Here is a 43,146-nt window from a genome sequence, read left to right as displayed (position 1 = left end):
CTGCCCCACCTGTCCACCCCGATGCCCCCGGACCTGACCCCCGAGTCGGCCGCCGCGGGCACCGGAGTCGGCGTCAACCTGCCCATGGAGCTGGTCCGGCAGAGCGTCCTGGAGCGCGAGTACTGGGACATCCCGGCGGAGGTCCTCGCCGCCTACCGCCAGTTCCGGCCGACCCCGCTGTGGCGGGCCACCGGCTTCGAGCGGGCCATCGGCTCCCGCGTGCCCATCTACATGAAGTACGAGGGCGGCAACATCTCCGGCAGCCACAAACTGAACACCGCCCTGGCCCAGGCCCACTACTACAAGCAGGCCGGTGTGAAGGAACTGGTCACCGGCACCGGGGCCGGCCAGTGGGGCACCGCGATGGCCGCCGCCTGCGCACTGTTCGGGCTGCGCTGCCGGGTCTTCATGGTCGACTCCAGCCTGCGCCGCAAACCGTACCGCGGCGTGCTGATGCGCATGCTCGGCGCCGAGATCCACTCAAGCCCGAGCGGGCTGACCGGCGTCGCCGACCGGCGCGGCGAAGGCATCGGCAACAGCCTCGCGCTGGCCATCGGCGAGGCCGTCGAGTACGCCTCCCACCACGACGGGGTCGCCTTCTGCATCGGCAGCGGCGAGACCTACAGCATCCTGCACCAGTCGGTCATCGGCATCGAGGCGCAGGACCAGCTGGCCGCCCTGGACGGCACGGTGGACATGGTCGTCGGCGCGGTCGGCGCCGGCTCCAACTTCGGCGGCATCGCCCTGCCCTTCCACGCCGAGGCCCGGGCCACCGGCACCGAGGCCCCGACGCTGGTCGGGGCCGAGTCCGCGACCGCGCCCAAGCTCACCCGCGGCGTGTACGCGTACGACAAGACGGATGCCACCGGGTCCGGCCCCCTGGAAGCGATGTACACCATCGGCAGCGACTACCCGATCCCCGACGCCCACTCCGCCGGCCTGCGCTTCCACGGCGCCGCCAAGATCATCTCGGCGATGCGGCACACCGGCGACATCGCCGCCACCGCCGTCACCCAGCAGGAGGCCCTCGACGCGGGCCGGCTGCTCACCCGCAACGAATGCGTGCTGCCCGCCCCCGAGTCAGGCCATGCGCTCGCCGCGGCCGCCAAGCTCGCCACCTCCGGCGCGGACGGCATGCGCGCCCGGAAGGGCATCCTCGTCTGCGTCAGCGGCCACGGCTACCTCGACCTCGCCGCGTACGAGCAGCTGCTCAACGACGAGCTCGGCGACGAGGCACCCAGCGAGCAGGCCCTGATGAGCGCCGTCTCCGGACTCACCCCGGTCGGACAGGACGGCTCCTCTCCGCCCCACGCCGGCCTCCTGTCCGCAGGCGGCCTGCTCGGAGGCACGCTCGGGGGCAGGCGATGACCACCACCGTCGAAACGGCCCCCCTGCCAGACGCGACGGCGTCCGTCCGGGCCGAGCTACTCGACTGCGTCCAGTCCAACCTGGCCGTGCTCGCCGACCGCTTCCACGGACCGGACACCCACCTGGCCCTGGGCGCCACCCTTCGGTTCGCGCCGCGGCCCGGACCCCACGGGCTGCCGACCATCGAGCCGGAAGCCGAGCACCAGCTGGCCGCAGTCGCCGGCATCGGCCTGACCGAGCGGCTGCGCCGCCACGACGTACCGCCCGCGGAACTGGCCGCACTGGCCGTGGCACACGGCCCCCTGTACGTCATGGCCGACACCTACGACATGCCATGGCTGCCCTACCACCGGCAGCGGCACATGCAGCACAGCTACCTGGTGACGGCCGAGGGCGACCGCGCCCGCGTCGTCGACGCCTACCACAGCCACACCCCCTGGGGCCTCGCCTCCCCGGGCGCGTGGCTCCTGGACTGGGCCGAACTGCCCCGGTCCTGCCTGGTGATGGTCCTCGAACCGGCCGCGGCCGGGGCACCGAAGGCCAACCCGGCCTGCGAGTACGGCGACGTGGACGCCTACGCCGCCGCGTACGCCGGCCACCCGGACCGGTTCGCCGCCCTCGACCAGCTGACCACCGAGACCTGGCTGCTGGCTCGCTCCCGGCGACTGCACGCCGAGTTCCTGGCCTCCACCGGCCGGAGCCGGGCCCCCGGGACCGATGACCACCTGAAGCGGCTGGACCGGCTCGCCGAACAGGCGTTCCTCGCCATGCGCCGGGTGCAGCGGGGCCGCCCCGAGCCGGCCCGCCTGGCGGCCGACCTCACCAACGCGCTGCACGCCGACCGCGCCCTGTTCGACGTGCCCCGGACGCCGCTGCGCGAGACGGTGACCGAGACCGTCGCCGCCGTCCTCGGCATCGACACCGCGGCGGTCCTCGCCGCGCCCTGCCTCACGGCCGTCCCCGGCTTCAACTCCTTCCAGGTCGTCGAGATCGTCGAAGCCCTGGAGGAACGGCTCGGCATCGAGTTCGCCGCCGAGGAACTGCTGCCGGAGAACCTCCACCGCATCGACGACCTGTGCCGGCTCGTGCAGACCGCCCAGGCCCGCTGACGGCCGTCCCCCCGACCTTTCGGACGTCCGCCCCTTCCCATGTCCGACCACCGACCCGTCACAGGAGTACCACCGTGGACACACGCTTCACCGACCTGCTCGCCCCCTTCCTCAAGTACCTCGGCGACCAGGAACTCACCGAAAGCTCCGACCTGCGCAAGCTCGGCCTGGACTCGATGCAGTCCATCGAGCTGCTCTTCGCCATCGAGGACACCTTCGGCATCTCCCTGCCCGATGAGGACCTCAACGACGCGACCTTCGCCACCGCCGGCACCCTCTGGAAGGCCATCGCAGCCGCCGGCGGCGACGAGGCCCTGGCGGACGCGGCGTGAGCACTGCACCCGCCCTCGCGCCCGGGACCCCGGCCGTCGCACCCGACGGACGCACCCCCGTCGAGCGCGCCCGCCACGTGGCCCGGATCGCCGCCGAGCACGCCCGCCGCCACGACCGCGACGCCGACTTCCCTGCCGAGGCGCTCGCCGCGCTGCGCGAGTCCGGCCTCCTCGGCCTGACCGTCCCCGCCGACCACGGCGGTCTCGGCGGCACCCTGACCGACCTGCTCGACGTCTGCGTCGAACTCGGCCGCGCCGACATGTCCGTCGCGATGATCCTCGGCATGCACTGCCAGCAGGTCGCTGCCGTCACCGGCCACGCGGCCCCCCGGCTGCGCGACGAGTTGCTGCCCAGGATCGCCGCCGGCGAGCTCTACCTGGCCTCGGTCACCACCGAGGCCGGCAAGGGCGGCCATCTGCTCACCGCCGAATCCGAGGCCCGCAGCGACAACGGCAGCCTGGTCATCGACCGGTTCGCCCCGATCGTGACCGGCGGCGCCCACGCCGACGGATTCCTGATCACCGTACGGGCCCCCGACGCGGCCTCACCCAGCGAGGTCTCCCTCGTCTACGCCGACCGCGCCCAGCTGACCGTCGAACCAAGCGGCGACTGGAACCCGATGGGCATGCGGGCCAGCCACAGCGTCGCGCTCCGGCTGACCGGAACGGTCCCCGCCCACCAGGTGGTGGGCGAGCACGGCTCCTTCTCCGTCATCGCGAGCGAGGTGTTCGGACCGCTGGCCCACCTCGCGTGGTCCGCCGCCTGGCTCGGCACCGCCGCCGGCGCCCTTTCCCGGGTCGTCCGCATGCTCCGCAGCCCGGCCGGCCGACGCCGCTTCGACCTCGGCTCCGAACTGCTGCTGGGCCGGCTCTCCGCGGCCCGCCAGAAGCTCGACACCGTCAACGCCCTGCTCCGCCACACCGAGCAGGCCGTACGCGCCGCGGCCGACCTGTCCCAGCCCCGGATCCAGCTGCTGCTCAACGCCCTGAAGCTCACCGCTTCGGAGCAGTGCCACGCGGCGGTCGACGACCTGGTCGCCACCGTGGGGCTGCGCGACGGCTACCTCAAGGACTCGGACACCGGGCTGGAAGCAGCGCTGCGCGACCTGCGCTCCGCGCCGCTCAACTACAGCAACGACCGCCTGCACCAGGCCGACGGCCGGCTCACCCTGCTCGACCCGGAGGTGCGCCTTGTCTGACCAGGCCGTGCTCCGGCTCGCACCGACAGATGCGGCCGGATCGGCGCCACCACCACCGGCCCCGGCCGTCCCCGCCGACGGGTTCGAGGGGCTGCCGCCGGAGGCGGACGGCCGCCGGGTCTGGGCCGCCCTCGGCCGGGCGCACCGGCTGGCCGCCGCCTACCGCGGCGGCGACCCGGCCTCCGGCGTCGACCCCGACACCCTCGGCCGGCTCATGACCGACGTCGACGCCCGCTTCGGCATCGGCTCCACCCTCTCGGTGTGCATCCAGATCGCCACCGCGGTCCCGCTGCTCACCCTCGGCGGCGAACCGGCCGCGCGCGTCCTGCACGACGCCCTCGCCGGCCGCGCCGTCGTCGCGCTGGCCGCGTCCGACGAGGGCTCCGGGGCCGACCTCGCCGGCCTCGGCACCACCGTGGCCGTCGACGACGACGGCGTCACGGTGACCGGCACCAAACGCTGGATCACGAGCGCCCTGTACGCCGACCACCTGCTCGTCCTCGCCCGGCACCGGGAGAGCCGCCACTTCACCAGCTTCACCTGGGTCCTGGTCCCCGCGGACGCACCCGGCGTCACTGTCGAGCCGGCCGAGACCCCGCTGTTCGACGGCTCGGGCACCGGGCACATCCGGCTCGACCGGGTACAGCTGCCCCGCGAGCACATCGTCGGGCGGGTCGGCCGCGGCATGACGTCCTTCGCCGCACACATCGCCGTGGAACGGCTCACCGGCACCCTGTGGGGCGTCGCCCTGTGCGCACGCATGCTGCGCCGGACGAAGGAACGCCTCCAGGGACGCGCGTACGGCGACGGCACGCTGTGGCAGTTGGAGGGCATCCAGCAGCGGTTCGCCGCCGCCCTGCTCCGCACCCACGAGCTCGCCGCCCTCGTCGACCGGCTCGGCAGGCGCGCCGCGCGCCACGACACCGCCGCGGCCGCCCTGCTCAAGGCCGGCGCGGCCCGGACGGTGAACTCCGTCCTGGCCGAATGCGCCCAACTCCACGGCGCCGAGGGCTTCGCCGCCGGTGGCGCCCAGTGGACCCGGGCCCAGGCGGCCCTGTGGAGCATCGGCGGCGGCACCACGGAGATCGTGCTGACCGCCGTGGCCGGCTCCGCCGACGCCCTCCTCGCGGAGCTGCCGTCATGAACGTCATCGAGATCGTCCCGCAGGTCTGGGCGGTGTCGGGACGCGTCACCGCACCATCGGAGGGTCACCCGGACGACCTCGCGGCCGCGGCCGGCATGGCCGGCTGGCGGGCCGAGGAGTTCCTCGCGGGCCGCGCCCTGCTACGCCGGCTCCTGGCCGAAGTGGCGCCCGGATCCGAGAACCTGCGGGTGACCCCCGGACCCCACGGCAAGCCCGGCCTGCCCGACCGGCCCGACCTCGCCATCAGCATCGCCCACGACGAAGGCCACTTCGCCGCCTGCGCCGGAGTGGGCCGCGCCGTCGGCATCGACGTGCAGCAGCCCGGCGAACACCTCGCCCCCGGCGTCGTGCGCCGCTGCGTGCCCACGGAACACGAGGCCGTCAACGCCCTCCCGGCGGACGAGCGTTCCCGGGAGTTCGCCTGGATCTGGACCGCGCAGGAGGCCTGCGTGAAGGCCGAGGGCAGCGGCCTCGCCGGTGGCCCCTGGACCGTTCCCGTGGGACCCGGCCAGACCAGCGGCACCTGGAAGGGCTTCACCTGGCGCAGCCTGCGCGACACATCGGACACACCCCTCAGCTGCGCATGGGAGGCGTTATGACGAACGACGTGACGAACTTCGTCGCGAACGACGGCAGGAACCGGACGGAGACCGCCCCGGCTTCCCCGCCGGCAGCCCGCGGCGTGACCGGACCGCCCGCCGTCCCGGCGCAAACGCCGGAACTCAGCTGCTACACCGCCGCCCTGGTGGCCTACCTGGAACCGGAACTCCCCGACGTGGCCGACAGGCTCGCCCGGGCCATCCGGCTCGCGGTCCGCACCGACCACCCCAGCGGGCACCTCGCGTTCTCCCACCACCACCGCATCGACGGCGGGAGCACCACCGGACGACTGGTCTACCGGGGCACCGCCCACTGGTCCGTGGCGCTCGCCGCCCTCCGCGCGGAGGCCGGCCGCAACGGCCGCGTCCTCGCTGTCGCCAACACGCGTACCGTGCCCTGGTCCCCGGCGTACGGAGTGTCCACCGCAGCGCACTGGGTCCTGCTGGAACCCGCGCCCGGCCGCGCCGACGCCTGGCAGGTGACCGACCGCTTCGCGGCCCTCCTGCCCGAAGGCGAGCAGCACCCCCACACCGGCATCGTCGACGACACCGCCCTGCGCGCGCTGCTCACCCCGATGGGCACCCTCGCCCCGCAGTACACCCTGCGGGACGTCCACGCCCTCGGCAACGCCTCCGAACTGCCCGACACGGACCATTACCGCTGGCTGGTACGGCACTCCTCGCCGCCCACCGCCCCGCCGTTGGGCCGCTGGCTCTACGGGCCGTCGGAGACGCTCGAATTCCTCGCCGCCCGGTTCTGCGCAGAGCCGGCCCTGCTCGCCGCCCACGCCGACGACCTGTGGGCCGCCTCGCGGCACCAGCGCCACCGCCTCGCGTTCCTGGCGCGCACCAGGACGGTGTCCCGGGCGGCTGCGGACGCCGCAGCGGCGAGTTGGGGGGAGCTGCCCCGCTCCCTCCGCTTCGCCGTCACCTCGGCCGGGCGCGGCCGCCCGCGCCCCGGCGTCGTCGCGAAGGCCTTCGACGACCTCATCAACACCACGACCCGCGTGCAAAAGGAGGAACAGCACTGATGCCCACCCACCTTGACGTGCCACGACCGCGGCTGCACGACTGGTTCGCGCGGTCCGCGCACCGCTACGGGGACGGCCTGAACGCCCTGGAGGTCGACGGCCATCACCTCACCTACGCCGCCCTCGACGCCTGCGCCGCATCCGTCGCCGAAGCAGTCCTCACCGGGCACGGCAGCCCGCCGGCCCGGGTAGGACTGCTCGCCTCGCGCTCGGTCCTCGCGTACGCCGGCTATCTGGGTATCACCCGGCTCGGCGCGACGGTGGTGCCGCTGAACCCGGCCTTCCCGATCACCCGCAGCAGCGACGTGGTGCAGGAGGCCGGACTCGACCTGGTGGTCGCCGACGCGGGCCTGCCCGGCCTGGACGTCCTGCCCGTCCCGGTGCTCCGGCTCACCGACCAGGACCTCCTCGGCCGGTCCTCCGCAGCCGCCCCGGAGCTCCCCGGGCGCGCCGTCTCGGGCAGCGACCTCGCCTACATCCTGTTCACCTCCGGCTCCACCGGCCGGCCCAAGGGCGTCCCTGTCACCCACGACAACATCGCCGCCTACCTCGGCCACGTCATTCCCCGGTATGGGCTCGGCCCCGGCGCCCGGGTGTCGCAGACCTTCGACCTCACCTTCGACCCGTCGGTGTACGACATGTTCGCCTCCTGGGGGTCGGGCGCCACCCTCGTCGTGCCCACCCGCAACGACGTGCTCTCCCCGGTGCGCTACGTCAACGAGCGGCAGATCACCCACTGGAACTCCGTCCCCTCGGTCGCTGCCATCGCGATGCGGCTGCGCGCCCTGAAACCCGGCTCCATGCCCACTCTCCAATGGAGCCTGTTCTGCGGCGAAGCCCTCAAGACGGCACACGCCGAGGCCTGGGCGGCCGCCGCCCCGAACAGCACGCTGGAGAACATCTACGGCCCCACCGAGATGACCGTCACCTGGACCGAGTACCGGCTGCCGTCGGACCCAGCCGACTGGCCGGACACCGGCAACGCCACCGTGCCGATCGGCACCCCGTACCCCGGCCAGGAGCACCTGGTCCTCGACGAGGACGGACACCCGGCCGACGAGGGCGAGCTGTGTGTACGCGGCAGCCAGCGGTTCCCCGGCTACCTCGCACCGCAGGACAACACCGGCCGCTTCTGTTCCTTCGACGGCCGGCGGGCCACGGTGTACGACGGCTCGGGGCCGGTCACCTCGGACCACTGGTACCGCACCGGCGACCGGGTCAGGCAGCTCGACGGGACGCTGGTGCACCTGGGCCGGCTCGACCACCAGCTGAAGATCCACGGCTACCGGGTCGAACTCGGCGAGATCGAGAACCTGCTGATGCGGCAGCCCGGCGTCACCGACGCCGTCGTCCTGGCCGTGCCCGGCCGCAAGGGCGAGCCGGTGCTGCACGCCCTGTGCACCGGCGGCCCGGCGGACCCGGCCGCACTCCTCGACGCCCTGCGCGCGAAGCTGCCCGCCTACATGGTGCCGACCGCTGTCGAGTTCACCCCGGCGCTTCCGCTGAACGCCAACGGAAAGGTCGACCGGGCCGCCCTGGTCGGCTCCCTGTCCCGGCCGGAAGCGGCCTGAGAGGCACACCATGACCATCGAGACCGCCCTTCCCACTGCGCCCCTGCTGGACCAGGGCACCTTCCGGCGCGTCATGGGACGCTTCCCGACCTTCGTGTCGGTGATCACCACGGCCACCGACAACGGACCTGCCGGCTGCACGGCCAACGCCGTCCTGTCGCTCTCGCTCTCCCCGGCGAGCATCCTCGTGTCGCTGCGCAGCGGGAGCCGGACGCTCCACGAGATCCGCGACCGCGGCGCCTTCGCAGTCAACACCCTGTCCTGGGGGCAGCGGTCCCTCGCCCAGCGCTTCGCCACGGGCGACCCGGCCCGGCGCTTCGACGGGGTCGCCCACTCCTGGTCGGACGGCGTCCCGGTGGTCGACGGCTGCGTGGCCACCGTCGTCTGCCGGCTCCGCGACACCGTCGAGGCGTTCGACCACACCCTGCTGATCGGCACCGCCGAGCGCGCCGACTGTGCTCCGGACATCCCGATGGTCCTGCTGGACGGCCAGGCGCACCGGCTCCCGCCAGCGGAGTTCCCGTCCCTCTGACCGACCGAAAGACCCAGGAGACCCACCCCAGTGACCACGTCACCGTCCAACCGGACCGCCGCAGGCCCCCTCGCCGGCCGCCCCGAACTGCTGCACTCCCTCCTGCTGTCCCCGGCGGCCACGACCCCCGGCAGCCCCGCCGTCGCCGAGTTCGTCGCCAATGACACCGTACGGACCACGACGTACGGCGAACTGCGCGACCTCGCCCGGACGTACGCCGCCGACCTCGACGCCCTCGGACTCGACATCGGGGACCGCGTCATCCTCGAATCCCACACCTCGGCCCACGCCATCGCTGTGTTCCTCGCCTGCTCCATGGCGGGCCTGCCGTTCATACCGGTCAGCCCGGAGACCCCCGACGAGCGGCTGCGGACCATCGTGGAGGCCACCGGGGCCGCCCTGCACATCCAGACCGGGGACGGGACGCGGGAGAACGTTCCCCAGCAGGCGGGGACGGCCCGGTTCGGGTCCGGCAGACTGCGCGTGGAGCGGCAGCCGCAGACGCGGACCCGCCGCCGGACCGAGCTGTGCCCGACCGACCCCGCGTACATGATCTTCACATCCGGCAGCACCGGACGCCCCAAGGGCGTGGTGATGAGCCACCGGGCCGTCACCTCGTTCTACCGGGGCATGCTGTCGCAGGGCATCGTGGGACCCCAGGACCGGGTCGCGACCACCTCGCCCCTCCAGTTCGACTTCTCGCTCCTCGACATCGGCCTCGCCCTGAGCACCGGCGCCGCCGTGGTGCCCGTGCCGCGCGACCTGCTGCGCTGGCCCAGCCGGTTCCTTCGGGTCCTCGCCGACACCGGCGCCACCCAGGTCAACGGCGTGCCGTCGATCTGGCGGCAGACCCTGCGGCATCTGCCCGAACGGTTGGCCGGCCTCACCGGGATCCGCGGCGTGCTGTTCTGCGGAGAGGAGTTCCCGCTGCCCGAACTGCGCGAGCTCCAGAGGCTGCTGCCGCAGGCCCGGCTCATCAACTGCTACGGCGCGACCGAGTCGATGGCCTGCTCCTTCACCGACGTACCACGGCCGCTGCCCGCGGACCTGGAGAGGCTGTCCATCGGCTACGCCCACCCGGGTGCCGAGATGCTGCTGGTCGACGAGTCCGGCCGACTGGTCGACGAGCCCGGCACGCTGGGCGAGATCCACCTGCGGACCCCCGCCCTGTTCACCGGCTACTGGGACGACCCTGCCGCGTCGGCCGCCGCACGCGTGCTCGACCCGGCCGAGCCGCGCTCGGGCCAGCTGGTCCTGCGCACCGGCGACCTGGCGTACCGGGGACCGCACGGTGAGCTCTACTTCTGCGGACGCGTGGACTCCCAGGTGCAGATCCGCGGGAACCGCGTCGAGCTCGGCGAGATCGAACGCCGGCTGCGGGAGCATCCCGAGGTCGCCGAGGCCGTGGTGCTCCTGGTCGAGCGCGCGGCGGACGAACCCCGACTCGCGGCGTGCGTCGTGGCGCAGGACCGGGCCGGCTCCCTCGACGACGGCCGCCTGCCCGCGTTCTGCTCGCAGACGCTCCAGCCCTACATGGTGCCCGACGAGGTCCACGTCCTCGACGCTATGCCGATCTCTCCGAACGGCAAGGCGGACCGCCGGGCCCTGGCGGCGCAGCTCGCCGGTACCCGCTGAGCCCGTCGAGGAGGGAGGCATGATGAACCCGCCGGAGCCGTGGCCGAAAAGGGTGTCCGTCGAGCACGTGTACCTCGGCCACACCCATCTCAACGCCCGGGACCACGACGCGTTCGCCTCGCTCCTCGACGAGGAGGTCACCCTCCGGGGGCCGGAGGGGACGGCGGCTTTCGGACGGGCGGCGGTGACGGCCGCGGAACAGAGCCGGCGCTTCACCCATATGCTCGAGGACCTTGGGGTACGGCTGACAGAATGGTGGCAACGGGCATTCTCCGGCACCGTGAGGACCGCTGCCCGGAGATGGATTTCGCGGCCGTCTTCAGCCTTTCGAAACATGGCCTGATTTCCTCCTGCCGCACGTACGCTGCACCGGTATCCGCCGCTGAGCAGACCGCAAGAGGTGCGAGGGAAAAGGCCTAATCCGTACGGCTACAGGCAGTCAACCGGCGAGTGAGCGCATGTTAATTTGGCAATCCCGTCCCGTCATTCGGGAGAACAAGGAGCCACGCCGATATGCCGACAACGGTCGACAAACCCATTTACCGCGTCCTCGGACCGCTGGAGGTAACGGGGGCGTCGGGCGAGGAGTGTCGCATTCCCCGCGGACGGCAGCAAGTAGTGCTCGGCGCCCTTCTCCTCGAGGCCAACCGGGTGGTCAGTACGGAGAGTCTCATTGACGCGATCTGGGGCGAAGATCCCCCGGTGACCGCCCGTACGCAGGTGCAGACGTGTATATCCGCCCTGCGCACCAGTCTCGCCGTGATCGGGGAAGGAGCGCGGCTGGTCACCAGGGAACCCGGATACGTCCTGGAAGCGACCGGCGACCGGCTCGACCTGGCGCTCTTCTCCCGGTACCGGAAAGAGGCCCACGACGCCGCGCAGGAGGGCCGCCTGCAGGAAGCGGCCGCGCTCACCCGGCGCGCGGCCGACCTGTGGCGCGGGCCTGCGCTCAGCGGGAGCCGCAGCGGCAAACTCCAGTCCATGGCCGCCCAGCTCGACGAATACCGTCTGATCAACCTGGAGACGTACGCCGATCTGGAGCTGCAACTCGGCCGGCACGTCCAGATCGTCCCCGAACTCTCCACCTTGGTGGCCACCTACCCGCTGCGGGAAACACTGCGCGCCCGGCTGATGCTTGCCCTGTACCGGTCGGGCCGGCAGGCCGAGGCCCTGGAGGCCTTCCGGGAGGGGCGGACCATCCTCGTCGAGCAGCTGGGCATCGAGCCGGGTGACCAGCTGCAGGAGCTGGAGTCCGCGATCCTGGTGGGCGACCCGGCCCTGCGCCGGCCCGGCACCGAGCCGGAGGCCGCCCCGGTGGCCGAGGCACCCGCCCGTGCCCCGGCCGCAGACTCCGGGACCGTCCTGCCGTCGGCCCGGCCCAGCCGGATCGCGCCCTTCCAGCTTCCGCCCGACAACGCGGACTTCACCGGCCGCACCCAGATCGTCGAGGCGGCCCAGGAGCTGCTCCTGGCCGGCGGGGACGGGCGGCCCACGCCCGTGGCGGTGCTGTCCGGACCCTCCGGCGCGGGCAAGAGCACGATCGCCGTGCACCTGGGGCACCGGCTGGTCCGGGACTTCCCCGACGGGCAGCTCTACTGCGACCTGGCCGGCACCGAGCCCACGTCGGCGACCGCGCTCGACGCGCTGGGCCGGTTCCTGCGCGCCCTGGGCATCCCGGGCGCACAGATCCCCGGACCGATCGACGAGCGGGCCGAGATGTACCGCAGCCTGCTCGCCGGCAAACGCATGCTGATCGTGCTCGACAACGCCTCCGCCACCCAGCAGGTCCGCCTCCTCCTGCCGGGCAACGGCACGTCCTCCGTCATCGTCACCGGGCAGTCCGGGATCACCGGACTGCCCGGTGCCCGGTTCCTCTACGTGGACGTGTGCAGCCAGGAGGAGGCGATCGACATGCTGGCCGCGGTCATCGGCCCGGCCCGCGTGGCCGCGGAGCCGGAGGTGGCTGCGGACCTGGTCCGGATGGCCGGGCGGCTGCCCCTGGCCCTGCGGATCATCGCCGCCCGGCTGGCCGCACGCCCCAACTGGTCGCTGGCGTGGATGCGCGACCGGCTCTCCGACGAGAGGCACCGGCTGGACGAGCTGTCCCACGGCGAGCTGGCCATCCGCTCCAGTCTCGCCCTCACCTACGACGGGCTTACCGGGACCGGCCGCCGGCTGCTGCGGCTGCTCAGCCTCCAGGACGGCGGCTCCGTCCCCACCTGGGTGGCGGCGGCGCTGCTGGACGCGGACCTGTTCGACGCCGGGGACCTGCTGGAATCGCTGGTGGACGCGCAGATGCTGGAGGTCGACAGCACCGCCTCCCCGAGCGAGCCGCACTACAGGCTGCACTCCCTGGTCCGCCTCTTCGCCCGCGAGGAACAGCAGCGGCACGCGGCCGACGACCGGGCGGACCACGCCCTGACCCGGCTCGTCGGCGGCTGGCTGGCCCTGGCGGACGAAGCCCACCGGCGGTTGTACGGAGGAGACTTCACCATCCTTCACGGGGACGCACCGCGCTGGCGCCTGCCCGAGGCACAGGTGGACCGGCTGCTGCGGGACCCGCTGGCCTGGCTGGAGACGGAACGGGCCAACCTCTGCCACGTCGTGGACCTGGCGGCGGAGACCGGACGGGCGGAGGCGTGCTGGGACCTTGCCGTCACCCTGGTGACGATGTTCGAGTCCCGCTGCTACTTCGACGACTGGCAGCGCACACACGAAAAGGCCCTCGAAGCAGCCTCCGAGGCGGGGCTGATCCGGGGCCGGGCGGCCGTCATGTTCTCGATGAGCTCGCTGTACCTCACCCGCTCTCAGCTGATCCCCGCGCGCGGCGCCCTGGAGCCGGCCCAGGACGCGTTCGAGGCACTGGGCGACACCCTCGGCCTCGCGCTGGTCCGCCGCAACCTGGCCATGCTGGCCCAGCGCCAGAACGACGAACCGTCCGCCCTGGCGCTGCACTGGCAGGCGGTGGCGGACTTCCAGGCGGTCGGCGACCATGTGGGACAGACCAACACCCTCGCCCACCTGGCCCGGCTCGCACTCGACCAGGGCCGCCTCGACGACGCCGAGGAACTACTCGACCAGGCGATGGACATCTGCCGCCGCACCGGCAACGCGCGCACGGAGGGGCAGGTGCGGTTCGTGATGAGCGACCTCATGCAGTGCCGCGAACGCTATCCGGAGGCCGAACAGCTGCTGCGCAGCATCCTGAACCAGGTGCGCTCACGCGGTGACATCGCCGGCGAGTCGCGGATCCTGCACCGGCTGGGAGCGGTCAACGCCCGGCTGGGGCGCTCCTGCGAGGCGCAGCGGCTGCTGCGCGAGGTGGTCGCGATCCGCGAACGGACGATGGACCGGGTGGGCGCAGCAGCGGTCCGCCTCGAGCTGGCGCAGCTGGAGGCGGACCACTCGGGCCTGCCGGCCCACGTCGGATTCGAGCCGCAGGGCCCGGACCCGTTGCGTCACTGACCCCCGCCGGCAGGCCACGGGGTGTTCCCGAACGAGCCCACCGCAACGGGGCCGGGGGAAGGGTAGGCCCACGGGGTGTCGCCGGTCGCGGACGCCCGCACCTCGGTGCCGGTGGTGGCGGCGCCGTCGGCGACAGATCCCCCCACAGCAGCGACCGCGGCCGTGGCCGTGAGCAGGAAGGTGGCGATGAAGGCCGTGAGGCGGGCGGTGCGCATGGCGGGTCTCCCTGTTGTGCGGTGCGGAACGAGCCGGGTTGCCGGCTGTTCAGGAAGGTATGGACCTTCGCCACTCAACGGCTATCGATCCCGCACCACCCCAGCCCTCCCGACGACCTCCCGTCCGGTACCGGACCAGTAGGGCACCGATAGGCCACCGCCACAGCATGGAATCCGCACAGCAGTCCAGTTCTGTACGGAGGAGATTCGGACTGTGGACACTCCCCAACTCCACGCCTTCGTGGCGGTGGTTGACATCGGAAGCTTCACCAGGGCGGCCGCCCGGCTGAACCTGTCGCAGCCGACGGTCACCAGCCGCGTCAAGTCGCTGGAGCAGGGGCTCGGGGTCACCCTCCTCGAGCGCCTGCCGAGCGGGGTGAGACCCACCGCCGCCGGCTTTCAGCTCCTGCCCTACGCCCGCGAGATCATCTCGCTCACCGGACGGGCCCGGCAGGCCATCGTCGCCGACGGCCGGCCCCACGGCCGGGTCGACGTCGGCACGGTGGAGAGCCTCACCAGCTACCGGCTGCTGCCGATGGTCGAGTACCTCTACCGCCGCTACCCCGACGTCCAGGTCGCACTGCACGCGGGCGCCGGACCGGACGCCGTGGCGGCCGTCCGCGAAGGCCGCCTGGACTGTGCCTTCGTCGTCGGCTCCCCCGAGGAGCACGAGGGACTGGAGACCCAGGTCCTGTGCCCCGAACCCATGGTGCTGGTGAGCAGCCCGGGATGCCCGGCGGCCCGCAGCCGGGTCGGAGAGGACGTGCTGCGCACCACGCCGATCATCCGCGCCGACACCCGGGCCGGCTACCAGCTCCAGTTCGAGCAGGCCCTCGGGCTGCTCGACGGTCCGGACCGCCCCCGCGTGTTCGACCTCGACTCGATCGACGCGGCCAAACGCAGCGTCGCCCTGGGAATCGGCATGGCGTTCATCCCCTTCGTCTCCGTGGAACGGGAGCTCGCCGAGGGGACCCTGGCCGCCATCGACTGGGCGCCGCCGTTCGAGACGTGGACCCAGGTGGTCCGCCGGCGGACCAGGACCCCCAACAGCGCACTGGACGCCCTGGTGGCCACCGCCATGGATGTCGCCGCCCAGCACCTCGACGACGCACCCGTGCTCACCGCGAGCTGACCCGCGCCCCCGCGCACCTGCTCGCCCGCCGGCCGACGGCCCGGCCGCCCTGAACGGCCGACATCCCGAGCGGTCCCCACGCCGCCATCCGGGAGCGGCACCACCGCTCCCTCCACCACCCGCACCAAGGAAGGCCCTTGCCCATGACCGGCTCCTCCACGCCGCAGCCACTCCTCGACCCCGCAGGCGCCGCGACCCTGTCGGCCGTCACCGACCGAGTCCACGACGCGATCACCCGGCGCCTCGGCCAGCAGCCGCTGACCCCCGACACCGAGCTCGCTGCGCTCGGCATCGACTCCCTCCTGCTGCTGCGCATCCTCGGCGACCTCGCCGTCGACCCCACCCAGGAGATCGACCCGTACCGGCTCGCCGACGTCGTCACGGTCGCGGACCTCGTGGCCTTCGTCGCGTCCTGGAACTGAGGGGAGCGGCACATGAGCGAGATCCCGGTCACCGCCTCCCAACGCAGCCTGCTCTTCATCCAGGAGGCCATGGAGCGCAAGGACCTCTACAACATCAGCTTCCGCATCACCTTCGACGGCGAGGCGGACCCGGACGCGATGGCCGCCGCCCTGCGCCGGCTGCTGGACCTCCAGCCGACCCTGCGCACCGAGTTCGTCCTCGACGGCGGCGAGGCCCGCGCCCGGATCACCCCGACCGGCACCGTCCCGCTGGAGGTGAGCGCCGGCGCGGCCGCCGGCGCCGACTGGCAGCGCCTGCTGGACGAGGAGAGCACCGCCTTCGCCCGCCTCGCGGTCGACCTGCGGACGGCACCGCTGTGCCGCTTCAAGCTGCTCACCGCACCGGGCCGCAGCGCCCTGCTGTGCAACGTCCACCACTCCGTCAGCGACGGCGTCTCCATGGCCGCCCTGCTCGACGAACTGTCCGAAAGCTACCGCCTCGCCACCGGCGCCACCGGCGCCACCGGCGCGCCCGGCTCGGCCGGCGCAGCAGGCCCGGACCCCGCCGAGCGCGAACGCCTGCTCACCGCCGAACTCGCCGCCCAAGTACGGGCGACCGACGCGGCCGTCGAGACCGGCGAGGTCAAGCGGCTCGCCGCCGAGCTGGACAGAGTACCGCCGACCACCCTCTACCCGGTGCCCACCCGCCCGGCGAACACCGACTTCGCCGGTGCGGACCTCAACCTGCTGCTCGGCACCGAGGAGCGGGCGCTCGTCGAGCGCACCGCGCGCGAGCTTGCCACCACCCCCTTCGCCGTGCTGCTCGCCTGCTACGCGGCCCTGCTGGGCGAGTACGCGGGCCAGGAACAGGTCGTCGTGGGCAGCCCGTTCTCCACCCGCCGCACGATCGCCTCGCACGACCTCGCCGGCTACTTCGTCAACACCCTGCCGCTCGTCCTGCCGGCCCGCGACGTGCCGTTCGACCAGCACGTGGCGGCCGTCACCAAGGTGGTGCGCGAGGCGAAGCGCTACCAGGCCGTGCCCTTCGACGCCCTGGTGGCACAGGCCGCGCCGGAGCGCAGTACCAACCGCAACCCGCTGTTCCAGTGCATGTTCGCCATGCAGGACGAGCTGCGCACCCGGCTGGAGTTCGCCGACGGGTTGCACGGAACGGTGCAGTTCGTCTCGCAGCAGGCCGCACGCTTCGACTTCTGGCTCGGCGCCACCCCGGTCGAGGACGGCCTGCTGATCGAGGTCGAGTACGACAAGGACGTCTTCCCCGCCCGGTACGCCGAGCGGTTCCTCGACGAGTACCGGCAGGTGCTGCTCCGGGCAGCCGCGGACCCGCGCACCTCTCTGCCGCGGTTGACCGCCGGCCTGGCCACCCGCACGGTGCCCGGGCTCCTGCGCGCGGCCGAGGCACGTACCGACAGCCCGGGCGGTCTGGTCGGGCTGGTCCGGGAGGCCGCCCACCGGCACCCCGAACGGCTCGCGGTCACCGATCCGCGCGGCACCGGGCTCACGTACGCGCAGCTGCTGGACAGCACCGCACGCACGGCCGCCGGTCTGCACGGGCGCGGGGTGCGGCGCGGGGACGTCGTCGCTGTCGTCCCGGAGAGCCTCGCGGACACCGTCGTGGCGATGCTGGCGGTCCTCTGGTGCGGAGCCGCCTACCTCCCCCTCGATACCACCCTGCCCGCGGACCGCCTGGCCTACATGATCAGCCACTCGCGGTGCTCGCTGGTCATCGGCTCCCGGGAAGCGGTGCCCGACGAGCCGGAGCGGACGACGGTCGCCGAGCTCCAGCAGGCAGGCGCGGGGGCCGAGGCACCCGAGGCCGCGGACGGGACCGACCCCGTCTACGTCATGTTCACCTCCGGCTCCACCGGCCGCCCCAAGGGCGTGCTGATGGGCCAGCCGGCCCTGGTCAACCTGCTGCACTGGCAGATCGACGCCCTGCAGATGGGCCCCCTGACCCGCTTCCTCCAGTTCGCGCCACTCGGGTTCGACGTCTCCTACCAGGAGATCTTCCCGACCCTTGCGGCCGGCGGCACGGTCCACGGGCTCGGCCCCGTCGACCGGCGCGACCTCGCCCAGGTCGCCGCGCTGACCGAGCATGAGCAACTGACCCACGTCTACCTGCCGGTCGCCGTCCTCGGCGCGTTCGCCGACGCCGTCCACGACGGAGGGCACTCGCTCGCGAGCGTGCGGCACGTCTGTGTCTCCGGCGAGCAGCTCCACCTGGACAGCCGCTCCCACCGGCTCCTCGACCGTCACGAGCACCTCACCCTCGTCAACCTCTACGGTCCCACCGAGACGCACGCCGTCACCGGCCACGCACTGACCGGCGGTCCCGACCCCCGGCGGCCCTCCCACGTGCCGATCGGACACACCCTCCCCGGCGTCGACACCCACCTCCTCGACCGGCACGGCCGCCCGGTGCCGCCGGGCGCCGTGGGCGAGCTGTCCTTCGGCGGCGTCTGCCCGGCAGAGGGCTACCTCCACGACCCCGAGCGCACCACGGCGGCCTTCCTGCCCGCCCCGGACGGCACCGGCCGTGTCTACCGCACCGGCGACCTGGCCGTCCTCGCGGAGGACGACACCCTTGTGTTCCTCGGCCGCCGCGACTCCCAGGTCAAACTGCGCGGCCACCGCATCGAGCTCGGCGAGCTGGAGGTCGCGGCCGAAAAGCTGCCGTTCGTCCGGGCCGCCGCCGGCGCGGTGCACGGCACCGGCGAACAGGCGGCCCTGTGCCTGTTCGTCCTGCCGGCGCCCGGCGAAGGCGTCGACGCACGGGCGCTGCGCGACGCCCTCCGGGCCGAACTTCCGCCGTACATGGTCCCGCGGCACATCCTGGCCCTGGACACCATGCCGCTGACCGACAACGGCAAGATCGACCGCAAGACCCTGCTGCACCGCTTCGCCCTCGGCGAGTTCGCCGAGGCCACCGCCACGCGGTCGGCCGGGAGCTGGACCCCGACGCCGGCGGAGGCCCTGGTCCGGGACATCTGGACCCAACTGCTCGGCAACCAGCCCACCGACGCCGACGAGTCGTTCTTCCTGCTCGGCGGCAACTCCTTCGACGTCCTGCGGCTCCTGAGCACCGTCGCGGAGCGCACCGGAACACGCGTCCCGGTGGTCGAGTTCTTCCGGACCCCCACCGTCCGGGCCCTGGCCGACCGCCTCACCCACGACCGCGGAGCAACCGCATGACCGCCACCCTCCCGTCCACCGCCGAAGCCGCCCCCACGACCCCCGCCGGCGGCACCGTCCTCGACCTGATCGAGTCCCACGTCCACCGCCACCCCGACAAGACGGCCGTGCTCTGCGGCCGGGACCAGGTCTCCTACCGCCTGCTGTGGGACACGGCCCACGAGGTCGCCGAACGGCTCCTCGCGCACGGCTGCTCGCGCGGGGACGCCGTCGCCCTGGTGGGACCCGGCAACCCCGCGTTCATGGCCGCCGCCCTGGGCGCCTGGCTCGTCGGTGCCGCCTGGGTACCGATCGACCCGCGGCTGCCCGAGGAGCGTCTCCGGTACGTCCTCGACGACACCGGCGCGCGCGTCGTCCTCGCCACCGTCGACGGCACCACCGCGACGGGCCTGCCCACCGAACCGGTCATGGTCCCCGCCGCCCCTGACAAGGACAGCGGCCGGGTCGAGCGGATCCGCCCGCACCGCGCCACGTCCGACGACCGCGCCTACCTCATCTACACCTCCGGCTCCACCGGCCGCCCCAAGGGCGTCGCCGTCGGCCACCACGGGCTCGCCGTACACCTCCTCGGCGCCCTGGAGGGCTACGGCATGACCGCCGAGGACATCCTGCTGTCCTTCGCGTCACCCAGCTTCGACGCGGCCGTCGAGGAAATGTGGGCCCCCCTGGCCAACGGCTCGACGGTGCTCCTGCGCGGCGCGGCCCTGTGGACCGGCCGCCAGCTCTTCGAACGCGTCCGCGCCCACGGCGTCACGTACATCTCATGCACGACCGCCTACTTCGAGGCGTTCTTCGGCGAGGATCTGTCGCAGGACGACATCGACTGCCTCGGTTCGCTGCGCGGGATCATCTTCGGTGGGGAGGCGGTCAATCCCGCGGTGGTCCGCCGCTGGGCCAACGGCCCCCTCGGGTCGATCCCCGTCTGCAACACGTACGGCCCCACCGAGACCGTGGTCACCGCCACCCTGTACTGGATCGGCCAGGGCTGGCAGGGCGACCGGGTCCCGATCGGGCACTGCCTGCCCGGCCACGTCTCCGTCGTCCTGGACGCAGCCGGCCGGGAAGTCGGCGACGGCGGCACGGGGGAGCTCTACCTGGGCGGCCCCTGCGTTGCCGAGGGCTACCTCGGCCGGTCCGACCTGACCGCCGAACGCTTCGTCTCCCTCCCCGGCCGGGAAGGCACCTACTACCGCACCGGTGACCTGGTCGCCGTCCAGGGCCCGGAACTGCTGTTCCTCGGCCGCGCCGACCGACAGGTCAAGATCCGCGGATTCCGCATCGAACTGGAGGAGGTCGAGGCGGCCTTGCAGGCCGTCGAAGGCGTCCGCAACGCCATCGTCGCCGTCGAACAGCGCGCCGACGGCGGCGACCGGCTCGTCGCGGACGTGGTCCCGCTGAAGCCGGCCGACCGCGACGACCCGGTCATCTTCCGCTCCGCGCTGCGCGGTGCCCTCCTGCGGACCCTGCCCGACTACATGATCCCGTCCGAGATCCGGCTGCACACCGACCTCCCGCTGGGCGTCACCGGCAAGGTCGACCGGGCCAGGGTCCTGGCCGAGACGGGCACCACCCGGTGACACCGCCACCCGCCGGGACCTCGCCTCGCATCGAGGTGGGTCCCGGTGTCTGGGTGGCCCTGGCCCCCACCTCCCAGGACACGCCGCTGACCCTTTTCACGACCGCCGCCGACCGCAGCACCGCCCGGCAACTGCCTGCGCAGCGGCGCACGGACCGGCTGCGCGCCCGCGGCCTGCTCCGGGCCCTGCTCCGGGACCGCTTCCCCGCCGCGGCATGCGCCGACATCGGCTACATGCCCTCCGGACGGCCGGTCCTCCTCGGCCACCCACGGCTGGGCATCAGCGTCAGCCACGTCGCCGACGCCTGCGCCGTCGGCGTGGCTCTCGACCGTGCCGTCGGCGTCGACGTCCAGTCCCCGCCGCAGGACGTCTCCGACCAGCTGCTCCGCTGGTCCGTGCCCACCCGCCGGAACCAGCTCGCCGCACTGCCACCGGCCGACCGGGCCCGCGAGTTCACCTGGATGTGGACCGTGAAGGAAGCCTGCGGCAAAGCCACCGGAACCGGCCTCGCGGGACCCGCGTTCAGCCTCGACGTGCCTCCGGGCGGTCGGGCCGGCAGCTGGGGCGACTACCGCTGGGTGAGCCTGCGACACCAGTCACCGATACCCCTGACCTGCGCCTTCAGCAGCACCGAGAGAGGAACACCCCAGTGACCGACCAGCGTTGGCTGCACCCGCTCGCGGCCGCCGAACCGCACGAGCACGACCCACTCGCCCGCCTGGTCTGCCTGCCGCACGCCGGCGGTTCCCCGTCCGCCTTCCGTGACTGGCCCCGGCACCTGGACTCCCGCATCGAAGCCCTCGCCATCTGCTACCCCGGCCGCCACGACCGCTTCGCCGACCCCGTCGTCACCGCCATGGCCGACATGGCCCGGGAAGTCGCCGCCGCCCTCGCGCCCCTCGCGGACCGCCCCCTTTGGCTCTTCGGCCACAGCATGGGCGCCGCCATCGCCTACGAGACCGTGCGCGTACTGGCCGACGTCCACGGAGTGCGGCCGGCCGGCCTGGTCGTGAGCGGTTTCCCGCCCCCGCACCGCCTCCCCACGGGCAACGCGATCCACCTCCAGGGCGACGACGCGATCATCGCCGACGTACTGGGCATGGGCGCGGCCGACCGCGCCGTGCTCGCCGAACCGGAACTGCGGGAACTCGTCCTGCCCGCCCTCCGGGCCGACTACACCCTCATCGAGACCTACCGCCCGGCTCCCGCAGAGCCCCTCGGCATCCCTCTGATCGTGGCCTACGGCACCGACGACGAGGACGCCGCCGGCCCGGCTGACGAATGGGCCCGGCACTCGTCGGGCAACACCGAGAAACTGCCGCTCCCCGGCGGCCACTTCTACCTCCAGGACCGCGCTGAGGAACTGCTCTCCCGCCTCTCGCAGCGCATCCTGGCCACGGCCGGAAGGAGCTGAGCGCCTTGGCCACGAAGAGCCGGCTCCGCCCCTGGCTGCTCTCCGGCCCGCCCCGCCCCGGCGCCGCGCAGCTGTACTGCTTCCCGCATGCCGGCGGAAACCCGGTCGAATACCTGCGCTGGGCCGAACTGCTCCCGTCCGTCGAACTCCACGTACTCCAACTGCCCGGCCGCGGCCCCCGCCACCACGAGCCGGACAGCGACGACATCGACAGCCTGGTCGCCGCCTTGCTCGCCGATGCAGAATTCGGCGGACCGCAGCGCCCCTACGCGTTCTTCGGCCACAGCTTCGGCGCCCTGCTCGCCTACGAAACGACCCGCGCGCTGCGCGACGCCGGCCGCCGCCTCCCGGAAGAACTCGTGGTGTCCGCCTACCCGGCCCCGCACATACCGCACACCACCACGGACCCCGGCCGGCTCTCCGACGCCGAACTCCTCCGCGCGGTGGCCGACCGCCACGGCGGAATCCCCCCGGAAATCATCGACTCCCGCCTGCTCCGCGCCCTGGTCGCCCGCCCCCTCCGCACCGACCTCCGCCTGATCACCGGCTACCGCCACCGCCCGGCCGTACCCCTGCCGGTCCCGACAACAGTCCTCGCCGGCACCGCCGACCGCCTGACGGTGCAGGCACTGGCCGCCTGGCAGGACCACACCCTGGAACCCCTCACCCTCCGGATGTTCCCCGGCGGCCACTTCTACCTCCGCGAGCACGAAGCCCGCTTCCTGACCTGTCTCCAGGACCTCCTCACCCGCCAGACGCCCCCCACCGCCGAGGCCGCGAAGCCGAGGCCGCCTGGCCCCTCCCGAACCCGACAGTTCTCGAGTAGCGCGTAGCTCTCACGAATCGTCCCGAGCTCCCGTCCGGCGGTGCGCGCCACAAGGCGGCCCTGAACACCCCGCGCGGTCGGATGTGCTCACCGCGATCAGCTTGCCGGAGAGACTTCCGGCGATCCCCCTGGAGTGGGCTGCCGGTGCTGGTTCGCGTATGCGCATGTGGGCTATTTGGCAGTAAGGATCGGGTTGATCCAGACATCAGCGTGAGTTCGCGTGACGCGGGCCTGTATTGAACGATGCTTCCCGACCCTCGCAAAAGACGTTCTGAAGCCTCGTTGCAAAGTTGTCGTCAGCAGACCTGGCGCAGCCGGTTCCACACCCCGGCGCCTCGCGCCAGTCCCGCAACCGGCGCCAGCACGTCATCCCGGGCCCGAAGCCGAGCTCCTGCGGCAGCCACTCTCCCCGGGTCCCGGTGTGCAGCACGAACAGGATGCCCTGCAGGCAACCACGGTCCTGCCTTCTCTTGGGTGCTCTGAGCTCGCACAGCCGGCGGCCCGGAAAATAGGGTGCGGTCGACTGAGCTGGGTTGATAGGTAAGCGATGTGACAGAGAGTCTTGAGTATTCCGCCCTGCTGCAACTGATCGACGAGCGGTCGGCCGCGTTCCGGAGTGCGGTTGCCGCCGCGCCCAGCCTTGACGCGCCGGTGCCGTCCTGTCCCGAGTGGACGTTGTTCGATCTGGTGCAGCACCTGGGTACGGGCCAGCGCTGGTGGGCCGCGATCGTCGCCGCGGGCCCGGCCGCGGCTCCGCCGGCCAAGGATGCCGGGGAGGTGCCGCGCGAGCTCGAGGCGCTGCTGGCGTGGTACGCCGAGTCGAACGAGCTGCTGCTGAGCGCGCTGCGCGAGGCTGGCCCGGAGCGCGGGTGCTGGGTGTGGTGGGGCGCCGGCGTGTCGCCGGCGAATGCGTGGGGCGTTGCCCGGCGCCGGGTGCACGAGGTGCTGGTGCACACCTACGACGCCCAGCTCGCGGCAGGCGCCGTGCAGCCGATGCCGGCGGACGTCGCGATCGACGGCGTGGCCGAGTTTCTCGACACCTGCAACTCCACTCCGGCGGCCTGGCCGCACGAGGCCGCCACCATCCACTACCACGCCACCGAGGGCCGCTCCTGGCTCCTCGCGCTGGACGGCACCGGCGCCTGGCCCGCACCCCTCCCGGACGACGCCGCGCCCGCCTCCGCTTCGGCCACGGGCACGGCCGAGCAGCTACTGCTCTTCGTCTGGGGCCGCCTCACGCTGAGCGACCTGAAGATCGAGGGCGACCGACAGGTGTTCGAGCGGCTGATCGCCTGGGAGCCCGAGGAGTAGCCGGTCAACCCCGCCAGCGGACGGCCTCGATGAACATCGCGAACAGCTCCGCCTCCGCGCGGCATCGGCCGGGTACGGCCCTGCGCACCGGCGTGCTTCCTGCCACAGCGCAGCTGCCACGGGTGGGGGAGCCGGTTCCGCCTGCTCGTCGGTGCGACCCGATCCTCCCCGGAAGCGGCCGCTTCTCACCGATGAATTGGTCGCAGGCACCGCCGCGCCGCGTCCGTGAAGGAACCTCACACGCGTCGGCGCACCGGCTGTGACGGGTCCGGCTCACTGGATCACCGCTGTCCCCGACCGGGGGGCGGGCGCGGACGGGTTGCTCGCAGCCTCCGGTCCTGCTGCCCTCTGCGGCCCGGTGGCCGAGGGCGCGTCGGTCTCGTCCACGTGGAACAGGCGGGCGATCGGGACGTCGGTGCTGCTGTGGGCGATGATCGAGAAGGCGATGCACACGGCGATCAGCGTGTACGCCTGCTGGCCCTGGGGGATGCCGGCCTGGAGGACGAGCAGTCCGTAGACCACGGAGGCGAAGCCTTTGGGGCCGAACCAGGCCGCCACCAGCTTCTGCCGGCGCTCGAAGCCGGTGCCGATCAGCGACACCAGCAGGGAGGCGGGGCGGATCAGCACGATCGCCAGGATGACCGCCGCGTACCCGCCCAGCGACAGGTCCCCGAACAGCTGCGGGGTCAGGAGCGCGCCGAAGACCAGCAGGGCGGCGAATTTGGCCAGCTCTGCCAGCGACTCGCCCAGCGGCTCGAAGGCAGTCTTGTCCTGCGGCGAGACGGAAGCGAGGACCGCGCCGGCGGAGAACGCCGCCAGGTAGGGATTGGCGTGGGTGAGGTGGCACAGCCCGTACAGGATGATGCCGGTGGCCAGCGCGAGCAGCGGCTGGAGCTTCGGCTCGGCACCCAGCAGCCGCAACCGCACCAGGGCGGCGACCGCCAGCGGCAGCGCCACGCCGGAAAGCAGACCCAGCGCCAGTTCCAGGCTGATCATGCTCAGGGATGCTTCGGCGTGCTTCGAGGTCGGTCCGGCGGCGGCGATGAGGAGCAGAACCACCGGCAGGGCGAGGCCGTCGTTGATGCCGCTCTCGACGTTCAGTAGCTGCCGCAGCCTGGCCGGCACTTCCTTGCGGCCCACGATCGCGGAGGCGAACACCGGGTCTGTGGGCGCGAGGACCGCGCCCACGAGGAAGGACGTCGTCCAGTCCAGGCCCGCCAGGTAGTGGGTGATCAGCGCCATGCCGGCCATGGCGAGCGGCATGCCCAGGCCCAGAGCGCGGGCCGGGTTCTTCCAGTTCTCGCGCAGCTTGGGGAACGAGACGTGCATGCCGTCGGTGAACAGGACGGCGAACAGAGCCAGATCCGCGGTGACCGCGACGATCTCGCTGTCGGCGGTGATGTGGACCAGCCCGAGGAACCCGTCGCTGACCAGCGCTCCGCCGAGCAGGAACAACAGCGAGGTGGACAGCACGGTCCGGGCGGCGAGACCGGACAGGAGCACCGCGATGAGCAGTGCGACACCGAAGACGGCGACGAGTACCACGACAGGAAGCCCCGATCTGCGAAGAGAGTTGTCCCCTTGTTCGCCGACCAGACTTCCCGGCACGCCGGGACGGACTTTACACCTTCCTTACGCGACGTTGACGGGCTGTGTACGGCAATCTCGTGGCAACCCTCGTTGCCGGGCCTTGACCTGGCGGAATCAGCCGTCACCGGGTAGCTTCCTGGAGCGCGTCGGGATCGACGCTGGTGTGCCGGGAAGTCTGGTCGGCGAGCAGGGCCCTGTGCCCGTGTCCACCCCAGCTACCCGGAAGGACCAGTAATGCGCCGACGTCCCACGCCGCTCACCGAAGGACGCGCGGGGGTCCTCCTCAGTGTGATCGGCGCACCGGTGACCCTCGCAGGTGTCGTTTTCCACCTCCTGCCCGGGCCGGGCTTCCCTCTCCTGGTTGTCGGGACGGCACTCCTGATCACCGGACTTGTCATGATTGCCGCAGAGCGCGGCCGTCACCGCTGACTCCGCGACCTGCAGAGGGAACCTACGCAATGAACTGGCAGTGGATCTTTCTGATCCTGTTCTCGCTCACCCTGCTGCCTGCAGGCATCGCCCTGCTGGCTGGATGGGCGCCGCGCAGCCTGCGCACCGACGGCATGCCCGTGCGGTCACAAGGGGCGGCCTTGCTGCTGATCTACGCCACCGTTCCCGTCAACGCAATCCCCCGCCTGGCCGACGCATCCGCCGCCATGGTCCTGGCGTGTACCGCGGGCGGCGGAGCGCTGGCCCTCACCGGTGCCCTGGTGCTGGCCTTCGCCGGCCGCCGACAGCAGGGCCGGACGGGGCATCCGGCTTCAAGAACTGCCGACTGACGGCCGGCGCCAAGGCAAGTCGATTCCGAGCCGGTCGTTGATCGCGGGCGACCAGAGCTTTCAGTGTGTTTCACGAGGGGGAATGTGCATGCGTGCGAACAACCGGTGGAGTGCGAGGACCGCAGCCCTGGTGGCCGGTGGGGCCCTGCTGGCGTCAGGTGCAGGCCTGTACGGTCTGCACGCGACCGGCACGTGGCCGTTCCCCTCCACCTACTGCTGGGGGGCTTGGCAGGAGGACAGCGGTGCTTCCTTCCTCGGGAAGGAAGCACTCGGCAAATCCGGCTCGAAGCGCCGGGCCACCGAGTCGGCCCCGCCCTCGAACACCGGCAACAAAGCCACCTGCACAGTCGCCATCACCTCGTCCCTCGCCGACAGCCACTCCGACGAACCGCTCACCTTCGACGAACGCGTCATCGTCGAGTACGGCCCCGCACCGCAGGCGGTCGAGGAACGCCGCGCCTGGATCGCGCACTACCTCGACGGTTCGGCCTCACCGCTTCCCGACGGCCTGAACGGGCTGGTGGCCGGCGACAGAGCCATGCTCGTCCTCCCGGAAACCTGCGACGTGGGCGGCACGCCGTCCACGGTCACGATCCGCAGCGAGAGCTGGGGCGACGGACACCTGGGCAAGAAGGCCATGCCCTTCGCCATCGGCAACCGGATGCACGTCGCCCGCATGCTGCTCGACGTGGCCGACACCACCATGGCGAAAGCCGGCTGCGCGCCGACCGAACCTCTGCGCCTGTCGTCACCCATGGCGGTCGTCGCGGAGAAGGACGACGGCGCCGCCAGCCCGCTGTGCCGGATACCCGGGCTGACGTTCGAGTTCGGGAAGGGCACGAACTACCAGCAGCACGTGGGGGCCGTGGAGAGGCGGCTCCAAACCTGCTCAACGGTCTCGCGAACGCGGGGGAGGCCCGACGAGCCGGCGGCACAGTTCGTCATGGCCGCCGACCCCCGCCTGGCCGCTCTGTTCGACGGTCTGCCGGAGGGTGTCGACCAGGGCCTGGTAAGAGCCACGTGCGACGGCCAGCGGACCGTCTTCTACGGGAACATCGCCTCCGCTCTCAAAGGCCGGGCCCGTCCCGATGACCGGGGCGTGTTCACGAGCTTCGTCCAGTCGGTGGGCAAGCGCATCGGATGCCGGACCGGAGGCGTGGCGTGATCGGGGACGGAACAGAGGAGCAGGCAGTGGCGGACAAAGAAGACAGCCTGACCCCGCAGCCGGCGGGCAGCAACCCCGTGAACCCGCGGACGGATGCGGAGGACCTCCAGGGCAGCGTGAATGACCAGCCCGAAGACACCGGTGAACCGGGCCCGGGGCAGGAGCCGGAGCAGGTTCGGCCCGCCACGCCTGCTCCGCCCTCGCTTGTCCGCCGACTCCTGAGGAACCGGACCGCACGCGCCACCGCGGCGGGAGTGCTCGCAGGCGCCCTGCTCGGTGCCGGGACGGTCGCCTGGCAGACCGACACCCTGCCTCTGCTCACGCCGGCGCCATGCTGGGACTCCTTGAGTGACAAGACCGTCTCCGCTCTCTTCGGGGACCGCAGGACGCAAGTCGAGGAACAGCGGTTGCAGGCTGATCCGCGGGGCAACGGCCTGTCTTATGGCCAGTGCCGCATCACCAGCTACAAGGACGACAGGGCCAGGCGCCAGCTGACCGTCAAGGTCCACAAGCTCGATGGCCTACGAGGAAGCGACGCACGCCAGTGGCCCGAGGAGTTCCTCGCAGCAGGCATGACGTCCCTCGGACAGGGACTGCCCGGCATGGTGTCGCCCTCCCGCGCCTGGCTGGCGGTACCGCAGTCCTGCACCGGCAGGCCCGGCTCGTTCGAAGGGCCGGTGGTCGTCGACGCCGCCATGGGGCCTGCCGGCTTCGACACCGCGGCGGAGTACGCACAGGAGGACCGCACAGCCCTGGCCCGCGCCGTGGTGGAGGCCACCAACGGCGTCATACGCGAGCTTGGCTGCTCCGGCACGTACCGCGGGCCCGACCTGCCCGCGGACGTCGCCACCTGGCAGGACACGCAAGCGGAGGCCTTCTGCGGGATCAAGGGCCTCACCCTCCCGACGGAGTACCGCGCGGATCTTGCGCGCACTCGCACCAGCGGCCCGGGCACCCCCGCCCGGATCTGTGAGGTCGGCGGCACCTACCCCAAGGCCAGGCTGCGGCTGACGACGGTCATGGACCCTGCCCTGGCAGACGTCTTCTCCCAGGACGTACTCAAGGGCGGCACACCGTTCAAGGGCGCCAACGGCTACGGGGCGTTCAACGTGACCCGGGCCGTGTACCGCGCACGCTGCCAGACCGGCGACGTGATCTTCATGGCGGAGCGGAAGGACAACCTCGACAAGGGCGGCGATGGTGTCCTGCGCGCACTGGTTCCCGCATACATCGAGGCCGAGGCGGAACGCATCGGCTGCGCACCGGACAAGGTGACACTGCCCGGGCCTTGAGCCGATGGAACAGCCTTGAAGCGCTGGGGGTCTGGCGACAGCTCGGCGGATCGGCGCCTTCCCCGCCGTGGGCGGTCAGCTCGCCCTGACGTGGAGGACGTGGCCAGTCCCTGTCGCAGGGCCGCGGCGAAAGTCCGCATGCGCGCCGTAGCCGGTATCCGCCGTCAGGACGGCGGGCGCCCGATGCCGGCGAGTTCGTCGAGCATGTCCAGGGCGAACTGCCACCCCGGCCGATGGTGTTCCTCCTCAGGGATACGACAGCGGCACCGCCGGCGGCGGTCCTCCGCTTTCCTGCCTGTCCACGTGACGGGCGGGAACGGGCTCCCGTGCAGCATTACGGGCTGTGCCGGAGGCGGCGTGGCACTGCCCGTGGGAGCCGCTCATGGGAGGTCGGCGCGACCGAGCCATGCCGGCTTCACCGGTATGCCGTCGTCGTCGCATTCCATGGTCGGCGGCGGTGGGACCGGCGGCGTTGCCGGCTCCCCAGCGAAGGGCGGCACGGCTTCTTCCGCGTCGGGGGAAACACGGTCTTCCGCTTCGGGCGGTTGGGGGCGGTCGCTGTCCTCGATGAGCTCGGCGAGGGTGAAGCGGGTGACGTACGACTGCCAAGCGCCGTTGACGACGAGGAGGAAGCCGTCACCGTGACGGAAGAGCCGGCGGCGCTTGGGGCTGCGCGGGTGTTCCGGGCAGTAGGCGCGTGCCCGCCTTTCCAACTCTGCCAGCGCCGCCTTCTTGTCGCCCTCCACCTGTGCCATCACGAAAGCCTCGATGTGCTTGCGCTCGCCGGCACCCACCGTGGTCTCGAGCACCAGTCCCCACGTCTCCATGGCCGTTCTCCTTCCCTGCTGATCGGGTACCACTACGGTGCCGCCTGCGCTGCCGCACCGGACCCGATGGCGGTACCCCGGACCAACGGGCATGGGTGTGGCCGTGCCCGCCCGAACCGGCGTACACGGCCACACCTCATACAGCACTTCGCTTCGGCGACCGCGCTCAGTCCGTGATGGTGATCGCGCCGTTCGGCGACTGAGGCGCCGCCTCAACCTTGCCGGCCGTCAGGCCGCGCAACATCGCGCTGAGGTCGAGGCCGGTGGTGGAGCCCAGCAATTCCACGCCCTGGGCGACGTTGTCGGCAACAGTACGGGTGAGCTTGCCGGCGCCGTCCGTGGAGATGACGGTCATCTTGTCGATGGCGCCGAGCGGTTCGGCCGCCTTGGCGACGATCTGCGGCAGCGCCTCGACCAGCATCTGGACCATCGCCGCGTCGCCGTACCGCTCGTATGCATCGGCCTTCTTCTGCATCGCCTCGGCCTCGGCCGTGCCCTTGGCGGCGATGGCGGCCGCTTCGGCGTCGCCTTCCAGGCGGACGGCGTCGGCGATGGCGGCACGCCGGGCACGCTCGGCCTCACCGCGCTTGGCACCCTCGATGGCCTCCGCCTCTGCCAGAGCCTGGCGGCGCTGCTTCTCCCCCTCACCGGTCAGCCGGGCCCGCTCCGCCTCCGCCTCTGCGGCGGCGATCGCTGCAAGCCGCTCGGCCTCGGCCTGCTTGACCCGGGCGACGCGCTGGGCCTCGGCCTGCTGCTCGGCCTCGTAGCGGCGGGCGTCGGCGGGCTTGCGGACCTGCGTGTCGAGCTGGCGGTCGGTCAGAGCGGCCTGCCGTTCGGCGACCTTCTCCTGCTCGGTGAGGATCTGCTGCTGCCGGTCGGCCTCGGCCAGCGGACCGGCAGCGGCGGCCTGAGCGGCGGCCGCGTCGGTCTCGGCCTTGATCTCGGCCTGCCGCAGGTACAGCGTGCGCTGGGCGACCGCGATCTCCTCCTCGGCCTTCAGCCGGGCCTGCTCGGCCGCGCGCCGGGCGTTGGCCTCGGCGATGTCCGCCTCCTGCTTGGCGCGGGCGGCCTCGGGGCGTCCGAGGTCCTCCAGGTAGGAGCCTTCGGTGGTGATGTCCTGGATCTGGAAGGCGTCCAGTACCAGGCCCTGCCCGGACAGGCTGGCCTCCGCCTCCTCCGCGACCTGGCCGGCGAACGCGGCACGGTCCCGGATCACGTCCTCGACCGACATCCGGCCCACGATCGCCCGCAGCGCACCGGAGAGCACTTCCTGGGTGAACCCGACGATGCCGTCCTGCTGCTGGAGGAACCGCTGGGCGGCGGCCCGGATCGCGTCCTCGTTCCCCCCGACCTTGACGATCGCGACGCCTTCGAGGTGAGCCTTGATGCCCCGCAGCGTGACCGCACCGCGTACCGCGACGGGGATGTGGCGGCTGGAAAGATCGAGGCTGTAGCGCTGCTGGACGAAGGGCACGACGAACACGCCGCCGCCGACCACGACCTTCTGGCCGCTGTTGTCGGTGAAGACCTGTCCGGTGGCCGGGTCCGTTGCCTTCTTTCCGCGCCGGCCGGTGATGATGAACGCCTCGCTGGGCCCGGCCACCTTGTAGCGGGTGACGACGACGAGGGCCAGCAGGACGAGGAGTACGAGCACCCCGACGACGGAGACGACAACTGGATTCATGGTGGATTCCCCCTGCCCCCGAGGCGGCAGATAGATGATGATGGGCGGAAGAGCCGAAGGCGTCGGGTCAGTGCTCGATCGCGCGGACGGTCACGGACGTCGTGGAAGCAGCCGCCGTCACCCAGACTTCGGCACCCCGCTCCAGTGGGGCCTCGGCGGTCGCGGCGTACTTCACCGGCTGACCGCCCAAGGACAGCAGCACCTCGCCGTACCCGCCGTCCGGGATGGCAGTGACCACCCTCCCGGCCGAACCGACCACATCCGATCGGTGTGGGGCACGGCCGCTTCCGTCGCGGAGCAGGGCGCGGCTGAACCGGTACGTCGCCCAGCCCGCGCCCGCTCCGGCGACGGCCCCCGCGGCGGCTGCCGCTCCCGGCCCGAGTCCGGTGGACCCGAGCACGATCGCCCCCGTGAAGCCGAGCATCGAGACGAAGCCCGCGACCACCGGGAGCGACAGCCACCCGTCGAACAGTCCGTCCAGAGCACCGTCGAAGACACCTTCCAGCGCCCCCTCGAACACCAGCGAGACGGCCAGCAGCACGATCCCCCCGATGCCGAGACTGAGAAACAAGCCCATGGCACCTCCCCCGTCTGACCGCTGTTCCCGCCGGATGCCGACAGGTTGCCAGGGAGGTGGCGGTGTAGACATTGCCTGCCGTCGGCAATCTTTACGCTGCTTTAACGCACGGTGCTCGGTGCTCGGTGCTCGGCGTTCGGCGCGCTGTGCGCCGTGCGCTGTGCGCGGGTCTCGGGCGAGCTCGGCGAAGGCTTCGACCGAGTGGGGTCCTTCCCGTGATGATGACGACGTCGCCCTTCTCGACCACGGTTTCGGCGGTGGCATGGCGGGCCTGGATGAGGACGATGAGGCCGGCCGAGTCGCACAAGGACCAGCTCGCCGAGATCGACGACGATTTCGCCGGGATCGCCGGGCTGGTGATCGGCCTGTTCAAGGCGTCGGCCAGCATGGGCCCGCTCGAGGTCCTGGGTCGCATGGTGCACGATCAAGTGCTCCGGTCTCGCCGCTCCGTCGCTCTCAAACGCCGGGTAGAAACAGTCCGAAATCGACCAGGCGTCCGTCGACGGGATCGACGCCTCCGGATGGGGAACGGTCGGCAAGAGCGCGTAGCTGTGCGGGGGTGAATCCTGCCAGGGCACGGAAGTCGCGGGTCATGTGTGCCTGGTCGTAGTAGCCGGACAAAGTCGCCCGGTCAGCCAGCGACCGGCAGGCGTCGGCCGGCAAGGTGAGCGCCCGTTGAAACCGCAGGACCCGGCTGACGGATTGCATCGGCAGTCCGATCTGCTCGCGGAAGAGCACCTGTAAACGCCGGTTGCCGACGCCCGTGGCGGCAGTCAATTCTTTGACGGACAACTGACCGTGGCACCCGCGCAGTCGACTCCATGCCTCGGTGACCGCTGGCGAGGGCGGTGGAGCGTCCATCATTCGCCGGGCGAGAGCGTTCTCGATCACCGCCCAGCGCCCTTTCCAGTCCGGAACCGCAATGAGCTGCTCGGTGAGGCTCGCTGACCATCCGGTGCCCAGCACCTCATCCGGGTGTATGTAGTTGTTGGCCAGGCGGTGCAGCGGCAATCCCAGGATCATGTACGCGCCGAGCGGAGTGAACTCCACCTCGACCGCCTGCGAGATGCCCTGGTAGCCACCCTTTACCGGCGCTGTCTGCAGACCGGCGAGCAGCGCGTGCCACGTCGTCCGCCTTGCCGGTACGCCCCGGGCGGCGTGGGACAGAGCCAAGGGATCACCCCAGCCCAGGATCAACGTCACCGTGGCCGCCGGAAGAGTAAGCCTGACCGGCCCCCGCTGCGTAGTGCGATGACCCCTGTACATCACGACCTGAGCCCGTAATCGCTCCGAGGCGCGACGCTCCACATGCTCGCCGCTGTTCGTTGACTCCATGGACGCTTCAACCTCCTCTGCGCCGCCGTGTTGGGCGCGCGTCATGAAGAGAGTGCGCCTTTGTACAAGGCGAACGCCCGGGCCCCGCAGCAATCTGGACACCACGGACGCTCGCGCGCCCGTCATCTGTTGTGCGGGCCGGGCCTCCAGCACCTCGCATCAGCGACCTCCCGCTGGGCGTCCCCTGCCGGGCAACAGCCTCGGCAGACCTCCAGGAAAGGAAGAGAGCATGCGCACCTCAGCGAAACGAGCCTTCACCGCAGTCGCCACCGGCGCGGCCGTCATCATGATGGCCGCGGCCGGAGCCTCAGCCGCCCCGGCTTCGGGCGCAGCCAGTGCCGCCGGGACCCCGGCACCCGCAGGGGCCCCGCGTTGGGAATTCATCGGCGAGTTCCCCAAAGCGCAGTGCATAGAGCTGCGGGACGCCTATGCCGGCAAGGCCAAGTGCGTCAAGAACGCCGGCGGCCTGTACGACCTTCTCGTCTGGGTGTGATCCCCTGACCCCGGGCCGGTTCGCGAGAAGGTCACCTGAGGGTGACCACACGGTGACCCGCAGGTCCGTGAGTGCAACTCGCTGACCGGTACGAACCGAGCCCGGTCCCCGCGATCCCGTCGTGGGGACCGGGCCCCGCCGTTCCCGATCCGTCCGCGACTGGGGGCGCAGCAGTCGCACGGTCCGGGTCAGTGCTCGTAGAGGGCGTGCATCACGTCCCAGAACTGCTCGGGCCGGGTGGCCTCGCAGCCGTCGCAGCGGTACCGCTCGAACCAGAAGCGGGCCGGGCCGTCCTGCTGGGCCGGACTCTCGGGCGCGGCCGAACCGGGGGCGGAGCGGCCGCGAACACAGCGGGCAAGAAGGGCCTGGGCGACGTTGCCGAGCGCGGACGCGGGTCTCGGACCTGAACCCGTCGAAGGCGTATGGGCCCACCTGGAGAAGTTCCTGGCCAACCTCGCACCACGGTTCACTGTCGGCGGCTTCTGCCGGTCAGCAGCCGTCCGAGCGGCCAGGTGGTGATCAGCCGGTCTGCTTCCAGGCCGATCCGTGCCGCACGTGCGTACCCCGTGCTCTGCCAGTGCAGCTGTTCGGGGGCGTGGGCGTCGGTGTCCACGGCGAACCGGCAGCCTGCGGCGGCGGCCTGTACGAGCAAATCGTCCGGCGGGTCGCGCCGTTCGGGTCGGCAGTTGATCTCCACTGCGGTACCGGCCTCCGCGCACGCGGCGAACACGGCCTCGGCGTCGAAGCGGGACGGCGGGCGTCCCCGACCGGTGATGATCCGTCCCGTGCAGTGGCCCAGGACGTCGACATGCGGATTGCGCACCGCGGCCAGCAGGCGGGCGGTCATCGGCTCGGGCTCCGAGCGGAGCTTGGAGTGCACGGACGCCACGACGATGTCGAGCCGGCCGAGCAGGTCCTCGTCCTGGTCCAGCGTGCCGTCCTCGAGGATGTCGCACTCGATGCCGGTGAGCAATCGGAAGGCGGGGCCCAGCCTGGCATTCACGTCGGCCACGGCCTCCAGTTGGCTCTTGAGCCGGTCCGGGCTCAGGCCGTGGGCGATCGTCAGCCGCGGTGAGTGATCGGTCAGAACGGCCCACTGGCGGCCCAGGGCGCGGGCCGCCTGGGCCATCTCCTCGAGCGGGCTGCCGCCGTCCGACCAGTTGGAGTGCAGGTGGCAGTCCCCGGTGCTGGAAGCCGCCAGGTCCCAGCCGGCGCGGGCGTCCGGCCCGGCTTCGGCCTGCAGGCGGGCGAGGTAGCCCGGTACGGCCCCGGTCGACGCCTGGGAGATCACCTCGGCGGTGACCGGGCCCACCCCGCGCAGTCGTCCGGCCCGGTCGGCGTCGACCGGGCCCGGTGGCAGGTCGCGGATGGCGTCGGCCGCCGTATGGAAGGCCCGCACCCGGTACGGGGACGCCCCGCGCCATTCGAGGAGGAAGGCGATCCGACGCAGAGCTTCGTCCGGATCCATGCCTCCAGTGTCGGACCGCCGAGGGGAGCGCACCCGGCGGACTCGGCGCTGACCTGGCCCTCGCCGTACGGTGGAGACAGGCGGCGGCCGAGCGGCCCCGCCGCCCGGCCGCCCGCAACGGCGCTCCGACCCTCCCCCTTTCGGCGCCCTGCGGGCCGAGCCGCCGGCGTGTCAGTCGGGGGCGGATTGTTCTGGGGTTGCCTGTTCTGCCGGAGGTAGTTGCAGCGGAGGGAACAAGCGGTCTTCCAGAGCGGGCAATCCGACCAACATGAGGAGCAGCATCGCCGGGACGAGCATGGCTATCACGATCACGACGCCTCCCCGCACGTCAGCGCTATGGCTGTTGCTTGGCGGCAACCTGGTCACGCTCAGCGTGAGGCCGAATGGGGTAAGCGGCACCTCGGGCATGTCTCGCATCGTCCGAATGGGTGACGTCTTGCCGTGCGGATGCGTGACCGCGCGGCGGCGGCAATCATGCGGTATCCCCGGAACACCGGGCCCCACCCGTACCGCCGCCGAGGCCGGACGGGCGCCGGTGCGCTACGACGCGGTGCCGTCGAGGTCGCGCACTGTCCGGCCGACATCCGTGTCTGCCTCGCGGCCGCCGGGTCGGAGTACGCCGAGGACGTGGACTGACCGACTTCGACTTCGACTTCGTGGAGTGGAGAGGTATTCGGCCCGAGGGGTGGGAGCCCTCCCGATGAGCCGGGATTCCTCGCTGCCAGACGGCGCCCAAACGGTGGAGGGGTTGTAGCGGAGCAGAGGGTGCTCTCGGCGGGGGACCGGGGGTGTGACTGGGCGAGGAGACGTCGCGCAGAAGGTGACCGGAGTGCTGCACGCACCGGCGACTCGGGTGTGTCAAGTGCGGTTGCGGTTGCGGTGGGGGTGGGGCAGGCTGGTGGCCATGACGGATTCTCCTCGCACCACCCGCGTGGTCCTGGCCCCGGACGAGGCCGCTGAGCTGGACCGCCTGGCGGCGGCCGTGACCGAGCACGCCGAGGCATTGGAGCGGGCCCGTACGGCGCTGGGGCGGGCGGCCGGACGGATCGCGGCCCGCTACGACCGCGGCGGGCCCGCCGCAGTCGCGGTGGCGGTCGGCTGGTCCCGCCAGCATGTGTCGACCCTGGCCGCCGCCCACCGTGCCAAGACCGAGGCAGCCGACGAGGTGGAGGCGGCATGAGCACGGCCCCCGAACCCCCCTCCGAGCCGGCCGGCCCGCAACCGCCGGCGACGGCCGAGGACCTGCGCGCGGCTCTGGCCCGGCTGGCTCCGGACGCGGTGCCGACCTTCGACGCCGAGCGCGCTACGGCGGTAGCCCGTGCCCGGGAGCAGGTCAGCTCCGCCCCGATGCGCCGCTTCCTGCGCCAGTGGGCCCTGTACGTGGCCATCGAACGCCACCCCGACCAGGCGGCTCGCCTGCGCGCCCTCGAGGACCGGGCCGCCCATGCCGCCACCCCGGCCGAAGCGGCGGCGATCGCCGCGGAGATCGGCCACATCCTCGACAAGGCAGCGGCAGAGGCCGGCATCCCGCTCGGCGGAGCCCGGTGACCGGCTGGCGGTGGGAGTACGACCCGAACGCGGATGAAGTCATCAAGGGCCTGCCCGCCCATGTCACCGCCGAAGTCGAGCGCCTGGCGGACGAGCTCGTCGCCCTCGCAGGCGTCGGTGTCGACGTCACCGACATCGGCGAAGGCGGCCGCAAAGGCGTCCCCGGAGGCCTGCGCCGAATCCCACTCCTGGACGACGGCTGGTTCTACGCCCTGCCCTTGCACCGCATGGAGCTGATCGCGATCGTCCGGGTCATCCCGCCCTACACGGACCTTTAGCCAGAGGAGAGCGCGACACCATGTTGGGCATCACCCGGCTTCCAGGTGTTGCAGCCCCGCGCATGAGACCCGGGGCCATCGCGGCCCCGGGGTCTGGCGTCTCCGGCTCACCGGCCGGACAGCATTGGCGTCAGGCCCAGTCGATGCCGAGCGCTCGCCGGGCGTGCAGCTGCTCCGTGCCGAGTTTCGATGCCCGCGCCCTGTCCCGGATGCGGCACTCGAACGCCTGGCTGTGGTGACGATGCCGGGCATCGTCCACCGAGCGGACCACCCGATGCCGACACCGGGTGAAGCCCATCGAGTGGGCTCCACTCTCGCGTGCACCACGATGTCCCGCACCGCACTGGGTGCGCACCATCCGGCGATGCGCGGCACTCTCGCGTCCACCCCGGTGCGCCGCGACGGAAGGTGCGTCGGTCAGGGGGACGGCTCGGTGCTCGGCCCACAGCCAGGAGCGGGCGGATTCGGGGACGACCGCCACGGTGCGTCCGAGAGCGATCAGCTGGGCCAGTTGTGTCTGGTCGTGGATCTCGGGGCCGGGGCCGGGTTAAACCACTGAGGCCGTTACCTGATCGGCAAGGCCGCGCATACGCGCCGCGTCAGCTCGCGGCGGCATGCCGAACTGGCGCTTGTACTCCCGACTGAACTGCGACGGGCTGTCGTATCCCACTCGGGAGGCGACGCCGGTCACGTCGTGCGGGCGATTGGCCAGCAGCAGCCGGGCCGCTTGCAAACGGATCTGCTTCTGGAACCGGATCGGACTCATCGCCGTTACCGACTGGAAGTTCCGGTAGAACGCAGAGACGCTCATCCCAGAAGACTGCGCCAGGTCATCGACCCGGAACGTTTCGGCATAGTTGTCACGAATCCAGCCGACCGCCCGGGTGATGTGGGTCAGGCTGCTGTCCGCGAGGCCCAGCTGTCGGACCGCTTCGCCCTGCTCTCCAGTCATCAGCAGCCACAGGATCTCACGCTTGATCAAGGGGACCAGTACCCGACGGTCACGTGGCCGGTCCAGCAGACGCAACAGCCGGACGATCGCGTCGATCAACTCCGCCGGTGCCTCACTGACCGTGATCCCCGGCCGAGTCGTCCGAGTTGAGAGCGGTAGGTCACCCGGCCCTGCTTGCAGCATCAACTCCGCGATGACGGAGGGTTCCAGCGTCATGCCGAAACCGAGTTCGGGTCCTTGGGCGACGCGCCCGACCACCGGTAGATCGGCTGAGGCAACCAGATACTGACCGACGCCGTAGTCGTACACCCTGTGTCCCAGGGCGAGCCGCTTGGCCCCCTGAGCGATGACCGCCAGCATCACGCCGGACATCACGTACTCCGGCTCGGCGTCACGGTCGGCTCGGCAAATCCGAACCCCGTCGATGGCTGTGCTCAGATCAGCCCGCGCATGCCGGCCCAGCAGATCGCGAAACTCGTCGAGAGACATGCTCCCATCTCAGCACGCGCCAGGATGATTCTCCTTCCAGCAGGAGGATCATGCAAGAACACGCGAAGATCGCACGAGTCGCCGGTGCCGGGCCGGACCCGGCGCAGCGAGCAGGACCTTCCTCCAGGTACGGGGGGCGGCCTGCCCGATGGGCTCGGGCGACCCGGCGGCGAGGGGCTGGCGAACCGGGGACGCCTACTCCCCAGCCTCCTCGTAGTGGGCGATCAGCCGGCCGCGGGCGATGGCGTGGAATCGCAGATTGAATCCCACGAGGGCCGGCGCCGCATCCGCGCCCGGGCCCAGCTTCTCCTGGTCGACGGCGTAGACCGTGAACACGTAGCGGTGCGGCCCGTCCCCCTTCGGCGGTGCGGCTCCGCCGAAGTCCCTGCTGCCATAGTCGTTCCGCACCTGCACCGCATTGCCCGGCAACCCCTCAAAGCCCGCGCTTCCGGCTCCGGTTGGCAGTTCAGTGACGTCGGCCGGGATGTCGAAGACCATCCAGTGCCAGAACCCGCTGCCGGTCGGCGCGTCCGGGTCGTAACACGAGACCGCGTAGCTGCCGGTGCCCGCAGGCCCGGCCGTCCAGCTGAGTTGCGGCGACGTGTTCCCCTTCGCGTACACGTGCGCGTCTGGGAGGGTCCCCCCGTCGGTCAGGTCCGTACTGCTGATCGACAACTCCGGCACCGGCGGGTGGAAGTCATGCGGCAGTGGACGTCGTTGTATGACCTGGTCGCTCATCTCTTGATCCCTCTTCGTGCTTCAAAGGACAACTGCCCGGGGGCATGGCCCCATCGGACCACGAACGGGGCGGGAAGCACCCGCTTCCGAGAGGATCGTGCAAGAAGTCGAGACCATCGGGGGAAGGCGGGAAGAGCATGGAGCCGGAGGCTTTGGCGCCGGCGGCGGGTACCGCACCGGTGGGCGCCATGTCCACGTCGCGGTGGGCGCAGACGCGGGCGGTCGCCGTCGGCTGGTGGCGGCAGGTCCACCCGGAGCGGGCGGACGTCGTGGACGTCGAGCTGGTCGAGGCCGGCGGTGAACTCGTCACCGCCCGCGAGGCCGGGGACGAGGCCGCCGAGGCGGAGCTCGCCGCAGACCTCGTCGCCGAGTGGGACGTCGCCGGCCGCGACCAACACATCCACTTCCCCTGGCCCGGCCGCGCGAACGTGCACCGGGCCGGCGCCGCCGACACGGACTGCCCCTACCCGGGCCTCGCCGCCTTGGGGCCGCAGGACGCGCAGGCGACCCCGACCGCCGAACCGGTGTCCGCCCTCGACGAGCACCTGCGTACCCTCCCCGGACCCGACGACCCGGGACGGCGGTTCCTGCTGGTCGTCGACCGGTTCGAGGAGCTGTTCACGCTCTGCGACGACGAGGAGCAGCGGGAGGCCTTCGTCGCCCGGCTCGCCGAACTCACCGGCGTCCGGGCGCTGGTCGTCCTCGTCTGCTGGTTGCAGCCGAGCACTTTCCACTCGTCGTCCGGCGACCGCCGGCCGCCGGGCGGGCGAACGCACCGGGCCGGGGCCGGTGGCAGCACCACCGGTCCCGGCCCTCCCAGGTACAGGCTCGTTACATCGGCTCGGGGAAGATGTCGCCGATGCTCCAGGCGACGCTGAAGCAGGGCGGGAGGTACTGGGCCTCCGGCTCGGTGTCCAGTGCCTGGAGCGCGAGGATCTGGCTCATGGATGCTCTCTCTTTCTTCTCGGGGTTGTGTCGGTCGGTAACTGCACACCTCGGCACGAGCTGCTCGCCGCCGTGCCCAGGAGTTCATGGGACGCCCACCCGGCGCCGTCAGCGGGCTGCCGGGATCGGGGGACGCGCGGGGTGGGGCTCCGTCAGGAGCGGGCCGGCCAGCAGGCGGTGCAGGGCCAGCAGGACGCCGGCTCCGCCACTGGACAGGTCGGCGGTGAACCGCTGCGAACCCGCTCCGAGGAAGCGGACACCGCGCCGGTACGGGACGGCGTACTTCAGCAGGCCGGTCGCGGCGCGCACGGCGTCCCTGCGGGCGGCGTCCGTGCCGGCGAGCTCGGCGTGCCCGGTCAGGAACCAGGTCAGTCCGGCCAGCCCCCGGTACAGGCCCGCCTCCTTCGTGGCGCAGGAGACCCGGATGCCGGCGACCAGCCTCGGCAGCGCCGCGGCGCAGCGCCGGTCCGGCGCGGTGGCCACGTAGCGGGTGAGCACCGCCGCGATCCCGGCCGCGCCCGTGGCCAGGTATGGCATGGCACGGGTGAGCTGCGCGTTGTCGGAGACGGACAGGGCGCCGTCGTCCAGCGGAAAGGTACGGTCCAGCTCCTGGTGGAGCAGCAGGCGGCCCGCCTCCAGCCAGCGGGCCTCGCCGGTGTCGTGCGCCAAGCGGTGCAGGAAGAGGGCGAGCCCCGAGCGGCCGTGCAGCAGGCCGCGGGCGTCGTGCTCGCCGAGGGTGGCCGGTAGGTCGGGGATGCGCAGCAGGTCCTCCCCTGCCGCGGCGGCCCGGTCCAGGTGGCTGCTCTCCCCGGTCAGCCGGTGCAGGGCGAGCCAGCCCAGGCCGACCCCGGCCCGCCCGCCGGCCAGCGTGGTGCAGGAGGCGGTGAGCGGGTGGCCGTCGGCGGCCCGGAGCAGGTCGACGGCCTCGTCCAGCCGGCCGAGGTCGGCCAGCACCCGGGCGGTGCCGGCCGAGCCGACGAGCAGTCCGGGGGGCAGCGCGTCGCGCTGCGCCATCGTGTCGCGGCGCAGCCGTTCGCGGATCTCCTCCGGGACCGCGACGCCGGCGCGGTGCAGGGCGTGCACCACCCCGGCCGTGCCGTAGGCCAGGCACACGTTGTTGGTCCGGAACGCCTCGGGCGAGGGCGCGAACGCCCACTCCGGCCGGTCGGCGTCAGCGGTCTCCAGCAGCCCCGCGGCCACCTCCTCGGCCAGCCGGACGAGGCAGCCGCGCGGATCGGTGTCCAGCTCGGCGGGCGAGGGCAGGCGGCCGGGACCGTCCTGGTCCTGCGCCCGGTCCTCCGTCAGGTGGAAGGCGGTCGCCCGCTGCCACAGGTCCTGCGGCGGAGCCACGTCCGCCAGGTCGCGGCGCAGCAGTGCGAGGTTGGCGGGCGCGTGTTCGGCGGTCTCGTGGAACGGCGCCAGGAAGGCGAGGGCGACTGCCGACGCGCCGTACCGGTCCTGCAGCAGCGGATCGGTGTCGTCCCGGCGCAGGTCGGCCGGTGGCGTGAACCCCGGGGTGCCCATCCCGGACGGTGCCGCGGACAGCGCCGAGGCCGCCTCGAAGTCCACCATCCGGACCCCGCCCGACGGCGTGACCAGGACGTTGCCCAGGCTGAGGTCACCGAACCGGTAGCCGGCGGCGTGCACCCGCTCCAGCGAGGCGTCCAGCGCGGCCAGCAGGCGCCGGCACGCCTCGTAGTACGCGGCGACGGACGCGGCCGTCCGGTCGGCGCGGGCCAGCGGGGAGGACCGGCTCAGCCAGCCCACCAGAGGCTGCCCCGGCACGTACTCGGTGACGAGGAAGTCGTGCTCCCATTCCGTGAAGTGGTCCAGCGGCTCCGGGCCCACTCCGGGGGCGGCCGCGTGCAGCTCGCGCAGCACGCGGTACTCGTGCCGCAGCCGCGCTTGCGCGTCGGTCCCGTCGAAGACCAGGCCGTTGTGGGCGCGGGCCTCCTTGACGAAGACGGTGCGGCCGGTCCGCCGGTCCCGGGCCTGGTAGGCGCCGCCGGCGTTGCTCAGGCGCACCGCGCGGGTCACCTCGTAGTCGCGGATCAGGATCGGGCCCGCGTGCGGCGGCTCCTCCTGCTCGACGAAGGGGTCCGCGATCCCCGCGGGCAGGTGGAAGGCGGGCAGCCGCAGGTCCACGCCCTCGCGGCCGAAGCCGTCGCGGACCAGCCCCTCCCGGGTGCCGTCGGCCCGCAGCCGGCTGCGGGCGCCGAAGGAGCCGTAGCGGTAGTGGACCGTCCGGGAGTCGCGGAAGCGCCGGTCGGTGAGGACGTACGGCCCCTCCTCCCCGTCGAGCGCGTCGCGCAGGCGTTCCAGCAGCCGCCGGGCGGTCGCCGTGTCCGGCGGGTAGACGGCGCAGAACTTGCCCGCCTGGGCCCGCGCGGCGTGCTTGTGGTGGAGGAACAGGAAGAAGAGCCGGGTGCTCAGGTGCTTGAACGGCACGCCTTCGGAGAAGCAGATCCCGGCGACCGTGTCGAGCACGTGCTGGGCCCGGTCCAGCCGCGCCGACACGTGGATCTTCCAGCCCTGCTCGGCGAGTCCGGTGCGCGGACCGCTCCAGAGCGTCCAGATGCCCTGGTCGGCACCGCGCATGCCGGGCGGTACCTCGCCGGGAGCGAAGCGCGGCCCGGGGTCGGCCGCGCTGGTCAGCGGCAGGTAGTACTCCCGGTCCGCGAGCGCTTCGGCGAAGCCTTCGAGCACGGGATCTCCTTGAGGGGTGGAAGGGGGCCACAGCGGTCGTGCCAGACGCTAGGAACGGCGGGTATGGAAACGGTTCGGCGGCGGCATGCGACCGGTATCGGGCGAGATCGCCCTCCTCTGCGGCGCCCGCAGCGTCCTCGTGGGCGGTCGGGGGCGCCACGGGATGCTGCCGGCCCGCTCCAGGCCGGGTCGAGGCGGGGTGGAGG

The 43,146-nt window shown here is 72.1% G+C and carries 41 protein-coding genes and 2 pseudogenes; 28 read left to right on the top strand and 15 right to left on the bottom strand.

What is annotated here, in order from left to right; all coding sequences use genetic code 11:
* The 12 genes from HYE82_RS07580 to HYE82_RS07525 form a co-directional block, all read left to right on the top strand.
* Window positions 1-1,368: TrpB-like pyridoxal phosphate-dependent enzyme (locus HYE82_RS07580; protein WP_179173162.1), on the top strand; the 1,368-nt coding region annotated here is incomplete at its 5' end.
* The gene (locus tag HYE82_RS07575; protein ID WP_179173161.1) at window positions 1,365-2,477 is read left to right on the top strand and encodes an acyl carrier protein; all 1,113 of its coding nucleotides are present in this window, start codon (window positions 1,365-1,367) and stop codon (window positions 2,475-2,477) included. The genes HYE82_RS07580 and HYE82_RS07575, both read left to right, overlap by 4 nt.
* A gap of 74 nt (window positions 2,478-2,551) precedes the next feature.
* A complete protein-coding gene (locus tag HYE82_RS07570) occupies window positions 2,552-2,809 on the top strand; it encodes a phosphopantetheine-binding protein (protein ID WP_179173160.1) in 258 nt (85 codons plus the stop codon).
* On the top strand, window positions 2,806-4,008 hold the full coding sequence (locus tag HYE82_RS07565; protein ID WP_309144230.1) for an acyl-CoA dehydrogenase family protein: 1,203 nt from the start codon (window positions 2,806-2,808) through the stop codon (window positions 4,006-4,008). The genes HYE82_RS07570 and HYE82_RS07565 overlap by 4 nt, the downstream gene beginning before the upstream one ends.
* Entirely contained in the window at window positions 4,001-5,152 is a 1,152-nt protein-coding gene (locus HYE82_RS07560; protein WP_256986992.1) for an acyl-CoA dehydrogenase family protein, read from the top strand. The genes HYE82_RS07565 and HYE82_RS07560 overlap by 8 nt, the downstream gene beginning before the upstream one ends.
* A complete protein-coding gene (locus HYE82_RS07555) occupies window positions 5,149-5,751 on the top strand; it encodes a 4'-phosphopantetheinyl transferase superfamily protein (RefSeq protein WP_179173159.1) in 603 nt (200 codons plus the stop codon). The genes HYE82_RS07560 and HYE82_RS07555 overlap by 4 nt, the downstream gene beginning before the upstream one ends.
* The gene (locus HYE82_RS07550; protein ID WP_256986991.1) at window positions 5,748-6,782 is read left to right on the top strand and encodes a hypothetical protein; all 1,035 of its coding nucleotides are present in this window, start codon (window positions 5,748-5,750) and stop codon (window positions 6,780-6,782) included. The genes HYE82_RS07555 and HYE82_RS07550 overlap by 4 nt, the downstream gene beginning before the upstream one ends.
* Window positions 6,782-8,353, top strand: a complete 1,572-nt coding sequence (locus HYE82_RS07545; RefSeq protein ID WP_179173158.1) for an amino acid adenylation domain-containing protein — start codon at window positions 6,782-6,784, stop codon at window positions 8,351-8,353. Before HYE82_RS07550 ends, HYE82_RS07545 begins: the two co-directional genes overlap by 1 nt.
* A gap of 10 nt (window positions 8,354-8,363) precedes the next feature.
* A complete protein-coding gene (locus HYE82_RS07540; RefSeq protein WP_179173157.1) occupies window positions 8,364-8,885 on the top strand; it encodes a flavin reductase family protein in 522 nt (173 codons plus the stop codon).
* Window positions 8,886-8,915: 30 nt separating this feature from the next.
* Window positions 8,916-10,520 (top strand): D-alanine--poly(phosphoribitol) ligase, encoded by a 1,605-nt coding sequence (locus HYE82_RS07535; RefSeq protein ID WP_309144229.1) that lies wholly within the window; start codon window positions 8,916-8,918, stop codon window positions 10,518-10,520.
* A 19-nt stretch (window positions 10,521-10,539) separates the two neighbouring features.
* Window positions 10,540-10,863, top strand: a complete 324-nt coding sequence (locus HYE82_RS07530) for a hypothetical protein (protein WP_179173156.1) — start codon at window positions 10,540-10,542, stop codon at window positions 10,861-10,863.
* A 170-nt stretch (window positions 10,864-11,033) separates the two neighbouring features.
* Window positions 11,034-13,985, top strand: coding sequence for a BTAD domain-containing putative transcriptional regulator (locus HYE82_RS07525; RefSeq protein WP_256986990.1), 2,952 nt, complete (start codon window positions 11,034-11,036; stop codon window positions 13,983-13,985).
* On the opposite strand, the gene HYE82_RS07520 is transcribed toward HYE82_RS07525, so the two are convergent.
* The gene (locus tag HYE82_RS07520; RefSeq protein ID WP_179173155.1) at window positions 13,979-14,200 is read right to left on the bottom strand and encodes a hypothetical protein; all 222 of its coding nucleotides are present in this window, start codon (window positions 14,198-14,200) and stop codon (window positions 13,979-13,981) included. The two genes, HYE82_RS07525 and HYE82_RS07520, sit on opposite strands and share 7 nt — an antisense overlap.
* Window positions 14,201-14,414: 214 nt before the next feature.
* Here HYE82_RS07520 and HYE82_RS07515 point away from each other — a divergent pair, with 214 nt between their 5' ends.
* The 7 genes from HYE82_RS07515 (at window position 14,415) to HYE82_RS07485 (ending at window position 22,770) form a co-directional block, all read left to right on the top strand.
* Window positions 14,415-15,332 (top strand): LysR family transcriptional regulator, encoded by a 918-nt coding sequence (locus HYE82_RS07515; protein WP_179173154.1) that lies wholly within the window; start codon window positions 14,415-14,417, stop codon window positions 15,330-15,332.
* A 143-nt stretch (window positions 15,333-15,475) separates the two neighbouring features.
* Entirely contained in the window at window positions 15,476-15,754 is a 279-nt protein-coding gene (locus HYE82_RS07510) for a phosphopantetheine-binding protein (protein WP_179173153.1), read from the top strand.
* Between the two features lie 12 nt (window positions 15,755-15,766).
* Window positions 15,767-18,946: a non-ribosomal peptide synthetase gene (locus tag HYE82_RS07505; protein WP_179173152.1), complete on the top strand. Its 3,180-nt coding sequence runs from the start codon at window positions 15,767-15,769 to the stop codon at window positions 18,944-18,946.
* Window positions 18,943-20,523, top strand: a complete 1,581-nt coding sequence (locus tag HYE82_RS07500) for an amino acid adenylation domain-containing protein (protein ID WP_179173151.1) — start codon at window positions 18,943-18,945, stop codon at window positions 20,521-20,523. Before HYE82_RS07505 ends, HYE82_RS07500 begins: the two co-directional genes overlap by 4 nt.
* 53 nt (window positions 20,524-20,576) lie before the next feature.
* Window positions 20,577-21,176 (top strand): 4'-phosphopantetheinyl transferase superfamily protein, encoded by a 600-nt coding sequence (locus tag HYE82_RS07495; protein ID WP_179173150.1) that lies wholly within the window; start codon window positions 20,577-20,579, stop codon window positions 21,174-21,176.
* Window positions 21,173-21,937, top strand: coding sequence for a thioesterase II family protein (locus HYE82_RS07490; protein WP_179173149.1), 765 nt, complete (start codon window positions 21,173-21,175; stop codon window positions 21,935-21,937). The genes HYE82_RS07495 and HYE82_RS07490 overlap by 4 nt, the downstream gene beginning before the upstream one ends.
* A gap of 5 nt (window positions 21,938-21,942) precedes the next feature.
* Window positions 21,943-22,770: a thioesterase II family protein gene (locus HYE82_RS07485; protein WP_179173148.1), complete on the top strand. Its 828-nt coding sequence runs from the start codon at window positions 21,943-21,945 to the stop codon at window positions 22,768-22,770.
* Between the two features lie 295 nt (window positions 22,771-23,065).
* Here HYE82_RS07485 and HYE82_RS07480 read toward each other — a convergent pair.
* Window positions 23,066-23,223: pseudogene (locus tag HYE82_RS07480) on the bottom strand (transposase); the annotation flags it as partial.
* An 89-nt stretch (window positions 23,224-23,312) separates the two neighbouring features.
* Between HYE82_RS07480 and HYE82_RS07475 the strand changes: the two are divergent.
* The gene (locus tag HYE82_RS07475; RefSeq protein WP_179173147.1) at window positions 23,313-24,074 is read left to right on the top strand and encodes a maleylpyruvate isomerase family mycothiol-dependent enzyme; all 762 of its coding nucleotides are present in this window, start codon (window positions 23,313-23,315) and stop codon (window positions 24,072-24,074) included.
* Window positions 24,075-24,347: 273 nt separating this feature from the next.
* Here the strand turns inward: HYE82_RS07475 and HYE82_RS07470 are convergent, their stop codons facing one another.
* A complete protein-coding gene (locus HYE82_RS07470; protein WP_179173146.1) occupies window positions 24,348-25,619 on the bottom strand; it encodes a sodium:proton antiporter in 1,272 nt (423 codons plus the stop codon).
* 503 nt (window positions 25,620-26,122) lie between these two features.
* Between HYE82_RS07470 and HYE82_RS07465 the strand changes: the two genes are divergently transcribed.
* From HYE82_RS07465 to HYE82_RS07455, 3 genes are all read left to right on the top strand, one after another.
* A complete protein-coding gene (locus HYE82_RS07465; protein ID WP_179173145.1) occupies window positions 26,123-26,443 on the top strand; it encodes a hypothetical protein in 321 nt (106 codons plus the stop codon).
* A gap of 88 nt (window positions 26,444-26,531) precedes the next feature.
* Window positions 26,532-27,608 carry a hypothetical protein gene (locus HYE82_RS07460; protein ID WP_179173144.1) on the top strand — a complete coding sequence of 359 codons (1,077 nt, stop codon included), beginning with the start codon at window positions 26,532-26,534 and terminating at the stop codon, window positions 27,606-27,608.
* Window positions 27,609-27,634: 26 nt separating this feature from the next.
* Window positions 27,635-28,900, top strand: coding sequence for a hypothetical protein (locus tag HYE82_RS07455; protein WP_309144228.1), 1,266 nt, complete (start codon window positions 27,635-27,637; stop codon window positions 28,898-28,900).
* A gap of 164 nt (window positions 28,901-29,064) precedes the next feature.
* Here HYE82_RS07455 and HYE82_RS39480 read toward each other — a convergent pair whose 3' ends face one another.
* From HYE82_RS39480 to HYE82_RS07430, 5 genes are all read right to left on the bottom strand, one after another.
* Complete coding sequence (locus tag HYE82_RS39480; RefSeq protein ID WP_179173142.1) at window positions 29,065-29,235, bottom strand: transposase; 171 nt, start codon at window positions 29,233-29,235, stop codon at window positions 29,065-29,067.
* 45 nt (window positions 29,236-29,280) lie between these two features.
* Complete coding sequence (locus HYE82_RS07445) at window positions 29,281-29,727, bottom strand: hypothetical protein (RefSeq protein ID WP_179173141.1); 447 nt, start codon at window positions 29,725-29,727, stop codon at window positions 29,281-29,283.
* A 166-nt stretch (window positions 29,728-29,893) separates the two neighbouring features.
* Complete coding sequence (locus tag HYE82_RS07440) at window positions 29,894-31,411, bottom strand: flotillin family protein (RefSeq protein ID WP_179173140.1); 1,518 nt, start codon at window positions 31,409-31,411, stop codon at window positions 29,894-29,896.
* A gap of 67 nt (window positions 31,412-31,478) precedes the next feature.
* Window positions 31,479-31,988 carry a hypothetical protein gene (locus HYE82_RS07435; RefSeq protein ID WP_179173139.1) on the bottom strand — a complete coding sequence of 170 codons (510 nt, stop codon included), beginning with the start codon at window positions 31,986-31,988 and terminating at the stop codon, window positions 31,479-31,481.
* Window positions 31,989-32,444: 456 nt separating this feature from the next.
* Window positions 32,445-33,191, bottom strand: a complete 747-nt coding sequence (locus HYE82_RS07430) for an AraC family transcriptional regulator (protein WP_179173138.1) — start codon at window positions 33,189-33,191, stop codon at window positions 32,445-32,447.
* Between the two features lie 361 nt (window positions 33,192-33,552).
* On the opposite strand from HYE82_RS07430, the gene HYE82_RS07425 reads away from it, so the two are divergent.
* Entirely contained in the window at window positions 33,553-33,816 is a 264-nt protein-coding gene (locus HYE82_RS07425; protein WP_179173137.1) for a hypothetical protein, read from the top strand.
* Between the two features lie 188 nt (window positions 33,817-34,004).
* Here HYE82_RS07425 and HYE82_RS07420 read toward each other — a convergent pair whose 3' ends face one another.
* The 3 genes from HYE82_RS07420 to HYE82_RS07410 form a co-directional block, all read right to left on the bottom strand.
* Window positions 34,005-34,268 (bottom strand): hypothetical protein, encoded by a 264-nt coding sequence (locus tag HYE82_RS07420; protein ID WP_179173136.1) that lies wholly within the window; start codon window positions 34,266-34,268, stop codon window positions 34,005-34,007.
* 14 nt (window positions 34,269-34,282) lie between these two features.
* Window positions 34,283-35,284 (bottom strand): PHP domain-containing protein, encoded by a 1,002-nt coding sequence (locus HYE82_RS07415; protein ID WP_179173135.1) that lies wholly within the window; start codon window positions 35,282-35,284, stop codon window positions 34,283-34,285.
* A gap of 171 nt (window positions 35,285-35,455) precedes the next feature.
* A complete protein-coding gene (locus HYE82_RS07410) occupies window positions 35,456-35,692 on the bottom strand; it encodes a hypothetical protein (RefSeq protein WP_179173127.1) in 237 nt (78 codons plus the stop codon).
* 496 nt (window positions 35,693-36,188) lie between these two features.
* Here HYE82_RS07410 and HYE82_RS07405 point away from each other — a divergent pair, with 496 nt between their 5' ends.
* Genes HYE82_RS07405 through HYE82_RS07395 form a run of 3 tightly spaced genes read left to right on the top strand, consistent with a single transcriptional unit; the run spans window position 36,189 to window position 37,110 of the window.
* Window positions 36,189-36,464 carry a hypothetical protein gene (locus tag HYE82_RS07405; RefSeq protein WP_179173134.1) on the top strand — a complete coding sequence of 92 codons (276 nt, stop codon included), beginning with the start codon at window positions 36,189-36,191 and terminating at the stop codon, window positions 36,462-36,464.
* Window positions 36,461-36,832 (top strand): DUF6247 family protein, encoded by a 372-nt coding sequence (locus HYE82_RS07400; RefSeq protein ID WP_179173133.1) that lies wholly within the window; start codon window positions 36,461-36,463, stop codon window positions 36,830-36,832. Before HYE82_RS07405 ends, HYE82_RS07400 begins: the two co-directional genes overlap by 4 nt.
* Entirely contained in the window at window positions 36,829-37,110 is a 282-nt protein-coding gene (locus HYE82_RS07395; protein WP_179173132.1) for a hypothetical protein, read from the top strand. The genes HYE82_RS07400 and HYE82_RS07395 overlap by 4 nt, the downstream gene beginning before the upstream one ends.
* 400 nt (window positions 37,111-37,510) lie before the next feature.
* Here HYE82_RS07395 and HYE82_RS37820 read toward each other — a convergent pair.
* From HYE82_RS37820 to HYE82_RS07385, 3 genes and pseudogenes are all read right to left on the bottom strand, one after another.
* Window positions 37,511-37,657: pseudogene (locus HYE82_RS37820) on the bottom strand (LysR family transcriptional regulator); the annotation flags it as partial.
* Window positions 37,658-38,551 (bottom strand): AraC family transcriptional regulator, encoded by an 894-nt coding sequence (locus tag HYE82_RS07390; RefSeq protein WP_179173131.1) that lies wholly within the window; start codon window positions 38,549-38,551, stop codon window positions 37,658-37,660.
* Window positions 38,552-38,746: 195 nt separating this feature from the next.
* The gene (locus HYE82_RS07385; protein WP_179173130.1) at window positions 38,747-39,289 is read right to left on the bottom strand and encodes a YbhB/YbcL family Raf kinase inhibitor-like protein; all 543 of its coding nucleotides are present in this window, start codon (window positions 39,287-39,289) and stop codon (window positions 38,747-38,749) included.
* Window positions 39,290-39,477: 188 nt separating this feature from the next.
* On the opposite strand from HYE82_RS07385, the gene HYE82_RS07380 reads away from it, so the two are divergent.
* Window positions 39,478-40,167 carry a hypothetical protein gene (locus HYE82_RS07380; protein ID WP_179173129.1) on the top strand — a complete coding sequence of 230 codons (690 nt, stop codon included), beginning with the start codon at window positions 39,478-39,480 and terminating at the stop codon, window positions 40,165-40,167.
* A 175-nt stretch (window positions 40,168-40,342) separates the two neighbouring features.
* Here the strand turns inward: HYE82_RS07380 and lanKC are convergent, their stop codons facing one another.
* Window positions 40,343-42,940, bottom strand: a complete 2,598-nt coding sequence (gene lanKC, locus HYE82_RS07375; RefSeq protein WP_179173128.1) for a class III lanthionine synthetase LanKC — start codon at window positions 42,938-42,940, stop codon at window positions 40,343-40,345.
* Window positions 42,941-43,146 lie beyond the last annotated feature (206 nt).

The organism is Streptomyces sp. BR123, from assembly GCF_013401435.1.
Classification (GTDB): Bacteria; Actinomycetota; Actinomycetes; order Streptomycetales; family Streptomycetaceae; genus Streptomyces.
The sequence above is the reverse complement of the archived record's forward strand: the minus strand, read 5'-3'. Positions and strand labels throughout refer to the sequence as shown.

What these genes read in the sequence shown, in the direction of transcription:
- HYE82_RS07575 (WP_179173161.1), top strand. Translation starts at nt 1,365, where the DNA reads ATGACCACCACCGTCGAAACGGCCCCCCTGCCAGACGCGACGGCGTCC.
- HYE82_RS07555 (WP_179173159.1), top strand. Translation starts at nt 5,149, where the DNA reads ATGAACGTCATCGAGATCGTCCCGCAGGTCTGGGCGGTGTCGGGACGC.
- HYE82_RS07550 (WP_256986991.1), top strand. Translation starts at nt 5,748, where the DNA reads ATGACGAACGACGTGACGAACTTCGTCGCGAACGACGGCAGGAACCGG.
- HYE82_RS07545 (WP_179173158.1), top strand. Translation starts at nt 6,782, where the DNA reads ATGCCCACCCACCTTGACGTGCCACGACCGCGGCTGCACGACTGGTTC.
- HYE82_RS07540 (WP_179173157.1), top strand. Translation starts at nt 8,364, where the DNA reads ATGACCATCGAGACCGCCCTTCCCACTGCGCCCCTGCTGGACCAGGGC.
- HYE82_RS07530 (WP_179173156.1), top strand. Translation starts at nt 10,540, where the DNA reads ATGATGAACCCGCCGGAGCCGTGGCCGAAAAGGGTGTCCGTCGAGCAC.
- HYE82_RS07525 (WP_256986990.1), top strand. Translation starts at nt 11,034, where the DNA reads ATGCCGACAACGGTCGACAAACCCATTTACCGCGTCCTCGGACCGCTG.
- HYE82_RS07520 (WP_179173155.1), bottom strand. Translation starts at nt 14,200, where the DNA reads ATGCGCACCGCCCGCCTCACGGCCTTCATCGCCACCTTCCTGCTCACG.
- HYE82_RS07510 (WP_179173153.1), top strand. Translation starts at nt 15,476, where the DNA reads ATGACCGGCTCCTCCACGCCGCAGCCACTCCTCGACCCCGCAGGCGCC.
- HYE82_RS07505 (WP_179173152.1), top strand. Translation starts at nt 15,767, where the DNA reads ATGAGCGAGATCCCGGTCACCGCCTCCCAACGCAGCCTGCTCTTCATC.
- HYE82_RS07500 (WP_179173151.1), top strand. Translation starts at nt 18,943, where the DNA reads ATGACCGCCACCCTCCCGTCCACCGCCGAAGCCGCCCCCACGACCCCC.
- HYE82_RS07465 (WP_179173145.1), top strand. Translation starts at nt 26,123, where the DNA reads ATGAACTGGCAGTGGATCTTTCTGATCCTGTTCTCGCTCACCCTGCTG.
- HYE82_RS07460 (WP_179173144.1), top strand. Translation starts at nt 26,532, where the DNA reads ATGCGTGCGAACAACCGGTGGAGTGCGAGGACCGCAGCCCTGGTGGCC.
- HYE82_RS39480 (WP_179173142.1), bottom strand. Translation starts at nt 29,235, where the DNA reads ATGCTGCACGGGAGCCCGTTCCCGCCCGTCACGTGGACAGGCAGGAAA.
- HYE82_RS07445 (WP_179173141.1), bottom strand. Translation starts at nt 29,727, where the DNA reads ATGGAGACGTGGGGACTGGTGCTCGAGACCACGGTGGGTGCCGGCGAG.
- HYE82_RS07440 (WP_179173140.1), bottom strand. Translation starts at nt 31,411, where the DNA reads ATGAATCCAGTTGTCGTCTCCGTCGTCGGGGTGCTCGTACTCCTCGTC.
- HYE82_RS07435 (WP_179173139.1), bottom strand. Translation starts at nt 31,988, where the DNA reads ATGGGCTTGTTTCTCAGTCTCGGCATCGGGGGGATCGTGCTGCTGGCC.
- HYE82_RS07425 (WP_179173137.1), top strand. Translation starts at nt 33,553, where the DNA reads ATGCGCACCTCAGCGAAACGAGCCTTCACCGCAGTCGCCACCGGCGCG.
- HYE82_RS07415 (WP_179173135.1), bottom strand. Translation starts at nt 35,284, where the DNA reads ATGGATCCGGACGAAGCTCTGCGTCGGATCGCCTTCCTCCTCGAATGG.
- HYE82_RS07410 (WP_179173127.1), bottom strand. Translation starts at nt 35,692, where the DNA reads ATGCCCGAGGTGCCGCTTACCCCATTCGGCCTCACGCTGAGCGTGACC.
- HYE82_RS07405 (WP_179173134.1), top strand. Translation starts at nt 36,189, where the DNA reads ATGACGGATTCTCCTCGCACCACCCGCGTGGTCCTGGCCCCGGACGAG.
- HYE82_RS07400 (WP_179173133.1), top strand. Translation starts at nt 36,461, where the DNA reads ATGAGCACGGCCCCCGAACCCCCCTCCGAGCCGGCCGGCCCGCAACCG.
- HYE82_RS07390 (WP_179173131.1), bottom strand. Translation starts at nt 38,551, where the DNA reads ATGTCTCTCGACGAGTTTCGCGATCTGCTGGGCCGGCATGCGCGGGCT.
- HYE82_RS07385 (WP_179173130.1), bottom strand. Translation starts at nt 39,289, where the DNA reads ATGAGCGACCAGGTCATACAACGACGTCCACTGCCGCATGACTTCCAC.
- HYE82_RS07380 (WP_179173129.1), top strand. Translation starts at nt 39,478, where the DNA reads ATGTCCACGTCGCGGTGGGCGCAGACGCGGGCGGTCGCCGTCGGCTGG.